At 35.3% G+C, this 57,671-nt stretch carries 63 protein-coding genes and 1 pseudogene (2 of these 64 cut by a window edge); 45 read left to right on the top strand and 19 right to left on the bottom strand.

The window, feature by feature from the left end; all coding sequences use genetic code 11:
• Together F8162_RS06190 and F8162_RS06185 are read left to right on the top strand one after the other, a co-directional pair.
• A protein-coding gene (locus tag F8162_RS06190; RefSeq protein WP_151635390.1) for an S-layer homology domain-containing protein crosses the window boundary here: on the top strand, positions 1-929 show its 3' portion. Its footprint begins 799 nt before the window's first position; the window shows 929 of its 1,728 coding nt (coding positions 800-1,728); its start codon lies off the left edge, out of view; the stop codon is at positions 927-929.
• A 239-nt stretch (positions 930-1,168) separates the two neighbouring features.
• Positions 1,169-1,315 carry a BC1881 family protein gene (locus F8162_RS06185; protein ID WP_000644411.1) on the top strand — a complete coding sequence of 49 codons (147 nt, stop codon included), beginning with the start codon at positions 1,169-1,171 and terminating at the stop codon, positions 1,313-1,315.
• 426 nt (positions 1,316-1,741) lie between these two features.
• Here the strand turns inward: F8162_RS06185 and F8162_RS06180 are convergent, their stop codons facing one another.
• Entirely contained in the window at positions 1,742-1,942 is a 201-nt protein-coding gene (locus F8162_RS06180; RefSeq protein WP_000624205.1) for a DUF3903 domain-containing protein, read from the bottom strand.
• 141 nt (positions 1,943-2,083) lie between these two features.
• Here F8162_RS06180 and F8162_RS06175 point away from each other — a divergent pair, with 141 nt between their 5' ends.
• The gene (locus tag F8162_RS06175; protein WP_151634081.1) at positions 2,084-2,497 is read left to right on the top strand and encodes an NUDIX hydrolase; all 414 of its coding nucleotides are present in this window, start codon (positions 2,084-2,086) and stop codon (positions 2,495-2,497) included.
• Between the two features lie 12 nt (positions 2,498-2,509).
• Here F8162_RS06175 and F8162_RS06170 read toward each other — a convergent pair whose 3' ends face one another.
• Together F8162_RS06170 and F8162_RS06165 are read right to left on the bottom strand one after the other, a co-directional pair.
• Positions 2,510-3,187, bottom strand: coding sequence for an LrgB family protein (locus tag F8162_RS06170; RefSeq protein WP_151634083.1), 678 nt, complete (start codon positions 3,185-3,187; stop codon positions 2,510-2,512).
• Complete coding sequence (locus F8162_RS06165; RefSeq protein WP_151634085.1) at positions 3,184-3,549, bottom strand: CidA/LrgA family holin-like protein; 366 nt, start codon at positions 3,547-3,549, stop codon at positions 3,184-3,186. Before F8162_RS06165 ends, F8162_RS06170 begins: the two co-directional genes overlap by 4 nt.
• A gap of 152 nt (positions 3,550-3,701) precedes the next feature.
• Between F8162_RS06165 and alsR the strand changes: the two genes are divergently transcribed.
• Positions 3,702-4,607, top strand: coding sequence for an acetoin biosynthesis transcriptional regulator AlsR (gene alsR / locus F8162_RS06160; protein ID WP_151634087.1), 906 nt, complete (start codon positions 3,702-3,704; stop codon positions 4,605-4,607).
• Between the two features lie 63 nt (positions 4,608-4,670).
• Here the strand turns inward: alsR and F8162_RS06155 are convergent, their stop codons facing one another.
• Positions 4,671-5,267: a histidine kinase gene (locus F8162_RS06155; protein ID WP_151634089.1), complete on the bottom strand. Its 597-nt coding sequence runs from the start codon at positions 5,265-5,267 to the stop codon at positions 4,671-4,673.
• 175 nt (positions 5,268-5,442) lie between these two features.
• Between F8162_RS06155 and F8162_RS06150 the strand changes: the two genes are divergently transcribed.
• The 3 genes from F8162_RS06150 to F8162_RS06140 all read left to right on the top strand — a co-directional run bounded on the left by F8162_RS06150 (position 5,443) and on the right by F8162_RS06140 (position 7,948).
• Positions 5,443-6,009: an ABC transporter permease gene (locus tag F8162_RS06150; protein ID WP_151634090.1), complete on the top strand. Its 567-nt coding sequence runs from the start codon at positions 5,443-5,445 to the stop codon at positions 6,007-6,009.
• Positions 6,010-6,099: 90 nt separating this feature from the next.
• Complete coding sequence (locus F8162_RS06145) at positions 6,100-7,011, top strand: ATP-binding cassette domain-containing protein (protein WP_151634092.1); 912 nt, start codon at positions 6,100-6,102, stop codon at positions 7,009-7,011.
• The gene (locus F8162_RS06140) at positions 7,004-7,948 is read left to right on the top strand and encodes an ABC transporter permease (RefSeq protein WP_151634095.1); all 945 of its coding nucleotides are present in this window, start codon (positions 7,004-7,006) and stop codon (positions 7,946-7,948) included. Before F8162_RS06145 ends, F8162_RS06140 begins: the two co-directional genes overlap by 8 nt.
• Positions 7,949-7,986: 38 nt before the next feature.
• On the opposite strand, the gene F8162_RS06135 is transcribed toward F8162_RS06140, so the two are convergent.
• A complete protein-coding gene (locus F8162_RS06135) occupies positions 7,987-9,132 on the bottom strand; it encodes a M20 peptidase aminoacylase family protein (protein WP_151634097.1) in 1,146 nt (381 codons plus the stop codon).
• An 88-nt stretch (positions 9,133-9,220) separates the two neighbouring features.
• On the bottom strand, positions 9,221-10,129 hold the full coding sequence (locus F8162_RS06130; protein ID WP_151634099.1) for an EamA family transporter: 909 nt from the start codon (positions 10,127-10,129) through the stop codon (positions 9,221-9,223).
• 485 nt (positions 10,130-10,614) lie between these two features.
• On the opposite strand from F8162_RS06130, the gene ccdA reads away from it, so the two are divergent.
• Positions 10,615-11,322 (top strand): cytochrome c-type biogenesis protein CcdA, encoded by a 708-nt coding sequence (gene ccdA, locus F8162_RS06120; protein WP_151634101.1) that lies wholly within the window; start codon positions 10,615-10,617, stop codon positions 11,320-11,322.
• A gap of 90 nt (positions 11,323-11,412) precedes the next feature.
• The gene (locus F8162_RS06115) at positions 11,413-11,919 is read left to right on the top strand and encodes a CcdC family protein (protein ID WP_151634102.1); all 507 of its coding nucleotides are present in this window, start codon (positions 11,413-11,415) and stop codon (positions 11,917-11,919) included.
• Between the two features lie 69 nt (positions 11,920-11,988).
• Here the strand turns inward: F8162_RS06115 and F8162_RS06110 are convergent, their stop codons facing one another.
• Together F8162_RS06110 and F8162_RS06105 are read right to left on the bottom strand one after the other, a co-directional pair.
• Entirely contained in the window at positions 11,989-12,420 is a 432-nt protein-coding gene (locus F8162_RS06110) for a DUF2621 domain-containing protein (protein WP_151634104.1), read from the bottom strand.
• A 103-nt stretch (positions 12,421-12,523) separates the two neighbouring features.
• Positions 12,524-12,820 carry a hypothetical protein gene (locus F8162_RS06105; protein WP_000262403.1) on the bottom strand — a complete coding sequence of 99 codons (297 nt, stop codon included), beginning with the start codon at positions 12,818-12,820 and terminating at the stop codon, positions 12,524-12,526.
• A gap of 255 nt (positions 12,821-13,075) precedes the next feature.
• On the opposite strand from F8162_RS06105, the gene F8162_RS06095 reads away from it, so the two are divergent.
• Both F8162_RS06095 and F8162_RS06090 read left to right on the top strand, forming a co-directional pair.
• A complete protein-coding gene (locus F8162_RS06095) occupies positions 13,076-13,654 on the top strand; it encodes an AAA family ATPase (RefSeq protein ID WP_151634106.1) in 579 nt (192 codons plus the stop codon).
• Positions 13,651-14,223 (top strand): DJ-1/PfpI family protein, encoded by a 573-nt coding sequence (locus F8162_RS06090; RefSeq protein WP_151634108.1) that lies wholly within the window; start codon positions 13,651-13,653, stop codon positions 14,221-14,223. Before F8162_RS06095 ends, F8162_RS06090 begins: the two co-directional genes overlap by 4 nt.
• Positions 14,224-14,236: 13 nt before the next feature.
• Here F8162_RS06090 and F8162_RS06085 read toward each other — a convergent pair whose 3' ends face one another.
• Entirely contained in the window at positions 14,237-15,184 is a 948-nt protein-coding gene (locus F8162_RS06085) for a class I SAM-dependent methyltransferase (RefSeq protein WP_151634110.1), read from the bottom strand.
• 194 nt (positions 15,185-15,378) lie between these two features.
• Here F8162_RS06085 and hutP point away from each other — a divergent pair, with 194 nt between their 5' ends.
• The 11 genes from hutP (at position 15,379) to F8162_RS06030 (ending at position 29,114) form a co-directional block, all read left to right on the top strand.
• The gene (gene hutP / locus F8162_RS06080; RefSeq protein ID WP_000926521.1) at positions 15,379-15,819 is read left to right on the top strand and encodes a hut operon transcriptional regulator HutP; all 441 of its coding nucleotides are present in this window, start codon (positions 15,379-15,381) and stop codon (positions 15,817-15,819) included.
• 104 nt (positions 15,820-15,923) lie between these two features.
• Positions 15,924-17,441, top strand: coding sequence for a histidine ammonia-lyase (gene hutH, locus F8162_RS06075; protein WP_087982075.1), 1,518 nt, complete (start codon positions 15,924-15,926; stop codon positions 17,439-17,441).
• Positions 17,442-17,464: 23 nt separating this feature from the next.
• On the top strand, positions 17,465-19,123 hold the full coding sequence (gene hutU / locus F8162_RS06070) for a urocanate hydratase (protein ID WP_151634112.1): 1,659 nt from the start codon (positions 17,465-17,467) through the stop codon (positions 19,121-19,123).
• A 12-nt stretch (positions 19,124-19,135) separates the two neighbouring features.
• Positions 19,136-20,407, top strand: coding sequence for an imidazolonepropionase (hutI, locus tag F8162_RS06065; protein WP_151634114.1), 1,272 nt, complete (start codon positions 19,136-19,138; stop codon positions 20,405-20,407).
• Positions 20,386-21,357 (top strand): formimidoylglutamase, encoded by a 972-nt coding sequence (hutG, locus tag F8162_RS06060; protein WP_151634116.1) that lies wholly within the window; start codon positions 20,386-20,388, stop codon positions 21,355-21,357. The genes hutI and hutG overlap by 22 nt, the downstream gene beginning before the upstream one ends.
• Before the next feature lie 281 nt (positions 21,358-21,638).
• Complete coding sequence (locus tag F8162_RS06055; protein ID WP_192797608.1) at positions 21,639-22,100, top strand: CarD family transcriptional regulator; 462 nt, start codon at positions 21,639-21,641, stop codon at positions 22,098-22,100.
• Positions 22,101-22,663: 563 nt separating this feature from the next.
• Complete coding sequence (locus F8162_RS06050; protein WP_151634120.1) at positions 22,664-23,791, top strand: alkene reductase; 1,128 nt, start codon at positions 22,664-22,666, stop codon at positions 23,789-23,791.
• A gap of 67 nt (positions 23,792-23,858) precedes the next feature.
• Positions 23,859-25,427 (top strand): FMN-binding glutamate synthase family protein, encoded by a 1,569-nt coding sequence (locus F8162_RS06045; protein ID WP_151634122.1) that lies wholly within the window; start codon positions 23,859-23,861, stop codon positions 25,425-25,427.
• Positions 25,428-25,719: 292 nt separating this feature from the next.
• Positions 25,720-27,198 carry a sodium/proline symporter PutP gene (gene putP, locus F8162_RS06040; RefSeq protein WP_151634124.1) on the top strand — a complete coding sequence of 493 codons (1,479 nt, stop codon included), beginning with the start codon at positions 25,720-25,722 and terminating at the stop codon, positions 27,196-27,198.
• A 341-nt stretch (positions 27,199-27,539) separates the two neighbouring features.
• Positions 27,540-28,478, top strand: coding sequence for a ring-cleaving dioxygenase (locus tag F8162_RS06035; protein ID WP_151634126.1), 939 nt, complete (start codon positions 27,540-27,542; stop codon positions 28,476-28,478).
• 24 nt (positions 28,479-28,502) lie between these two features.
• A complete protein-coding gene (locus F8162_RS06030; RefSeq protein WP_151634128.1) occupies positions 28,503-29,114 on the top strand; it encodes an alpha/beta hydrolase in 612 nt (203 codons plus the stop codon).
• 53 nt (positions 29,115-29,167) lie between these two features.
• On the opposite strand, the gene F8162_RS06025 is transcribed toward F8162_RS06030, so the two are convergent.
• On the bottom strand, positions 29,168-30,700 hold the full coding sequence (locus F8162_RS06025) for a BA3702 family sensor histidine kinase (RefSeq protein WP_151634130.1): 1,533 nt from the start codon (positions 30,698-30,700) through the stop codon (positions 29,168-29,170).
• A 235-nt stretch (positions 30,701-30,935) separates the two neighbouring features.
• On the opposite strand from F8162_RS06025, the gene F8162_RS06020 reads away from it, so the two are divergent.
• The gene (locus F8162_RS06020) at positions 30,936-31,307 is read left to right on the top strand and encodes a VOC family protein (protein WP_151634132.1); all 372 of its coding nucleotides are present in this window, start codon (positions 30,936-30,938) and stop codon (positions 31,305-31,307) included.
• 20 nt (positions 31,308-31,327) lie between these two features.
• Here the strand turns inward: F8162_RS06020 and F8162_RS06015 are convergent, their stop codons facing one another.
• The gene (locus F8162_RS06015) at positions 31,328-32,137 is read right to left on the bottom strand and encodes a YitT family protein (protein ID WP_000251342.1); all 810 of its coding nucleotides are present in this window, start codon (positions 32,135-32,137) and stop codon (positions 31,328-31,330) included.
• A gap of 126 nt (positions 32,138-32,263) precedes the next feature.
• Here F8162_RS06015 and F8162_RS06010 point away from each other — a divergent pair, with 126 nt between their 5' ends.
• The 4 genes from F8162_RS06010 (at position 32,264) to F8162_RS05995 (ending at position 35,738) form a co-directional block, all read left to right on the top strand.
• Positions 32,264-33,085: a protein phosphatase 2C domain-containing protein gene (locus F8162_RS06010; RefSeq protein ID WP_151634134.1), complete on the top strand. Its 822-nt coding sequence runs from the start codon at positions 32,264-32,266 to the stop codon at positions 33,083-33,085.
• 14 nt (positions 33,086-33,099) lie between these two features.
• On the top strand, positions 33,100-33,552 hold the full coding sequence (locus tag F8162_RS06005; RefSeq protein ID WP_151634136.1) for a peptidoglycan recognition family protein: 453 nt from the start codon (positions 33,100-33,102) through the stop codon (positions 33,550-33,552).
• A 17-nt stretch (positions 33,553-33,569) separates the two neighbouring features.
• Complete coding sequence (locus F8162_RS06000; protein WP_001994665.1) at positions 33,570-33,821, top strand: DUF2164 domain-containing protein; 252 nt, start codon at positions 33,570-33,572, stop codon at positions 33,819-33,821.
• A 438-nt stretch (positions 33,822-34,259) separates the two neighbouring features.
• On the top strand, positions 34,260-35,738 hold the full coding sequence (locus F8162_RS05995; RefSeq protein WP_151634138.1) for a DUF4822 domain-containing protein: 1,479 nt from the start codon (positions 34,260-34,262) through the stop codon (positions 35,736-35,738).
• A 227-nt stretch (positions 35,739-35,965) separates the two neighbouring features.
• On the opposite strand, the gene F8162_RS05990 is transcribed toward F8162_RS05995, so the two are convergent.
• Together F8162_RS05990 and F8162_RS05985 are read right to left on the bottom strand one after the other, a co-directional pair.
• On the bottom strand, positions 35,966-36,178 hold the full coding sequence (locus F8162_RS05990; RefSeq protein WP_000160658.1) for a CsbD family protein: 213 nt from the start codon (positions 36,176-36,178) through the stop codon (positions 35,966-35,968).
• Between the two features lie 171 nt (positions 36,179-36,349).
• On the bottom strand, positions 36,350-37,162 hold the full coding sequence (locus tag F8162_RS05985) for a GNAT family N-acetyltransferase (RefSeq protein WP_000108767.1): 813 nt from the start codon (positions 37,160-37,162) through the stop codon (positions 36,350-36,352).
• Positions 37,163-37,314: 152 nt separating this feature from the next.
• Here F8162_RS05985 and F8162_RS05980 point away from each other — a divergent pair, with 152 nt between their 5' ends.
• From F8162_RS05980 to F8162_RS05945, 9 genes and pseudogenes are all read left to right on the top strand, one after another.
• Positions 37,315-37,518 carry a hypothetical protein gene (locus tag F8162_RS05980; RefSeq protein ID WP_000810206.1) on the top strand — a complete coding sequence of 68 codons (204 nt, stop codon included), beginning with the start codon at positions 37,315-37,317 and terminating at the stop codon, positions 37,516-37,518.
• A 3-nt stretch (positions 37,519-37,521) separates the two neighbouring features.
• Positions 37,522-37,690: pseudogene (locus tag F8162_RS29420) on the top strand (N-acetyltransferase); the annotation flags it as partial.
• A gap of 261 nt (positions 37,691-37,951) precedes the next feature.
• Positions 37,952-38,740 (top strand): helix-turn-helix domain-containing protein, encoded by a 789-nt coding sequence (locus F8162_RS05975; protein ID WP_151634140.1) that lies wholly within the window; start codon positions 37,952-37,954, stop codon positions 38,738-38,740.
• A 46-nt stretch (positions 38,741-38,786) separates the two neighbouring features.
• Positions 38,787-39,638, top strand: coding sequence for an ABC transporter ATP-binding protein (locus F8162_RS05970; RefSeq protein WP_151634142.1), 852 nt, complete (start codon positions 38,787-38,789; stop codon positions 39,636-39,638).
• Positions 39,639-40,289: an ABC-2 transporter permease gene (locus tag F8162_RS05965; RefSeq protein WP_151634144.1), complete on the top strand. Its 651-nt coding sequence runs from the start codon at positions 39,639-39,641 to the stop codon at positions 40,287-40,289.
• A gap of 136 nt (positions 40,290-40,425) precedes the next feature.
• Positions 40,426-42,039 carry a long-chain fatty acid--CoA ligase gene (locus F8162_RS05960; protein ID WP_151634146.1) on the top strand — a complete coding sequence of 538 codons (1,614 nt, stop codon included), beginning with the start codon at positions 40,426-40,428 and terminating at the stop codon, positions 42,037-42,039.
• A gap of 119 nt (positions 42,040-42,158) precedes the next feature.
• Positions 42,159-42,734, top strand: a complete 576-nt coding sequence (locus tag F8162_RS05955; RefSeq protein WP_151634148.1) for a biotin transporter BioY — start codon at positions 42,159-42,161, stop codon at positions 42,732-42,734.
• A 65-nt stretch (positions 42,735-42,799) separates the two neighbouring features.
• Positions 42,800-44,263 (top strand): acyl-CoA synthetase, encoded by a 1,464-nt coding sequence (locus tag F8162_RS05950; protein WP_151634150.1) that lies wholly within the window; start codon positions 42,800-42,802, stop codon positions 44,261-44,263.
• Positions 44,256-45,347: an acetyl-CoA C-acyltransferase gene (locus tag F8162_RS05945; protein WP_151634152.1), complete on the top strand. Its 1,092-nt coding sequence runs from the start codon at positions 44,256-44,258 to the stop codon at positions 45,345-45,347. Before F8162_RS05950 ends, F8162_RS05945 begins: the two co-directional genes overlap by 8 nt.
• Positions 45,348-45,354: 7 nt before the next feature.
• Here F8162_RS05945 and F8162_RS05940 read toward each other — a convergent pair whose 3' ends face one another.
• A complete protein-coding gene (locus tag F8162_RS05940; protein ID WP_151634154.1) occupies positions 45,355-45,936 on the bottom strand; it encodes a DUF6434 domain-containing protein in 582 nt (193 codons plus the stop codon).
• 104 nt (positions 45,937-46,040) lie between these two features.
• On the opposite strand from F8162_RS05940, the gene F8162_RS05935 reads away from it, so the two are divergent.
• Positions 46,041-46,484, top strand: coding sequence for an NUDIX hydrolase (locus F8162_RS05935; protein ID WP_151634156.1), 444 nt, complete (start codon positions 46,041-46,043; stop codon positions 46,482-46,484).
• Positions 46,485-46,528: 44 nt separating this feature from the next.
• Here F8162_RS05935 and F8162_RS05930 read toward each other — a convergent pair whose 3' ends face one another.
• Complete coding sequence (locus F8162_RS05930) at positions 46,529-47,731, bottom strand: alanyl-tRNA editing protein (protein ID WP_151634158.1); 1,203 nt, start codon at positions 47,729-47,731, stop codon at positions 46,529-46,531.
• A 137-nt stretch (positions 47,732-47,868) separates the two neighbouring features.
• On the opposite strand from F8162_RS05930, the gene F8162_RS05925 reads away from it, so the two are divergent.
• Positions 47,869-48,276, top strand: coding sequence for a hypothetical protein (locus F8162_RS05925; protein ID WP_151634160.1), 408 nt, complete (start codon positions 47,869-47,871; stop codon positions 48,274-48,276).
• A 68-nt stretch (positions 48,277-48,344) separates the two neighbouring features.
• Positions 48,345-49,583, top strand: a complete 1,239-nt coding sequence (locus tag F8162_RS05920; protein WP_151634162.1) for an MDR family MFS transporter — start codon at positions 48,345-48,347, stop codon at positions 49,581-49,583.
• A gap of 93 nt (positions 49,584-49,676) precedes the next feature.
• On the opposite strand, the gene F8162_RS05915 is transcribed toward F8162_RS05920, so the two are convergent.
• Together F8162_RS05915 and F8162_RS05910 are read right to left on the bottom strand one after the other, a co-directional pair.
• Positions 49,677-50,063, bottom strand: coding sequence for an Hsp20/alpha crystallin family protein (locus F8162_RS05915; RefSeq protein ID WP_151634164.1), 387 nt, complete (start codon positions 50,061-50,063; stop codon positions 49,677-49,679).
• 124 nt (positions 50,064-50,187) lie between these two features.
• Positions 50,188-50,310 carry a small acid-soluble spore protein P gene (locus tag F8162_RS05910; protein WP_151634166.1) on the bottom strand — a complete coding sequence of 41 codons (123 nt, stop codon included), beginning with the start codon at positions 50,308-50,310 and terminating at the stop codon, positions 50,188-50,190.
• A 121-nt stretch (positions 50,311-50,431) separates the two neighbouring features.
• Here F8162_RS05910 and F8162_RS05905 point away from each other — a divergent pair, with 121 nt between their 5' ends.
• Both F8162_RS05905 and pdaB read left to right on the top strand, forming a co-directional pair.
• Positions 50,432-50,695: a hypothetical protein gene (locus tag F8162_RS05905; RefSeq protein ID WP_151634169.1), complete on the top strand. Its 264-nt coding sequence runs from the start codon at positions 50,432-50,434 to the stop codon at positions 50,693-50,695.
• Between the two features lie 46 nt (positions 50,696-50,741).
• Positions 50,742-51,467 (top strand): polysaccharide deacetylase family sporulation protein PdaB, encoded by a 726-nt coding sequence (gene pdaB, locus F8162_RS05900; RefSeq protein WP_151634171.1) that lies wholly within the window; start codon positions 50,742-50,744, stop codon positions 51,465-51,467.
• A 41-nt stretch (positions 51,468-51,508) separates the two neighbouring features.
• Here pdaB and sspO read toward each other — a convergent pair whose 3' ends face one another.
• Positions 51,509-51,658: a small acid-soluble spore protein O gene (gene sspO / locus F8162_RS05895; protein ID WP_151634173.1), complete on the bottom strand. Its 150-nt coding sequence runs from the start codon at positions 51,656-51,658 to the stop codon at positions 51,509-51,511.
• Positions 51,659-51,949: 291 nt separating this feature from the next.
• Here sspO and acnA point away from each other — a divergent pair, with 291 nt between their 5' ends.
• Both acnA and F8162_RS05885 read left to right on the top strand, forming a co-directional pair.
• Entirely contained in the window at positions 51,950-54,673 is a 2,724-nt protein-coding gene (gene acnA / locus F8162_RS05890) for an aconitate hydratase AcnA (RefSeq protein ID WP_151634175.1), read from the top strand.
• A 115-nt stretch (positions 54,674-54,788) separates the two neighbouring features.
• A complete protein-coding gene (locus F8162_RS05885; protein WP_151634177.1) occupies positions 54,789-56,438 on the top strand; it encodes an ABC transporter ATP-binding protein in 1,650 nt (549 codons plus the stop codon).
• 23 nt (positions 56,439-56,461) lie between these two features.
• On the opposite strand, the gene F8162_RS05880 is transcribed toward F8162_RS05885, so the two are convergent.
• On the bottom strand, positions 56,462-56,719 hold the full coding sequence (locus F8162_RS05880) for a hypothetical protein (protein WP_151634179.1): 258 nt from the start codon (positions 56,717-56,719) through the stop codon (positions 56,462-56,464).
• Positions 56,720-56,970: 251 nt separating this feature from the next.
• Between F8162_RS05880 and F8162_RS05875 the strand changes: the two genes are divergently transcribed.
• Together F8162_RS05875 and F8162_RS05870 are read left to right on the top strand one after the other, a co-directional pair.
• Positions 56,971-57,546: a redoxin domain-containing protein gene (locus tag F8162_RS05875; protein WP_151634181.1), complete on the top strand. Its 576-nt coding sequence runs from the start codon at positions 56,971-56,973 to the stop codon at positions 57,544-57,546.
• Between the two features lie 115 nt (positions 57,547-57,661).
• Positions 57,662-57,671: the start of a 3'-5' exonuclease gene (locus tag F8162_RS05870; RefSeq protein ID WP_151634183.1), read on the top strand. It continues 938 nt past the right edge of the window; only the first 10 of its 948 coding nucleotides appear in the window; its start codon is at positions 57,662-57,664; its stop codon lies beyond the right edge, outside the window.

Here is a 57,671-nt window from a genome sequence, read left to right as displayed (position 1 = left end):
GGGCAAATGCTAGAAATCATGCATTATATTTATATAACCAAGCAACGGGAACGGAAGATCGTTCAGCGTCTTGGCACTTTACGGTAGACGATAAAGAGATTTATCAACACCTTCCATTAAACGAAAATGCTTGGCATGCCGGAGATGGAGCAGAAGGAACTGGAAATCGAGAATCCATTGCGATTGAAATTGCTGTAAACGAAGATGGTGATTATAATAAAGCTGTTGAAAATGCTCGCAAATTAGCAGCTTATTTAATGGGAGAATTACATATTCCTATAGAAAATGTGAAGAAGCATCAATTTTGGAGTGGTAAAAATTGCCCAGCCATTATGATTAAAAACAATGCGTGGGAACCATTTTTACAAGGAACAAAAGCTTATTATGATGCGAACCATAAAGATGATATAACAGGCGGTTGGTACGAAGCAGACATTCGTGAATTAGATAAACGTGGCATTATGGTTGGAGACGGGAAAGGTTCTTATTGGCCAGAGCGTCTCGTAACGCGTGGTGAATTTGCAAATTTCATTTCAAGATCATTGCAGTTACCTGAAGGGTCATCGAATTTTAATGATTTAAATACAGCACATCCATCGCTAATAGACGGTATTAATCGTGCAGCAAGTGCCGGGATAATAAGTGGTCGAGGAAATGGGACATTTGCTCCAAATGATACGATTAAACGAGATGAAGCTGTTATCATGATTGACCGTGCACTGCAATATAAAAAAATTAAAGGTAACTTAGTTCCGTTACCATTCTCGGATCAAGATTTAGCATATGATAAACAAGCTGTACAACGTGTTTATGGATTAGGTATTGTAAAAGGAAATGAAAATAATGAATTTATGCCGAAAGGTTCTGCAACGCGTGGAGAATCGGCAGCATTTATTAATAGAATGTTAAAAGTAATAGAAAGTAAATAATGAAAAAGCATTCGCGATTGCGAGTGCTTTTTTATTTTTCAATACGTTACGGAAGGGAGAGAAGAGTTTTAGGGGGAATAAGGAATGAAAGCGGAGGTGATGCATATATATAGATGCATTGGGTTATTTTTACCGTGCATAAACGGGTAGCCCGATTATAATCCGTGCGGAGTGGAACGAAGCTCTACTGATTACAGTTTTACTATATCATATTGTATAAATGAAAAGGAGGTAAGACGGTGAAAGCTATACCGACTGATGTCCTAAGTAAAGAATTGATGGAAAGAGAAGGGGTTATATCTATTACAGTAAAGGAATTTGAAAAGATAGAAGTAGCTGGAGTAGTAGTCGCTGGTCCTGCGGTAATTTTGATTAATCAAGACTAAGTACATAGCATCAATTTAGAAAAATATGAAAAGCATCCGCCCAGGGTGCTTTTTATTTGTATGGCTTTGAAGTGTTCACCAATTATGACACCTATGCTATTGATGGAATAAAAATAATATAGCAAACTAATATGTTTTACGAATGAATTATGTAAGTAATTCATATTTCCCATATAAAAGGATTTGTTTTAATATAATGAGTGTAAAGTTCGAGTATTCGAAGTGCTACTTGAATTATATCCCTATCCCTTTTCTAAAAATGCGAACAAGTTTTGCCCTATTCTATTCAATAATTAATTGCATAGAAATATATTGTTCGATGACCATTATGGAACGTACATAATGGGAAAATCCCGATCCTTAAAGAGGATGCCCCTAATCTTCATGTGAAAATATGATCGGATATGAAAGCTGACCAATTTATGGTCAGCTTTCTTTTTGTTCAAAAACTATTTCTTCTTTAATTTCTGTTTGTAATAATAAAGCTTTTCCGAAACGACGTTTACATTCCGCACGCACTTTTTCAATGGCTAGTAGCTGAGTAGTGGCGGGAACTGTTACGATAGCTTGGCGAGGTTTTCGATTTTCTTCACAAAAGACACATTCCACAACATATTTAGAAATCATATTTTCATCCTTCCGTTTTTAATTTCTAAGAAGGGATTGTCTATGAAGTTGATGTAAGTTTTCGTCATCGTTTTCCTTTTTTCCTCTTTTTTCAAGGGGAAAATAAAGAAGAAGACGAATAGTAGTAGGGGAGGGATGTATATGGAAAGATGGATAGGTTGTGCAGCAGTATGTGTAAATGAAAAAAATGAAGTTTTAATGGTGTTGCAAGGGCAAAAGGGTGAAGAAAAAAGGTGGTCTGTTCCAAGTGGCGAGCTTGAAAAGGGAGAAACACTAGAAGAATGTTGTATTCGAGAAGTTTGGGAAGAAACAGGTTACGATGTGGAAGTTGTAAATAAAATATACGAAAAAGAGGGTATTACATACGGATTTCCTGTATACGTTCATTATTATGTCGTTAAAAAAATTGGCGGTAGTATGAAAATCCAAGATCCTGATGAATTAATACATGAAATTGCTTGGAAGAAGATAGATGAAATGAAGGAATTAACGCTATCTTTCCCGGAGGATTATGAGATTTTAAATAAATATATAAATAAAAAAGCGAGTGTTTAAACACTTGCTTTTTCAATGTATCCACGATAAGAAAAGCGGTACGATAACTAAACTAGCTCCTGCTGTTAAAAGCATAGATAAACTTGCAATCGTTCCTTCTACAGGGCCGATTTCGAATGCTTTTGATGTACCGGTACCATTTGCGCTCGTGCCCAACATAATGCCTTTTGCGAGTGCTGTTTTAATACGACATATGCGTATGAGAGAAGGACCGAGCAATGCCCCTGTTAACGCAGTTAAAACAACAAATACTGCTGTTAATTGTGACATACCACCGATCATTTCTGAAATGGCCATTGCAATTGGTGTCGTTACAATATGAGGTGCTAAACTATGTTCTAACGATGAATCAATTTGAAAATAATTTGCTAGTAGTGCTGAAGTAATAACTGATAAAAATGAACCGACAATGACATTAAGTAAAATAGCTATTCCATGTTTCTTAAGTAAATCAAAGTATTTATAGATTGGCCATGCAAAAGCAACTGTTGCAGGCTTTAATAATTCTGTTAACCATTGACCGCCTGTTTCATATGTTTCATAAGGTGTGTCTAGTCCGAGTAATACAGCAATTAAAATAACAGGACAGACGAGAAGGGGAGAAAGTAAGCTCCAATTCCAGCGTTGATACATTTTTTTCGATATCCAATATGTGAATAGTGTTAATAGCAAACAAAGAAAGCCGATCATTGTGTTGATCCTTTCCGCTTTAGTAGCAATTCTGTTAAGAGTCCTGTAACGAGAGTGACACAAAGTGTACTAATCATAATAATTAAGATGAGATCGATTCCATATTGTGATAGTGTATCTTTGTAGCGTATGACAGCGACTGCAGAAGGAATGAAAAATAAAATAAGTTCTTTTAATAAAAAGTCTGCTCCGTCCTGTATCCACTCTTTTTTCACTAGGTTAAATTTTAACGATATTAATAATAAGAAAATACCGATTATACTTCCTGGAACTGGGAGGTGTGCCTGTTTTGCAATCCATTCGCCTGTCCAAGCGAAACAAAATAATAATAAAATTTGTCCGCTTAATTTCCACAATTTCATACAGTAACCACCTCTTTCTTTTTTTACATAAAAATTGTAAAAAAGAATTAACAATTTCTACTATACGTTCATTCGAAAAATTTGTCTAATATATAAATTATATGTTATTAATATATTAGATGTATTAATTGAAAGTGAAAAGGGTGTCCAAAATGGAATTACGGCATTTGCAATATTTTGTTGTAGTGGCAGAGGAGTTACACTTTGGACGAGCAGCTGCTCGTTTACAAATGACACAACCACCGCTTAGTCAACAAATTCAGCAATTAGAAAAAGAAATGGGAGTTATGTTATTTTCAAGAACGAAGAGAAAGGTTGAATTAACAGAAGCTGGAGAAATGTTTTTAAAAGAAGTAAAAAAAGCGTTCGAACAAATTGAAAAAGCAGTAGAAATCGCACAAAGTGCCCAAAGGGGAGAAGTGGGCTCTCTTTCAATTGGTTTTGTAGGTGCGGCGATATATGATATTTTACCATCTATCGTAAGGGAGTATAGAAAGAAATTTCCGAGAGTGTCTGTTGCACTACATGAACTGTCAACACCAGATCAGGTGCATGCACTTCACGATAACCGTATTGATATTGGTTTTTTACGTCCGCCAATTCCAACACAATTACTAGAATTAGAACCAATTCAAAGGCTTTCTTGTACGTTATGTTTACCGAAGGCACATCCACTTGCTGAAAAGGATGAAATACATATTGAAGATTTAAGAGACGAACCGTTTGTATTTATTACAAGGCCCGTATGGCCAGCGTTATACGATACAATTTTATCACTTTGCCGTGATGTAGGGTTTAGTCCACACATTGTACAAGAAGCGACGGAATATCAAACAGTTATGGGGCTTGTAGCGGCGGGAATTGGAATTACGGTAATACCTGTATCGGCGAATAAATTGTATAAAACAGAAGTCGTATATAAAGAGTTATATGATTCTAATTTTGTTGCAGAAATGTCAGTAGCTTACAAAAAAATGAATACAAATCCAGAACTTTTAGAGTTTTTAAAAATCGCAAGAGAGAAGAAAAGAATCGAAGTTGAGGATGATATTGATTAATTTATTTAAAAGTACACCTCATTAAACACTAAAGCGGAAATGCAATCCTATTGCATTTCCGCTTTAGTGTTCTTTTTTTAGTTCTATACTAAAGAGATAAAAATGTTCATTTTCTTGTAATAGTTGGTCAATAGTGTTTTTTTCCTCAAGCAGTGGCACTTTTACGGTTTCATTATTCGTTTTTATAATAGCCGTTAAAGTCGTTTTTTGATTGTATGTTAAGTTAATAGCAGATTGAATAGTAGTAGATGCAGAGCTAGTTACGACCGATGGTGTTTCTTCAGGAGAGAGCATGGAACTACCTTCAATATTAACATACCAATGTTTTTGCGTTTGTGCATCTTTATCGAGTTGGGATTGAGGTGGTAAAAAAGAAAGCTTTACTTTCTTTTCTGGAAAATGTGATGAAGCGATGTTGGCAATCTCTTTCACTTTTTTTCCATTTTGATAATAATCAATCGTAGCATGTATTTCATCTTTTTCATTTTTTAATGTAACGTTATAAAACATTCTATTTCCTTCTCCTATAGGAGTCATTTGTAGAATATCAGATTGTTCTTTTGTTAACTTATATGGTTTAACAGAGGCTACTTCATTATCTTTTAGTGGGCTACAACTAGTGAGGAATAATAACAAAATTGCTAGTAATTTTATACGCATGTAATACCCCCTTTTTTTAAAATTATATTCTAAATATGATTTTTTCCCCATTTTATTTTCTAGGACTAAAGACTTAGAAACAATTCAGATTGTAGTGCGATGTTTAAAATGTCATATTTTTATACACTAGTAGTATAGAATGAGTTTGTTATGAAGTAAGGTAGGGGAAGAACATATGTCTTTATGTCAGTTAGTGAGAAAAAATATAAGAACATTTGCTGCCAAAAGGATGAAGCAATTTATGTGGATTGCCATGAGTACTATGGTTTTGTTTTTTATGATATCGCTCCAATTTAATAAAGGGGCTATTGGGGAATTAGGGGCTACACTTTTATTTCAAATGTGTTTTTACACGCTGTTTCTTATATTCATTTTTATATGTATTTTTACTACATATAAAATAATGTTTTCTCTTCTGCAAGTGAGGAAAGAGGAAATTAAATCTTATGTAGCAGAGAATAGGAACGTACTATGTGTATTATGCCAGGAGCAATTATTCATTTATGGCACAGCGTTTGTTTTTGGATTAGTTAATGGGATGTTATTTTTGAAATTATTTACGATTATCTTTATGAAAATAGTAGGAATACAAGGAATAAATAGTGCACCAATTACAATATATGCAATAGTAGTTGTTAGTATAATTATGGTTGTTATCGTCCTATTATCGATGGTGCAATGTTTTCGATTTGTTCAAAGTTTACAGGATAAAAATTCGTTTCATTTCAAGGGAAAAGCATGAGAAATCATGCTTTTTTCTATTTTACACAGAAAAATAATCATGTTACAGTGTAAAGACCTGACAAAGAATGGGAAGGAAAGGTTGTATAGAATGACAAATGAACAATCAATTGTAAAGGTTGAGCGGTTAACGAAGCGAATCGGTTCAAAGACACTTGTAGAAAATATTAGTTTCGAAGTTAAAAAAGGTGAAGTAGTTGGTTTGCTTGGACCAAATGGTGCTGGAAAAACGACTTTAATGAGAATGATGGTCGGCATGATTCGTATGACAGAGGGCGAAGTTTGGATTGATGGTCAATCTGTAAAACAGCAATTTGAAAGTACTGCTTCGAAAATTGGAGCAGTAATTGAGACGCCGGAATTTTATCCTTTCTTGAGTGGCTATGAAAATTTAACATATTTCGGACGAATGAATGGTAACGTGACAGAAGAACGTATCGATGAAGTAGTGAAATTGTTAGGAATGGGACAAGTAATTGATCGTAAAGTAAAAGCATATTCACTCGGCATGAGACAACGTTTAGGTATAGCTCAAGCGCTTATACATGATCCAGATGTATTAATATTAGATGAACCAACGAATGGATTAGACCCTAGTGGAATACATGAAATGAGAATGTACATAAAGAAAATTGCGCATGAACAAGGAAAAGCGGTACTTGTATCTAGTCACTTACTTTCAGAAGTTGAATTAATGTGTGACAGAGTTATCATTATTCAGCACGGAGAATATGTCGCGACGCAAAATATTCAGCATAATCAAAGTGAAGAGATGGAGACAATCCGTATACGTGTAGATGATGCGAATAAAGCAGCAGAAATGTTAGAACAAGATGTTTTAATAAAAGGTAATGATCTACTTATTACCGTAAAAGATGAAGAAATCCCAAATGTTATTCGTACATTGCTTGAGAAAAACATTCAAGTGTATCGTGTATATGAAGAAAGAAAAACGTTAGAAGAGCAATTTTTAGAATTAACAGGGGGAAAAGATATTGTTTAATTTAGTGTATAACGAACTGTATAAAATATTTAAGCGAAAGCGAACGATTATTCCATTTGCAGTTATTGCAGTATTAATAATCGGATTAGGATGGGTTACGGTAAAGTATTTGGAACCGGAAACAAAAGGATGGAAAGCGGATTATACAGAAAGAACTGTAGAAATTGAGAAAAAGCTAGGCATGAAAAAAGAAGCTATTTTAGCAGAACGATCTGGGGACGAGCTTGTAAAGGAATATCAGCTTAAGATGAAGCATTTAGATACAGATACAGCACCGGCAAGTAGTTCCCCACTTTCTTTCATGAGAGATACAGGTTTTATCGTATTTCCAATATTGCTCCCGTTTATCCTCGTGTATGCAAGTACAATTTTTGCAAATGAATATAGCTGGGGAACATATAAATTTTTAACGATACGACCAGCAAGTCGATTTAAAATTTTGACAGCTAAATTTTTAGCAATCGTGATATTTGCAGCACTATTGTTTATATTTAATATGATTTTCTCCACATTATGTGGACTTGTTATTTATAAATTCCAGCAGCCTGCATGGAGCGAGTTTATTTTCCAAGACGGAAATATTATAAAACAAAATATTTTTGTAGAAGCTAGTAAGTATTATATTTTATCGTGGTTGCCGACTATTGTGTACGCAGCGTTTGCCTTTATGATTTCTGTGTTAACAAGATCTAGCGGAGGCGCGATTGGTATTTCACTATTTCTTGCTTTATCTGGAAACATTGCATTACTAGCAGCAACTAGATATGATTGGGCGAAATATTTATTGCCAGCAAACACAGATTTATACAGTATTGCAAAGAATGGAAGTTTTATTGATGGGGTAACGTTCCCGTTTGCTTCATGTATGTTATTACTGTATTTATTTGTATTTTTAAGCATTTCCTATACCGTATTTTTAAAACGTGATTTAACTTAATAAAAAGGAGCCGTTAAGTATTCTTAACGGCTCCTTTTTTATGCAAATTGTTTGAGTGCTTTTTCTGCTAGTAAAGCGAAATACTCTGCACTTATCGGTAATGCTCGCTCGTCTACTGTAAAAGCTGGATGATGCCATTCATGTGTGCCACCCGTTCCCATAAAGACGAATGAACCAGGTATTTCTTGTTGATAAAAAGAAAAATCTTCTCCGGCCATTGACGGGGTAGGAGAGATGATATTTAAATTCATCTTTTCGGCAACTTGGGTGGATAAGTTTGTTAGAGATGTATCGTTATGAACAGCAGGAGGACCTGCATAAAAACGAAATTCTGTTTTTACACCTAATGCATCAGAAACCCCTTGAATAATACGTTTCATTAGTGCAGGGATTTTTTCACGTGTTTCAGTTTGGAATGTACGTACAGTACCTTCCAGCGTTGCTTTTTCAGGAATAACGTTCCACGTATTTCCTGAATGGATGTTTGTGACACTGACGACGGCATTATGTGAAGAACTTATATTTCGGCTTACAATTGTTTGGAGTGCCATCACAATTTGAGAAGACGCGACAATAGGGTCTACTCCAGCATCTGGTACAGCTGCATGTGTACCAACTCCGTGAATTTCAATTTCAAAGCGATCAACCCCGGCCATGAGTGGACCATCTTTAATACCGATTGTACCGACTGGTAAATCAGGTTTATTATGCATACCGAAAATAGCTTGAACGCCATGTAAATGCCCGGCTTCAATGACTTTGCAAGCACCATTGCTACTTTCTTCAGCTGGCTGGAATATAAAGCGTACCGTTCCGCTAAGAGAAGATTCCTTTTCCTTTAATAAATAAGCGGCACCTATAATAGCAGCTGTATGAAAATCATGACCGCAAGCATGCATCCTGCCGTGAATTTTGGAAGCGTACGGCAAATTTGTTTCTTCTTGAATAGGAAGGGCATCAATATCAGCACGGATTGCTATAATCGGTCCGCTATTATTCCCAGAAATTTCAGCAATAACGCCAGTTTCTAAACTAGAATTTATAATCGTAATGTGTTTCTCTTCTAACCAATTTTTTATAGCTTTCGTCGTTGCAAATTCTTCGTATGATAATTCTGGATGCTCATGCAAATTTCGACGAATAGAAATTAGTGCCTCAGTTAATTGCTCTCGATTTGCTGCCACTTATCATGCCCTCTTTCTTAAATAAAGTATTTACATTAAGTATACAATAAGAAAAGAGAGGATTCTCAAATGAAAATCCTCTCCCGTTTTATGCTGCCAATTTTTTGTGTGTATGATGTTTACGATAACGTCCACGCATTGCATAGGCAATTTGCGGGATTGCAATACCGATTAAAATAAGTGATACACCGATCCATTGTGAAGATAGCACAGCTTCTTTTAAAACGAACACAGACATAATTGTTGTAACTGGTAGTTCTGCTGCACCAAGAATAGTCGCTAAGCCAGAACCGATCTTTGGAATACCGATTGTAAAGGCGATAGAAGGAATAACGATACTAAATGTTCCTAATCCTAAACCGTATTTCCAAAGTCCTTCAGAAATTGCACCGCTAAAAATAAATGTTGGCGGGAATACGATCATTACTAAAGTTAAAGCACCAGTCATTAAGAGAACACCGCGCGGTAATGAAGGTACTTCAACAGCAACTTTTCCGCTCACGAAAATGTATGTTGCGAATGTAACAGCAGATAATAAACCTAGTATGATTCCAGTCATATCGAAATCACCTGCTGATTTCTCTAGTAAACCACTTGATAAAAATGTACCTGCAAGTAAGAAAATAACGGAAATAACCTTTTCTCTTGAAGGGAATGTTTTTGTTGCGACTGCTTCAATAATAATTCCAACCCAAACGAATTGGAATAAAAGTATAATTGCAATAGAGGCTGGTACAGTTTTTAATGAACCATAATAAAAAATTCCAGTAAAACTTGCAGATGTACCTGCAACGAATAAAATTAACGCTTGTTTTAATGGAACACGATGTCTAGAAAATAGAAGTGTAATAGCAAGCAAAATAATCCAACCGAACAAATATTGGCTGCCAATTACCTCTCCAAGTGAAAATCCTTCTGCATAGGCAAGTTTAACGAAAATAGCTAAAATCCCATAGCTACACGCTCCTAATAAAACTAAAAGAGAATAACGAAGCATGAAAAATTCCTCCCATCTATATGAAATTGTTCCGTAACGGACATATATAACTAGAGGGAAGTATACAAAATTAAAAATGAAGGGTCAAATAAAAGAAAAGTGTGACATTTTATAGAATAATAATAAAAGTATGATATTTATGCATAATCTTGAAATTAGTAATAATAGAAGTATTATAAAATCAGCTTCATATTGTATAAAGACAGCATTTGAAAAAATATTTTTTAAGCAATATGTATGTAGACGTACTCGTATCGTGCTAATCATTTGAGAAACTACGTTACCTTTGTTATGTTAATAACGTTAGAGAGGTTTTGTAGTCGAATTGAGATTTTTCTATATAATAGAAGGAAATGAAAACGTTTTTTTAGAAACAGTGTGAAATGGTAGTTTTTATTATTATCACGTTGCTAAAGTGATTTCACGAATTGTTCATAGTATTTTTATATGTTTTTGCTACAATATGTAAAGAGAGGAGTGGAATAATGCAAGATATTAGTATTTTTTTAGCGTTTGGCGCTGGGTTTTTATCATTTATTTCCCCATGTTGCTTACCGCTTTATCCGGCATTTTTATCGTACATAACAGGTATGTCGGTTTCTGATTTGAAAGAAGAAAATGCAATGCTTCGCAAAAGAAGTATGATACATACAGCGTTTTTCTTACTTGGATTTTCAATTATATTTATTGCAATTGGGTTTGGTACAAGTTTTATTGGAGGCTTCTTTACAAATTATAAAGATTTAATTAGACAGTTAGGTGGTATATTTATCATCGTGTTCGGTCTTATTATTGTCGGTGTGTTTAAACCGAAATTCTTAATGCAAGACCGTAAATTTACGTTTAAAAATCGTCCGAGTGGCTATTTTGGATCTGTTCTAATTGGATTGGCCTTTGCTGCAGGGTGGACGCCGTGTACTGGACCTATTTTAGTATCTGTCATTGGATTAGCAGCAACGAACCCAGAATCAGCAATGATTTATATGATTGCATACATACTTGGATTTGCTATCCCATTTTTCGTGCTATCATTCTTTATTACGAAAATGTCTTGGATTAAAAGAAATAGTATGAAATTCATGAAAATTGGGGGATACGTTATGATTGTCATGGGTATCTTCCTATACTTTAACTGGATGACGAAAATTATCGTATATTTCTCAAGTTTATTTGGTGGTTTTACCGGTTTTTAGTATTATTCTGTGAAAATGTTGGAAATACTAACGGAAAAGCATATAATGAAAGTATATTTTGCATATAGCCACAAAAAAGGATGAGAAAATATGAACATAGTTGTTTTATCCAGTATCGTTGCTGTTTGTATGGCTGTCGGTGCGATGTTTATTCGTTTAAAAGCAGCTAAGAAACCTGCAACATTGAAAAAAATTATACTTCCACCATTTTTTATGAGTACGGGAGCATTGATGTTTGTTTTTCCAGAATTTCGATTAACTCCAGCAGAAATGTTAGAAGCAATTGGTGTCGGTTTGATCTTCTCTATTTTTCTTATTAAAACATCTAAATTTGAAATTAGAGGACAAGAGATTTATTTGAAGCGTTCAAAAGCCTTTGTTTTTATATTAATTGGATTACTTGTCGTACGAATTGTATTTAAAACATATTTAAGCCAATCTCTTGATTTAGGACAACTTAGTGGCATGTTTTTCTTACTGGCATTCGCGATGATTGTGTCATGGAGAATTGCGATGTACCGTTCCTTTACGAAATTACAGAAGGAAATGGAAAAAGAAGATGGTTTTTATAATGAAAAAGATATGAAATTAACTTAAAAACTGTATATGTATAAAATAAAAAGACAGCGTCAAAGGCGCTGTCTTTTTATCGAAAATAATGTGAAGTTATTTTGCGAGCAAAGACTTATAGTTTGAATAATCAATCTCTTTTTCTTGCAGTTTTTTAACTAAAAATTTATGGTCGCGCTTTGGTGTAGCAATAATATACCCTTTAATAATTAAATCTTGTGTAATTTGAGAGGCTTTTTCTTGTAATGCTAGTTCTCCGATTTTGCCAGCAATTTTTGATTTAGCAACATCACGAAATAGTTCTGGAACAGGACTTACGAGCTCTTCTAACAATTGTTTTTGTTCGTCATCCCATAAATGCCTAGTTTTATTAATATAGTGCTCTTCCCAATCTAAAATGGACATACCATCTTCTTTTGGTAGTCGTTTTAAAAATTTTCTGAACATAAAGTATCCACCGATAGACATAAGTCCTAATAAAATAATAGTCCATAGCACAATGAACCAACTGAACCATCCTTCGAGCAAGTATATCCCCCCTTAATGATTGCGGTTTTCTATTATTCATATTATAAACAGTGAGATTCATAGAAAGCAAGAACGCTTGGTCATTTTGACCAAGCGTTATCATTTAAACGAAGTATAGTTGTTCAACACATAAATTATTATTATCATCTTCTACATATTCAATGATTAATGTGCCAACTTTACGATCTTTATCTTCAGTTGTGAAAATAGAGTAAGAAGTAAAACGTGCTGTTGATAGGCCGCTTATATGTGTAGGTAAAGAAATGTAGTCGTTATCGCGGAAGAATTCCATCAGTTCAATATCTTCAAATTCTTTTCGGTCAACTTGTTTGTTTGTATAGCGGCGTTGAAGTTGTTTTAAAGACTCATTCCAAGAAATTGCTTTTGTGTCGTATACCATTGTCTTATCTCCTTACTGTATGTAATTGTTAAGAACATACGTTCTAATCTAGTATACTCTTTTTATTAGAAAAGGGAAAGCAAAAAATAATGTAAGCTTGGATTTCCAAGCTTACATTATTTTTTGCGTCCGTCATAATCTCTATTTTTTATTATAAGTTAGATAAGAATAAGAAACAAGATGATATATATATTGTTGATGGTATTGAAAATTCTGTATATTATAGATGTATTAAAGTGCAAGGGAATGTGAGGAATGGCATATGTAATTTCACTCCAAGGACCGATGGCAAGTGGAAAAACAACATTGGCTAAAAGGTTAGAGCGATATGGGCTTTCAGTTATATATGAAAATCCTTATCCAATTGTAGAAAAGCGAAAACAATTAAATTTGGATATGAATTCAAAAGAAGGGTTTATTATAAATCAAAAAATGTTTATGGAAGCAAAAATAAAGGAGTTTCAAAATGTAAAAGATTCAGTTGTAATTTTTGATCGTGGACCTGAAGATATTGAATTTTATACACTTTTTTACCCGAAGATGATAGGGAAAGAGTGGGATATAGAAACAGAATTAAAAGATGAATTGTATAAATTAAGAGAATGTCGTTCAGATGCAATTTTTTATTTAGATGTTTCAAAAAAGAATTTGTATGATAGAAAAAATAATGATAGGGCAAGAAAGCGAAGTACATTTGAGGAGCAATTTAAATTAGTAGTAACTGAAAAAGACTGGTATAAACAATTTCCTGTAACTTATGTGGACACGAATAGGTTAACAGTGGCCGATTTAGAGATATATTTTATGAGATGGTTGAAGGAGAGAAAGTTATGAAAAAAATACTTTTATTCGTATACCCAACATTTGCAGAGTTTGAAATAACGGTAGCTACGGCGTTGCTGAAAAATAAATTTGAAATCATTACAGCGAGTGTAACGAAAGAATTGATTGTAAGTGAAACAGGTTTGCAAGTGCAACCACATATAGAATTAAGTGAAGTGTTTGTAGAAGAATATGAGGGGATTATCATTCCAGGGGGAGACGCAGTACATATGAAAGACGCAGATATTCTCTTTTCAGTCATTCGCCAATTTTCTGAAAAAGAAAAATTAGTAGCTGCGATTTGTGCTGGACCGTATGCGTTAGCAAGAGCAGGTTTATTTAAAGTGATTTCTTATACAGCGACTATAGATTATCAAAAGTTAGATTGTTTTCCAGTAGAAAATTTTGTGTATGAAGAAGTTGTGCAACACTCAAATGTTATTACAGCACAGTGGCATGCATTTGTACCATTTGGAATAGCGATTGCTTCTTATTTTGGAGTAGCAAATGAACAAAATATAAATTTTTATGGTGGTAAGGGCAATGTGATGATGGAGAAACTTTTACCTGAGAATGTATAAAAGCTAGCGAATGCTAGCTTTTTTCTTTTTGACATCGATAAATGGCTAACGTTTTCGGATCGCGCCATATACCGTTATGAATTGCCAATTCATTTTCTACTTCTTCTTTTAGCCATTCCTTCATTTCGGCGTGAAGATGTGTATTATCAGGTATATTTAGTGACGGAAACATGCTAGAAATATAGTTTGCAATTGGAGTAGCATGATGGAAAACGAGAGCGTTATGAATTATAGTTTCTTCAACAGTTGGAAAAATAGACTGTAATATCTCTTTACCATTTTCTAAACAAAATGGAGTGACTGATGATGTTGTGTTCGGCAAATCAAATGCGTCTAACATGCGGTTACACATTTCAACGATACGAGGTAATGTAACGTTAGAATTTGTTGTAGCTAAAAGTGAGCCACCAAGGCGAATTACTTTATGGAATCCTTGAACTGTTTTTTCGACATCTTTCATGTGGTATAACATATGTCTTGCGACGATCCAGTCGTAGCAATTAGCTTTGAAAGGGAGTTTACCAGCATCACCTAGCCTCCATTCAATTATGCTATTCTTTATTGCTGCTTCAGAAAGCATCGTTTTCGATTGATCAAAACCGGTTAGTTGACCTTTGTGCCCGTTAGTTTGTAAAAGGGAAAGAAAATTTCCATTAGCACAACCAACCTCTAATATTTTCTCGTCTCCTTGAAGATGTAAATGTTCCATGACAAGTTCATCTAAATTCACTTGTTTTTCTTCGTAATGTTTATGCGTATCGATACGTGTTTGTAAATGATTACTTACGTTGTATTGGCGTTTTACATCATTCATTTTTTCGCATTCCACCTTCGTGCAAAATTGCTGAATCGCGTGTGTTAATACGTCGGTTTTCCTTAACCCTTCGTAATGGAGTGCAGATTCGAACCTTTCAAGTAATTTTTCTTCAATTCGAAAATGAATATCTTTTCGTTTCGTCATTGAAATATCGCTCCTTTGCATCTGTTAGTGAGACTATAGCACGCCTGGAAAATTTGTGTGAATAATTTGTGTACACAAATGGAGGAGATGAAAAAAATGTTTGAATGTGAGTTTAAACTATTGACGATTTAACCGTTTTCATATATTCTTAAATTAAGAAATATTCAAATAATTAAAAGAAATGAGAGAGTCACATGCTTCTTCAAGGAACACATCGAATTGGTCGTATGGCCATGTTGTTGGCACTTGCGGATGAGAATGAAAGCCCTGTATTATCTATTCCGAAAGGTTGGAAGTATTGTACGGGGAAAGTGGGTTCGATGAATTCGCAAAAAGTTGTAGCAGCAATGGAAACAGCGGCTAAGAGCACCCAAGTTATTGAAACAGACGTTTACAGAGAAACACATGCACTTTATCATGCAATAATGGAAGCTTTGTACGGAGTGACGAGAGGTCAAATTCAGTTAGCAGACGTTCTTCGTACAGTAGGACTTCGCTTTGCGATTGTGCGCGGTACACCATACGACGGAAAAAAAGAAGGCGAATGGGTTGCTGTTGCATTATATGGAACGATTGGTGCACCTGTAAAAGGATCTGAGCATGAGGCGATTGGTTTAGGAATTAATCACATATGATTTGCCCATAGTCTATTAGTTAGAAGGGGGCCTTACTTTTTTAGGACAGAAGTCTGTCTTAAAAAGATAAGGTCCCCTTTTGCCTTTTTAAGGAGGAAAAAAGAATGATTACGTTAACAGGACACACATTGACAATTGAAGAAATGAAGAGGTTGTTACTTGAAGGGGAAGGTGTAACAGCTTGTCCAAATAGTATGCAAAAGGTGGCCGAATGCCGCGAAGTTGTTGAGAAGATTGTAGAGGACGGAAAAGTCGTTTACGGTATTACAACTGGATTTGGAAAGTTCAGTGACGTGCTTATTCAAAAAGATGATGTAAAGGCACTTCAACATAATTTAATTCAGTCACATGCATGCGGTATAGGCGATCCATTCCCTGAAGAAGTATCACGCGGCATGTTAATTTTACGAGCGAACACGATGCTTAAAGGAGTATCTGGCGTTAGACCGCTTGTTGTAAATATGCTTCTTGAGTTTGTAAATCGTAAAATTCACCCAGTCGTTCCGCAACAAGGTTCGCTTGGTGCGAGTGGCGATTTAGCACCTTTATCTCATCTTGCACTTGTATTATTAGGCGAAGGTGAAGTGTTCTATAAGGGGAAACGCGTTCATGCGATGGTTGCTCTTACAGAAGAAGGTCTTGAACCGATTGAACTTGAAGCGAAAGAAGGGCTTGCATTAATCAATGGTACGCAGGCGATGACAGCGCAAGGAGTTCTTTCTTATATAGAAGCAGAAGCAATGGCGTATCAAGCTGAATTCATTGCTTCGATGACAATTGAAGGGTTACAAGGCATTATTGATGCATTTGATGAAAATGTTCATAAAGCACGTGGTTATAAAGAGCAAGTGGAAGTAGCGAGCAGAATTCGTGACATCCTTCATGATAGTAAATTAACAACAAAACAAGGAGAACTACGAGTACAGGATGCATATTCACTTCGCTGTATCCCGCAAGTACACGGTGCTTCTTGGCAAGTTTTAAATTATGTGAAAGAAAAATTAGAAATTGAAATGAATGCAGCAACAGATAATCCGTTAATCTTTGATGGCGGAGAAAAAGTAATTTCGGGTGGTAATTTCCATGGTCAACCGATTGCGTTTGCGATGGACTTCTTAAAAGTAGGAATGGCGGAACTTGCAAATATTTCAGAGCGTCGTATTGAACGTTTAGTAAATCCGCAATTAAATGATTTACCTCCATTTTTAAGTCCGGAACCAGGACTTCAGTCTGGTGCAATGATTATGCAATACGCAGCAGCGTCACTTGTTTCTGAAAATAAAACGTTAGCACATCCGGCGAGTGTTGATTCAATCCCGTCATCAGCTAACCAAGAAGATCACGTAAGTATGGGAACAATCGCTTCACGCCATGCACATCAAATTATTCAAAACGTAAGACGTGTTCTTTCAATTGAAATGATTTGTGCGATGCAAGCTGCAGAATATCGCGGTATTGAAAACATGAGTACAGTGACAAAGAGCTTCTACCATCAAGGTCGTCAGCAAGTACCTTCTATTACTAATGACCGTATATTCTCAACGGATATTGAAAATATTGCGTATTGGTTAAAAACGAATTATTCGATAAAAGAAAGATTAGATGTAAACGCAGCACTATAAAATGAGAAAAGGGAGAGATTGAAATGGAAAAAGTAAAACAAACAATTCGCGCGCCAAGAGGTACAGAGTTACAAACGAAAGGATGGGTTCAAGAAGCTGCACTTCGTATGTTAATGAACAATTTAGATCCTGAAGTTGCTGAAAAACCAGAAGAATTAGTTGTATATGGCGGAATTGGCCGTGCAGCTCGTAACTGGGAAAGCTATCAGGCGATTGTAGATTCATTAAAAACGTTAGAAAGCGATGAAACATTACTTGTTCAATCAGGAAAACCAGTTGCAATCTTTAAATCACATGAAGATGCACCTCGCGTTCTTTTAGCGAACTCAAACTTAGTGCCGAAGTGGGCGAACTGGGATCACTTCCGTGAACTAGAGAAAAAAGGTCTTATGATGTACGGGCAAATGACAGCAGGTAGCTGGATTTACATTGGAACACAAGGTATTTTACAAGGAACATATGAAACGTTTGGCGAAGCGGCACGTCAACATTTCGATGGTTCATTAAAAGGTACAATAACACTTACTGCTGGTTTAGGTGGTATGGGTGGTGCACAACCTCTTGCTGTAACGATGAACGGCGGTGTTGTCATTGCTATTGATGTTGATAAGCGCAGCATCGATCGTCGTATTGAAAAGAGATATTGTGATATGTATACAGAATCGTTAGAAGAAGCATTAGCAGTTGCGAACGAGTATAAAGAAAAGAAAGAACCAATTTCAATTGGTTTATTAGGAAATGCGGCAGAAATTTTACCAGAACTAGTGAAACGTAATATTACGCCAGATTTAGTTACGGATCAAACATCTGCTCATGATCCATTAAACGGTTATATTCCAGTAGGTTACACATTAGAAGAAGCTGCGAAACTTCGTGAAGAAGATCCAGAACGTTACGTACAATTATCAAAAGAAAGTATGACAAAACATGTAGAAGCAATGCTTGCTATGCAAGGAAAAGGCGCAATTACGTTCGATTACGGAAATAACATTCGCCAAGTTGCTTTCGATGAAGGCTTGAAAAATGCATTTGATTTCCCAGGATTCGTTCCAGCATTTATCCGTCCATTATTCTGCGAAGGAAAAGGACCATTCCGCTGGGTAGCACTTTCTGGTGACCCAGAAGATATTTATAAAACAGACGAAGTAATTTTACGTGAGTTCGCTGATAATGAGCATTTATGTAACTGGATTCGTATGGCTCGTCAACAAGTTGAATTCCAAGGTCTTCCATCACGTATTTGTTGGTTAGGTTACGGTGAACGCGCGAAATTTGGTCGTATCATTAATGAAATGGTTGCAAATGGTGAATTATCAGCACCAATCGTTATCGGTCGTGACCATTTAGATTGCGGATCAGTAGCATCTCCAAACCGTGAAACAGAAGCGATGAAAGACGGTAGTGATGCAGTAGCCGACTGGCCAATTTTAAATGCATTAATTAATAGTGTAAACGGTGCGAGCTGGGTATCTGTTCACCACGGTGGTGGCGTTGGTATGGGTTATTCACTTCACGCTGGAATGGTTATCGTTGCAGATGGAACAGAAGCAGCAGCAAAACGTATTGAGCGCGTATTAACTTCTGATCCTGGTATGGGTGTGGTTCGTCACGTTGACGCAGGATATGACTTAGCTGTGGAAACTGCGAAAGAAAAAGGCGTTAACATTCCGATGATGAAATAAGGAGGAGAAAACATGCTGGACACTTTACTAATAAATATCGGTCAATTACTGACAATGGATCAAGAAGATGGCTTGTTAAGACGGGAAGCGATGAACACGCTTCCTGTTATCAAAAACGGTGTGGTTGGAATTGAAAACGGCGTAATTACTTTCGTTGGAACAGCGGAAGAAGCTCAAGGGTTACAAGGGAAAGAAGTTATTGATTGCGGCGGGAAAATGGTTTCTCCTGGTCTTGTTGACCCGCATACTCACCTTGTATTTGGTGGATCTCGTGAAAATGAAATCGCACTAAAATTACAAGGAGTTCCGTATTTAGAAATTTTAGAACAAGGCGGAGGTATTCTTTCAACTGTAAATGCAACGAAACAGTCGTCGAAAGAAGAACTTGTTCAAAAAGCGAAATTCCATTTAGACCGTATGCTATCTTTCGGAGTAACAACTGTAGAAGCGAAGAGTGGTTACGGATTAGATGATGAGACGGAATGGAAACAATTAGAGGCAACCGCACAATTACAAAAAGAGCATCCAATTGATTTAGTTTCCACATTTTTAGGTGCTCATGCAGTTCCGAAAGAGTATAAAGGTAGATCGAAAGAATTTTTACAATGGATGTTAGACTTATTGCCAGAAATGAAAGAGAAGCAATTAGCTGAATTCGTTGATATTTTCTGCGAAACAGGTGTGTTCTCTGTCGAAGAATCAAAAGAGTTTTTATTAAAAGCGAAAGAACTTGGCTTTGATGTAAAAATTCATGCAGATGAAATTGACCCTCTTGGTGGTGCGGAAGCAGCTGCTGAAATTGGTGCAGCATCAGCGGACCATTTAGTTGGCGCTTCTGATAAAGGAATTGAAATGCTTGCAAATTCGAATACAGTAGCCACTTTGTTACCAGGAACAACTTTCTACTTAAATAAAGAAAGCTTTGCGCGCGGTCGTAAAATGATTGATGAAGGTGTTGCAGTTGCGTTAGCTACAGACTTTAACCCAGGTAGCTGTCCAACTGAAAACATTCAACTTATTATGAGCATCGCAATGCTGAAGCTGAAAATGACACCAGAAGAAGTTTGGAACGCGGTAACAGTTAACTCTTCTTATGCTATTAATCGGGGCGATGTAGCCGGGAAAATTAGAGTGGGTCGCAAGGCAGATGTAGTTTTATGGGATGCTTATAATTATGCTTACGTACCGTATCATTACGGCGTAAGTCATGTGAATACAGTATGGAAGAATGGTAATATTGCATATACAAGAGGTGAACAATCGTGGAGCACGGCCACTATTTAAAGAAGAATGCAAAGTTTATCGATCGTGAAGTGACGAAATGGAGTGAGATGATTAAAGATTGGGAGGAAGGTGTAGAAATATTCGGTGCTGCCTTAATTGGAGCACCCCTTTCTAAACCATCTATTAGTCATTCAGGAGCAAGTTTTGCACCAAAAACAATTCGTGCGATGTTAGATGCATATAGCACGTACGCAATTACAGAAGAACATGATATGAAAGAAAGTGTCTTATATGATTGCGGCGATATTACGATGCATGTGACGGATATAAAAGAAAGTCATAACCGAATTGCGAAAACAGTTGGTCATATAACGAAAGTAAATCCGAACATGATACCGATCGTTCTTGGCGGTGACCACTCGATTAGTTTTCCGAGTATAACAGGGTTTGCAAATAGTAAAGGGAAGGTTGGTATTATTCAATTTGATGCCCATCATGATTTACGTAATTTAGATGATGGTGGCCCATCAAATGGTACACCGTTCCGTAGTTTACTAGAAAATGATGTCATTACAGGAAAACAACTCGTTCAAATCGGAATTCGTAATTTTTCAAATGCACGAGCGTACCATGAATATGCAAAAGAACATGGCGTGACAGTGTATACAATGAAAGATGTACGAGAGCGAGAAATAAAAAATATTATGACGGAAAGTATTGAAGTTTTAAGGAAGCAAGGCGTGACTTCTATTTACATTTCTCTTGATATGGATGTACTAGATCAAGCATTTGCACCAGGTTGTCCAGCAATTGGTCCTGGTGGAATGGATAGTACGACGTTACTGGATGCGATTGAATTTTTTGGTAAAGAACCGCTCGTTCAAGGGATGGATATAGTAGAAATTGATCCAACCCTTGATTTCAGAGATATGACGAGTCGAGTAGCTGCGCAAGTGATTATGAGTTTTCTTTTAGCGAGAGAAACAGTCCGTAAGCAGGTTAGTATATAGGCGTGAAATTAATAGAGAATATTTATCGATGCCGTATAAAAAACACATTACTACTCATATGTAGTAATGTGTTTTTATGTAAAAAGAGAAGGTGAAATTAGAATGTATATATGTGTGGAAAAGTTAATAAGATTGCGGGTTTTTAGTGATATTTTACGAATTTATTTTCTTAGTTTGAAAGGATTGACATGAAAAATAATTTTATGATAAAATAAAAATTTTGCTAAAAAAATGAATGCGTGTTAAGATTGAGAAGGTTACCATATATGGAGGTGGATTATTTGTTTCAAATTGGCGATAACATTGTTTATCCAATGCACGGAGCAGGTATAATTAAAGCCATAGAAGAGAAGGAAATCGCAGGAGAAAAACAACAGTATTATGTTATAAAAATGTCGGGTAGTAATATGGAAGTAATGATTCCGGCGGGGAGAATATTGAGCTCAAATATACGACCAGTCACAGATATAACGGCAATAGCACACATATTGGATATTTTTCAACATGGAGAATCTGATAGATTACTTACGTGGAAACAAAGGTATAAATTGAACACTGATAAAATAAAGACGGGTAAAATACAAGAAGGTGCTGAAGTTGTACGTGATTTATTACGTATGCAGCAAGAAAAAGCACTGAATGCAAGCGAAAAGAAAATGTTAGATAACGCACACGAATTTTTGATTAGTGAACTGGGATTAATTGAAGGTATCACAGAAAGTCAAATAAAAAGCTTTTGTTAAGATTCATTACAAATAATGTATTACATCCCAAAAAAGATTTTGAATTTTTTGGGAGCATAATTATAGAAAATTAATCATTTCAAAGACATTCAACTCTTTCAAACCACTTTTAGAGCATTAACCTCTTTTGTTATTACTACAATCAAATCCATTTTTATTTTTAAAATTCTTTACGAATGTTCGAAGTTTAATGAAACACTTTGATAGAATAGTTACTTGATTTTTGCAATCCTGATTCACACTGGCACGGACGAGGAGCCGTAAGGATGAAAGAGAGGTAGGGCTTTCATTGTTTTAGGTTTATATAAGTTATTATTTTTAGAAGAATACCGAACCACTTTCACCTCTATTGTTAAAGTTTTTTTATATGTGAAGAGATAAACGAAATGTTAGCCATATATGGTCAACTAAAAAAGGTTTCCTGCCTAGGAAACCTTTTTTTAGTTGTATCATTCTATTTTTTGATATTCGAATGTTTGATAGTGAAGGCGTATAAATTGACGTTACTATCTAAAAGTAAGTATGATGCGTTTATAGTAAGAATTTTTTTAGGGGGAAGAAAAATGACAAGTTCAAATAATAAAGCGGCAAGTATTTATGAAGGAACAAATATAAATGATTGGGGATCTTTTGAAAATATTGAAGAAACGGAGTTATTTGATTCGATTCAAATTGGATCTTGGTCTCTTCGTAATCGCATAGCAATGGCACCGATGACGAGGTGTTTCGCGAATCATGAAACGGGAGTCGTTGGTACTGATGTAGTCGAGTACTATAGAAAGCGTGCAGCTGATGGAGTTGGATTAATTATTACAGAGGGAATCGTCATTAGCCCAAGAGCAAAAGGAAATCCAGGAGTACCAGGGATTTATACACAAGAACAAATCGATTCGTGGAAGCCTGTTACAGAGGCAGTACATAAAGAAGGTGGAACGATTATTGCTCAAATATGGCATGTTGGCCGTATGAGTCATCACGAAATAATTGGTGGGCAAATGCCGCAAGCACCGTCTGCTATCGCTGCAGAGGGAAATGTTCCGCGTTTTCGTAAACCATTTGATACGCCAGAAGCAATGACGTTAGAAGAAATACAAGAAGTTATCGGTCAATACGCACGAGCTGCGAAGAATGCAATTGAAGCTGGATTTGATGGAGTAGAAATTCACGGTGCACATGGATATTTAATCGATCAATTTACTTATGAGTTTGCAAATAAGCGTACTGATAAATACGGCGGAGACTTAAAGCGAAAGCTAACGTTTATGAAAGAAGTAACGGAGGCTGTAATAGAAGCTGTTGGGGCGGATAAAACACTTCTTCGCTTCTCTGCTTTCAAAGGTGATAACCCTACCTATATGTGGGAAAACCCTGAGCTTGCAATTGAAACGTTTGTAAATATGTTCAAAGAAGTTGGATTAACGATGATTCACCCTTCTACGATGAATTATACAGCAGTTATTGCTGACGGAAAGAATTTTCATCAATTAGTAAGAAAATATTGGGATGGTACAATCGTTGGCGTAGGGAATTTAAATCCGAAAGAGGCTGAAGAAGCGTTGCAAGAAGGAACAATTGATGTAGCGGCATTTGGAAGACCTTTAATTGCTAATCCAGATTTTGTTCATCGAATTAAAAATGCTGAAAGTTTAGTTGAATATGATGTGAAAGAGCATCTTGCTACATTAATTTGAATAAAGATAAAAGGAGAACGCATCAGGTGTTCTCCTTTTATTATGGATTTTCATAGGAGGAAGCGGGATGAGTGAAACGCTACTCGTTATTATTAGTATATTGCTCTTATTAATGCTACTATTAATCATTTTTTTTATTATTACATTTTTTATTAAAAAACGGACGCATCATTCTATATTAAAGCTACATCCATACTTAGGAAGGATGCGTTATTTACTTGAAAAGATAGGGCCGGAATTTAGGCAATATTGGTTTGATCATGATACGGACGGGAAGCCTTTTTCACGTTATGATTTTCAAAGTGTAATGTTTCTAGCAAAGTACCGTTCTGAAATACTCGGTTTTGGATCAAAACGAGATTTTGATACATCTGGTTACTATATTGCTAATACATTATTTCCGATATTAACAGATGAACTAAGTGTGAATGTAGCGCAAGAACGTGAAGGGAAAAAGTATGTGATTCATAAAGAAGGGTTATTTTCACGAAGAGAAAAATTGACAGCGGATACAACGAATCTTTGGTTATACGAAGAAGACGATGCGATTATCATCGGTGAAAATCGTAAATATCCATGGAAACTGTATGGCATGTTTGGAGCATCAGCAACTTCTTACGGTGCGATTGGAGAAAATTACATTTTAGCGAGTGGGTTTGGGGCGAAGATGGCAGGCGGTTCATGGATTAATACGGGAGAAGGTGGTGTAATACCAGAACATTTACATACAGGTGCAAATATCGTTGCGCAAATTGGTCCAGGTTTATTTGGGTACCGTGATGAGGATGGTAATTTTTCAATGGAGAAATTCATGGAGAAAGCGAAAGAAAGTAATATTAAAGCATTTGAATTGAAATTTGGGCAAGGAGCTAAAATACGTGGTGGCCATTTAGAAGGACAAAAAGTAAATGCAAAGATTGCTTCTGTTCGTAATGTACGAGAAGGAAAGACAATTAATTCACCGAATCGGTTTTCATTTTTAAATAATGCAGCGGATACACTTTATTTTATTCAGCGTTTGCAAGAAAATGGCGGTAAACCAGTCGGTATGAAAATTGTAATTGGACAGCAGGAGCCGTTGGAGGATTTATTCAAAACGATGAAAGAGTTAAACATCTATCCAGATTTCATTACAATTGATGGTTCAGAAGGTGGATCAGGAGCAACGTATAAATCGATGGCAGATAGTATGGGTATGCCGCTTATTCCAGCGTTACTAACTTGTATTGATACAGCGAATCATTATGGTGTTCGGGACAAATTCAAAGTGTTTGCCTCAGGGAAATTAATTACACCAGATAAAGTGGCAATTGCTTTAGCAATTGGGGCAGATGCTGTAAATTCAGCGCGCGGATTTATGATGGCAAGTGGCTGTATTATGGCGCTTCAATGTAATTCGGGGCAATGTCCATCTGGAGTTGCCACGACGAATCCGCACTATCAAAAAGCGCTAGATCCATATGAGAAGAAATGGCGCGTAATGAATTATGTTGTTAGTATGAGATATAGTTTGTTCTCACTTGCGGCAGCAGCGGGAGTCAAGAGTCCGCGTCATTTAACGAGAGAGCATATTGTGTTTAAAGATGAGGTGGGACGGATCGTTCCTCTTTCACAATTGTTTCCTACTAGTAAATAGAAATTAAGCTATGTTTAATAGATTAAAAGTCATACATTTGTATGGCTTTTTTATTTTAAAAAATAGGCACCTTTTAATTTCTGAATATTTTTACTTTAATTTCTTTTGAAAGCCGGGTAATACACTGGGATAAAGGCGTTTATAAAGGTTTTCACATGTAGGGAAAAGTGCTTGTTCACTTGAAAGAACAAAAAATGTTTGTTAAGGTAGGGAACCATAAGCGAAAACAAGAAAATAGAAAGAGTCATTTTTCGAAATTTTGAATGGCTTATGTAACTAAGGGAGAGATTTGGTGAAGATTGAGATTATGGTTTCGCTTGCTATTTATATGGCAGGTATGTTGTATATCGGTTATTGGTCTTATAAGAAGACATCCGATTTATCAGATTATATGTTAGGTGGAAGGGGACTCGGTCCAGCAGTTACAGCTTTATCAGCAGGTGCTTCTGACATGAGTGGTTGGATGCTAATGGGATTACCTGGTGCGATGTATGCAACAGGATTATCAAGTGTATGGATTGCGATAGGTTTATTAATAGGTGCTTATGCAAACTATTTAATTCTTGCCCCGCGTTTGCGAACGTATACAGAAGTGGCGAATGATTCAATTACGATTCCGGACTTTTTAGAGAACCGATTTAAAGATCGGACGAAAATACTTCGTTTTGTCTCCGCTATAGTCATTTTAGTATTTTTCACATTTTATGCGTCGGCTGGTTTAGTTTCAGGTGGACGTTTGTTTGAAAATTCTTTCAACCTAGATTATAAGATTGGTTTATTTGTAACTGTCGGTGTCGTTGTAGCTTATACACTATTCGGTGGTTTTTTAGCAGTAAGTTGGACCGACTTTGTGCAAGGGTGTATTATGTTTATTGCTCTCGTATTAGTGCCAATTGTTGCTTTTACAGATGTAGGCGGTGTAACAGAAACATTCAATACAATTAAGCAAGTTGACGCATCACGTTTAGATATGTTTAAAGGGACTACAATTCTTGGGATTATTTCGTTTTTAGCATGGGGTCTTGGATATTTTGGTCAACCGCATATTATTGTCCGCTTTATGGCAATTACCTCAATTAAAGATTTAAAAACTTCTCGTAGAATTGGTATCGGTTGGATGACGATTTCCATTATAGGTGCAATGCTTACTGGTCTAATTGGTATTGCTTATTACGCAAAAAATAATACGACATTACAAGATCCAGAAATGGTCTTTGTAACATTCTCAAATATTTTATTCCATCCGTACATCACTGGGTTTTTACTATCAGCTATTTTGGCTTCGATTATGAGTAGTATTTCCTCGCAATTACTCGTTATTTCAAGTGCTGTAACGGAGGATTTCTATAAAACATTTTTCCGCCGTAATGCAAGTGATAAAGAACTAGTATTTATCGGTAGACTGTCAGTATTAGTAGTAGCTATGATTGCAGTTGTTTTAGCGTATCATCCAAGTGATACAATTTTAACACTTGTCGGTTATGCTTGGGCTGGCTTTGGTTCAGCATTCGGACCCGCTATTTTATTAAGTTTATATTGGAAGAGAACGAACAAATGGGGCGTTCTTGCAGGGATGATTGTAGGTGCAGTAGTTGTTATTACTTGGGTACAAATTCCAAGTTTAAAAGCAACTATGTATGAAATGGTACCTGGATTCTTCTGTAGCTTATTAGCTGTTATTATTGTAAGTTTAGTAACGAAAGAACCAGTGAAAGCAATTCATCGTGAATTTAATGAGATGGAAGCAGTGCTGGAAGAAGAAACGAAATAATTAGCGAAGAGAGTAAACGAAACTGGCGTTTACTCTCTTTTTATTTAAAATGAAAATAAGGAACTTATTGACAACTAAAAGTAAGTAACTTATAATAAATTTGAGTTCGAGGTAATTTTTACTTTGAATAAAGATTTCAAATGCAGTAAATATTTTTTCGGGAATTATCTCGAATTTGAGATGATTTTGATGAGTTAGAAGTTAAAGTGTGATTTTATAATTGATATCTCGGATTCGAGATAAAATTATCATGACGGATTTTACTATGCAGTATGGACAAAATGAATAATGAATTTTAATGTATAACAATTTTTATAAGGGACTAAAAAGGAGTGAACGAAATGGAAAAGAAAACTATGGGGATCCATCATATTACAGCAATCGTAGGACACCCACAAGAAAATGTGGATTTTTATGCTGGTGTATTAGGGTTACGTTTAGTGAAACAAACAGTGAATTTTGATGATCCAGGTACGTACCATCTTTATTTTGGTAATGAAGGAGGAAAGCCTGGAACAATTATTACATTTTTCCCATGGGCAGGTGCTCGTCAAGGCGTTATTGGGGATGGTCAAGTAGGCATTACGTCTTATGTCGTACCAAAAGGTGCAATGGATTTTTGGGAAAATAGATTAAAAAAATTCGACGTTGCGTATACAAAAATGACTCGATTTGGAGAGCAGTATTTAGAATTTGATGATCCGCATGGTTTGCATATAGAATTAGTAGAAAGAGAAGAAGGCGAATTAAATAATTGGACTTTTGGAGAAGTTACGCCAGAAGTAGCAATTAAAGGATTTGGCGGTGCTGTTCTTTTATCTGCACAACCTCAAAAAACAGCTGAATTGTTAGAGCATGTTATGGGTCTTGAGAAAATTGGAGAAGAAGGTGAATTCGTTCGATTCCGTTCTTCTGCTGATATTGGAAATATTATTGATTTAAAATTATCAACAATTGGACGCGGGCAGATGGGTGTTGGTACAGTTCACCATATTGCTTGGAGAGCGAGTGATGATGCTGATCAACTAGACTGGAACGAGCATGTGTCTCGCTTTGGATATGGCGTAACTCCTGTACAAGACCGAAATTATTTTAACGCGATTTATTTTAGAGAACACGGGGAAATTTTATTTGAAATTGCAACAGACCCTCCTGGTTTCGCTCATGACGAATCGTTAGAGACGATGGGTGAGGAATTAAAGTTACCGGAGCAATATGAATCACATAGAAAACAAATTGAACAAACACTTCTACCATTTGAAGTGAGAAATTTAGATTAAAGTGATTGAAAGGGGAAAAGGATTATGATGAAACATGTTTTTCAAAAAGGAAAAGATACGTCAAAACCAGTGTTGTTATTACTTCATGGTACAGGAGGTAATGAATTAGATTTATTACCACTTGCAGAAATAATTGACCCAGAAGCATCTGTATTAAGTGTTAGAGGAAATGTATTAGAAAATGGTATGCCGCGTTTCTTCCGTAGATTGGCAGAAGGCATTTTTGATGAAGAGGATTTGATTTTCCGTACGAAGGAATTAAATGAGTTTTTAGATGAAGCTGCAAAAACATATGAATTTGGTAGAAATAACATTGTAGCTATCGGTTATTCAAATGGAGCAAACATTGCTGCAAGCTTATTATTCCATTATGAAAATTCATTAAATGGTGCTGCGCTTCATCACCCAATGGTGCCTAGAAGAGGAATGCAATTACCTAATTTAGCAGGGAAATCTGTGTTTATTGCTGCTGGGACAAATGATCCGATTTGTTCATCAGCCGAGTCAGAGGAATTGAAGGTACTATTAGAAAATGCAAACGCTAATGTAACAATGCATTGGGAAAATAGAGGTCATCAATTAACAATGGGTGAAGTAGAAAAAGCAAAAGAATGGTATGGCAATACAGTATTATAAAAACAAATAAAAAAGAAGCATCTGCTTATCATTAGCAGGTGCTTCTTTTTTATTTACGACTGAATTGCAAGATGAGATGAAGAAAGCGGTAATTGAATATCAACGATCGTACCTTTATTTAATTCGCTGGAAATGTGTAATTTACCATGATGTTCTTCAATTATTTTGTAACACATCATTAATCCTAGTCCTGTTCCTTTTTCTTTCAAACTATAAAATGGTTCGCCTAAACGAGAGATACGATCTTCTGGGATACCACAACCTTCATCGATAATTCGTATTAAGATGAAGGTATCATCTAATGGTTTTGTTTGGATGAAAATATTTCCGCCATTTGGCATCGCTTCAATTGCATTTTTTAATATATTTATAAAAACTTGTTTTAATTGGTTACCATCACATTGAATGTCGTATACGTAATCAAAATGATCCATAATGATGTGAACACTATGCATAATAGCAGTTGGTAAAATAAATGTAACTACTTCTTCAATTAAAGTTTGTATGTTACAAGTTTGGATAGATAATACTTGTGGTTTAGACATCGCCATAAATTGACTTGTGATAGATTCCATTTGTGAAATTTCACTTAACATAACATCGATATACCATTTCTGCTCCTCATTTATTTCAGGGAGCAGCAACGTTAGAAAACCTTTAAGAGAGGTGAGTGGATTTCGAATTTCATGGGCAATTCCAGCTGTCAGTTGTCCGACTACGGCAAGTTTTTCTGATTTTCGTAATAACTTTTCTGTTTCTTTAAGTTCGGTAACGTCTCTTCCCATTACGATAAGGCCTTTACGCGAGCCGTCAGGATGATAAAGTGGAACTTTCGATATACTTAAGATTAGGTCGAAATCATCTCTATGTATAATAAATTCCTCACCATGCAGAATTTGTCTTTGTTGCCATGCTAGTTCATCGACTTCTTCACAATGTAAAAAAGCTTCTCGGTACGCTTCGTTATATTGAATGAGTTCACTATCTTTTTTCCCGTGGTAAGGTACATGATGGAAATTGAAGCAAGAAAGTGCATAGTCATTTGCTTCAAGCCAGCGCCCTTCATGATCCTTAAATATAACAAACGCAGGCATGGAGTTCACTAATGTACGTAATCTCTTCTCACTTTCTTTTAGCATACTCTCAATTCTTTCTGATTTTTCAAGAGGTTTCATAATGGCATATACGCCAGTTAAACGATTTTGGACAAAAATAGGAACTAATTTTGTCACGACGTCTAATAAGAACCCAGTTTTATGATAAATAGATAACATATATTCTTGTTGATTATCCGCTTCCGTATTCTTTATATTTTGTATTACTTGCTCAGAAATATGGGCTTCTAAAATAGAGATAATATTTTTCTGTTCTAATTCTAAAGAAGTGTAACCTAATATTCTTTCGGCAGAAGGGTTTATATGGAGAATAACTCCCTCTAAATTTAATGAAATAATACTATCAGGATTGTGTTCGAACAGAGATGCATACATTTCTGTTAAAGAACAATCTTGTATATGTTTTCGCAAACGTCTAGAAATGTTCGGATGACGTTTTTTTTGAGTTGATGAATATTTTTTACGACTCATAATAGTTCCTCCGTACAAATAGCATCTAAAAAGATTTATCTATTCATAACTATAATATAGATGCAATGTATATTTCTATAAAAAATGGGAGTTATATAATAAATTTTGTTTTCTTTATTTTGGAAAAGTGAGTGTAAGGTGGTAATAAGGGGAGCTTATATTGTTTTATAAATCTTTTGTAAGTTACAGGAGTAGGGTTTCCTTATAACATTAGGGTAGAAGAGGGGGAGAGAAAATGAAAAATTATATTCAAGGGATTGATCATGTGCAAGTAGCTGCACCTTTAGGGTGTGAAGAAACAGCACGAGAATTTTATGGTGAAAAAATTGGTATGGAGGAAATACCGAAGCCAGAGGAATTAAAGAAGCGTGGTGGATGTTGGTTTAAGTGTGGAAATCAAGAGATTCATATCGGAGTTGAGCAAAACTTCAATCCAGCTAAAAAGGCGCATCCAGCTTTTTATGTTTTAAAAATAGATGAATTTAAACAAGAGTTAATAAAGCAAGGTATTGAAGTAATAGATGATCATGCACGACCAGATGTAATTAGATTTTATGTGTCAGATCCGTTCGGAAATCGAATTGAATTTATGGAAAATAAAAACTAGGTGGAAATTCACCTAGTTTTTTAACCTTTTCTAAACAATCCTAATACTTCCACCGTTTCTGTAATGTTAACAAATGCATGAGGATCAATTTCAGAAATTGTTAATTTCATACTTGCTAATTCTTCACGAGAAACGACTGTCATAAGTACACGTTTCTTTTCGCTGGAATAAGCACCTTCGCCATCAAGTAATGTAATTCCACGTACAACAGTTGAAAGAAGTTGTTTTTTCATTTTTTCTGCTTCATTTGTTACAATCATAAGTGTAACCTTTCGATGTTTCGTATGAATAGCATCGATAACTTTACCAGTTACATAAATAGAAAGTAAGCTTGTAAGAGCAACATCCCAAGTGAAGAAGAATCCTGCAATGATTACAACGACTGCATTTAAAATAATAAGGAATCCGCCAAGTTTAATGTCTCGTTTGCGAGATAACAGCATACCGATAATATCAAATCCACCAGTTGATCCATTGCAGTTAAAGACAAGACCGATACCAGCTCCGGCAATGACACCACCAAAGATAGATGATAAAAGTGGATCTGTTGCTACGACTTTCACTGGAACATAGTATAATGCAACAGATAATACAATAACAGAGATAACAGTGTTAAAAATTACTTTTTTTCCAAGACCTATGTATCCTAAAATAAGGATAGGTAAGTTTAATACAAAGTTAATAATACCTGTGTTTACAGGAGTTACAATCCCTAAAATAATAGCAATTCCGCCAATTCCACTACTTAAAATTTTGTGGGGGATAAGGAAAAGATTAAAGGCAATCGCAATAATAATAGAACCAATAATAACACCAAGAAATCTGACCATCTCTTTCCCGTCCTTCACTAAAAAATTCATATTATTTCAAGATTATATATGATATTGAAAGTTTTGGGTAAAAACAGTTTATTTCGGAAAATTAGATTAATCAAAAGAATTTGAGTATTTTATTATTTGAAAGGGGATACAGTTGTGAAGATAAAAACATATCAACAGAAAAGCCCATTGAAGCAAGAATGTGAGGATTCTTATTTTTGTAATGAAGAAAATAAGATGTATGGTGTATGTGATGGTGCAACACCACTTGTCCCGTTTCGTGATGAAAAGGGACATAATGGAGCATACATCGCTTCGCATTTATTTGCAAGTTATTTTGCTTCATTACGTGAAAATCATAGTTTACAAGTTGCCGTTGCAAAAGCAAATGAAGCATTGCAAAGAAAAATGTTAGAATATGAAGTAGACACGAGAAAAAAAGAGCATTTGTGGTGCACATGTATCGCGGCAGTTCAAATAGTTGGTGAGAAAATTGAATATGCACAATTAGGGGACTGTATGATTGTTGCAATACTTCAAAATGGAACGATGCAAGTATTAACGAAAGACACGGTTGAGGGAATTAGTAAACGAGCAAAAAAGAAAAGAGAAGAAGCTCGTAAAAAGGGGCTATCTGTACCGGAAGAACATGTTTTTCAAGATGTGCGGGAACAGTTAAAATATAATCGTTATCTTGCAAATATGCAGGGTGGGTATTCCGTTGCAAATGGAATGAAAGAAGCGATACATTATTTACAGCATGGGGAATTACATATAGATGAAGTAAGCGGGATTTTTATTTGTTCAGACGGATTATTCCACCCAGATTGGCCACTGGAACAAACTTTTGCATATATAAGAAAGAATAGTATAAATGAATATGTAGCAATTATTGAAGAGCTAGAAGGGGAAAAGAGAATACGACCAGATGATAAAACAATGATGATGATTGATTTGTAAGGGAGGATGTTCAAATGGAAATTAAATGTGTTAATTTAACATTTCAAGATGAATTAGTTCCTTTAGAAAAAGTGAATAAACTGATTATCCACCACACATCCGAAGATGGATGGGATGTGTATAAAACACATGAATTTCATCAAAAAGTAAGAGGATGGAGCGGGATCGGTTACAACTATTTTATTGAAGAAGATGGAACTGTAGTTGAAGGACGAGGTTTACATATTGGAGCACATGCGAAAGATAATAATAGAAATACAATTGGAATATGTATGACGGGTAATTTTGATAAATATGATCCAACTACCGCACAAATGAATGCATTATATTCTTTATGTAAAATGTTTATGAAGCAGTTTGGTATAAAGAAAGAAAATATACTCGGTCACAGGGAGCTAGAAGACGTTACAAAAAGTTGTCCTGGAAAGCGTTTTTCTATGGTAGAGTTAAGAAACGGATTATTTTAAATATAGAGGAGTAAGAAATGATGATGAATATAAAAATACCAAATGATAAAAAAGAAGAGCTTGTAGCACAAATTCAGCAATTTTTCGTTGAAGAAGATTTAGATGAAATTGGACGTTTTCAAGCAGAGCGATTAATAGAAGAAATGATAAAATTAGTAGGACCGTTTGCATACAATCAAGCAATTGGGGATGCTAGAAAGCTTGTAACAGAGAAACTATCTAATATTGAAGAAGATTTGTATGTGTTAGAGAAGAATGAAGGAAAGTAAACTTTCTCCAATTATAAAATAAGTATTTGCCACGGCTTTTTCCGATGTTCTGTTTAGAAAAGGCCGTGAAGTTGTTTTTGAACATATAAAATAAAACCTCTTTTTCCCCAGGACCTTAGAATTTAAAAAACGTTATTCTTTCTTAACAAGCTAGATGAGAAAGAATAACGTTTTTATTTTTACAGATTGAGATTAAAAATATATTATCTTAATTTTATCTTTTTTTAATAATTTATTTATGGGCAATTTATAGTTGCTATTTATAATTTCTATATATAACAGCTATGGATACTACGAGAGAAAGAACTTTGGCGATGTAACACTTTGTATCCATTCAGCTGTAATCAAAATTTACAACATGAATTGCTCACTTAGAATCTTATTTTGGAAGATAAGTGGTGTAATTCTTTGTTAAATGAAGGAAGGGATTGGGAAGTTATGAATAAAACAATTTTAAAAACATGTATCATATCAGCAGTTTTAGGTGGAAGTTTATTAAGTGAAACGAATGGAGAGGTGAAAGCAGAAGCGGCTACACCACAAACGAATCATACGGGTGTATTCAAAGATGTTCCAAAGGGGCACTGGGCATCTGAGGCGATTCAGCAATTAACAGGTGAGAAAATCATTTTTGGCTATGATGATGGGAGATTTGGTTTTGGAGATAATGTAACACGCGAACAAGTTGCCGCTTTAATGTATCGTTATTTTAATATGGTAGAAAACAAAAATTATGCGAACCCATATGGGGATATAAGTGAAGATTCGACAAGCTATATAAAGGAAATCTTGTCTTTAACAGAAAAGGGTGTTTTTACGGGTGACGAGAATGGGAACTTTAGACCGAAGGCATCCTTAACACGCGCAGAAATGGCACAGATTCTTACAAATGCTTTTCATTTAAAAGCAAAGAGTGATCACACTTTTACTGACGTTTCAACGAACTCATGGGCAAGAAATGCAATTAGTGCTGTTCAAACAAATAATATTGCAAAAGGAGTAGGAGGAGGGAAATTTGCTCCAAGTATGGATGTGACGCGTGAACAGTATGCACAATTTTTATATAAAGCAATACAAGAAACTGAGCAAACTCAACAAACGAAAGGACAACTACTAGCTAGCATACTTGGTGAAACAAATTGGCAAGGGACAAAAGTATATGACAAAAATCATAATGATGTAACGAAAGAAAATCAAAATTTCATTGGGCTTGCAAAATATGATGCTAAAACTGCAAGGTATGAATTCTTTCATGCAAATACAGGAGAGAGTCGTAATGATAGCGGTACCTTTTTTATAACGAATGATGGAAAGAAAAGAGTGTTAATTTCTGAAACGCAAAATTATCAAGCAGTTGTTGAATTAACGCAATTAGATAAAGAGAAATTTACATATAAAAGAATGGGGAAAGATGCAAAAGGAAACGATGTAGAAGTGTTTGTTGAACATATTCCTTATCATGAAAAAGAACTTTCTTTCACGCGACCTGATAAAAATTTAGAGAGCTCGACGGGTAAAATAGTTACAGATGTTGATGGAGATAAAATATTATCTAGTACACTATGGAACGGAACGGTGGTATTAGACGAACAAGGTAATAATGTAACAAAATACAACTCAAACTTTATTAGTCTAGCAAAATACGATAAAAATACAAATAAATACGAGTTTTTCAATGTGAATACAGGAGAAAGTCGTGGGGACTATGGTTTCTTTGATGTTGTACATGGTAATAAAATAAGAGCCCATGTTTCATTAGGAAATAATAAATATGGTGCGGTTCTTGAACTTACAGAATTAAATAAAGAGAAATTTACGTATACAAGACTAGGGAAAGATGCGAATGGAAAAGATATAAAAATCTTTGTTGAGCACGAACCGTATACAGGTGACCTAAAACCAAATTTCACAAAGTAATCTTTTGCTCTAGCAAAGGTATTATGTTGGGGAATGTTGGTAAGGAGAAGCCTCAGTGATTAGGAAGTTATATAGTAGAAGAAAAATAGCTGTTTATAGACAAATAGATGCCTTAAGGCATCTATTTGTCGTTTTAAAATGATTTTACAGGTAAATATAAAATACAAATTCTTTTTTCTCGGATCTAGTAACTCCCTACTTGCACCACCATACATCTTTGTTCTTTTTTATTTATTCTCTTTATGCTCTTTATATTCATGTACTTTCTCTTTTACATTACCAACCGTATCTTTAGCAGTGCCTTTCACTTTATCCCATTTTCCTTCGGCTTGTAATTTTTTGTTGTCAGTTACTTTCCCGACAACTTCTTTTACTTCACCCTTTACCTTATCAATAGCACCTTCTACTTTTTCTTTTAAACCATGATTATGTTTAGTCATACATTTCTCCTCCTTGTAGTTTGATTAGAATTCTCTTTTCATATTGCAAGTTGAATGATGTATCTAGTAATAGCGTAACAAATATAGTTTGAATATTCAAATGATTAATAGGATAGAAAAGGAATTGTCATGAAATGTATAAAATTGTAATGAGAAGAGAAAGAATGTAAATTACATGTCTTTTGCAGTCCATATTGATTTTGTATAAGCAATTTTCATATGGGCACGTTCCATATTATTTTGACTGCCGCTACCGAACCTTGCTTGTCCGACTATTAAATGACAGTTTTTCGCTAGGGCTTTTTCTATTCGTTTTTGAATTAAGGCAGTATGACAGCCTTTACGCTGAAATTCTGGCAAAGTAGCAGAAGCAGCTAATGAAGCAATCCCATTATTTATATACAGGACACCAATGCCTGCAGGAGTATTTTGAACTTCGGCTATGAAAAAATGCCAGCCAGGTTTATTGTAGAGAATTTCGTTATTTTGCCGTACGCCATCTTTTGTAAAGGGTGGCATGTTAAATCCACGTACATATATGTCTGCAAAAATATGAAATTCATTTTCTTTTAGTTGGCGTACTGAAATGTTAGAAGGAAGAAGGGATGGATCTTCTCTCGGTATACTATATAAAGCGGTATGGAAGCTGGATTGGTAAAATCCTTTTTGAGATAAGTATTGAAATAATTCAGCTGTACCTTGAGCGGGTGTAATTTCAAAACGACAAGGGATTTGTAGCGATTGATAATAAGAGATGGTTTCATCTATCTCATCTGTATTTGTAAAGGTAACGCCTTTTACTGTGTTAAAAGCAGGACCAGCAATTATTTTTGATGAAAAGGCAGTGGCACTCCCGAACTTTTTCATTTGTACTTGCATTGGATTTTCAGCTAACGCTTGTAGTGCTTTTAGTCTAGAAGAGAGCATATGTATTTCTGCGTTTTCAATTTCTTGAGCTGCATTGAGTGTCATAACTGTACTCATACTATTCCTCCGTCAATAAATATATTTCATAGTATATATACGATGTTTGTTCTGAGATTCCTGTTGAAATGTAAGAGAATAAGAGGTTTTTTGGAAGGGAAATGGAAGTGAACTGTCGAAGGGAGTGGAAACAGATTAAAGGTGGTGCTCTCATGAAACAGAAAGACGTGCAGACATGCTCTAACTGTGGTTCTCATAACATAGGAGAAGGAGAGTTTGTCGGTTATGCACAAATACGGAAAAAGGAGACGATGTTCACATCTTCACCAGTAGATGCTTATATTTGTACAGATTGCGGGAATATCCTTTTATTAAAAGTAAGACATTATGAAAAGTTTAAGCAGAAGCCGTTATGATTATTGAGAAGTGTTTTTATTAGGGGAGTTATTAGGAGTAATATTTTACATATATATGAGTATGCCTTATATAAGGAGATGACAACATATACTGTCGCTATATGACATACAAAAATGTATAGAAGAAATTGTGAATCAATATGAGGAAGAAAAATTAGTCCCTATTGGAATATTTCATATCGAAAACTCCTTTAAATGAATAAGGGAGTTTTTATTTTTTATAACAATAATTACCTTTAATTGTTATAATTAGTTATTAGGGGAGGGTGGTTTATTAACGCCACAATCTTAGGAGAAAAATAGCTAAATCGTATATAAAACCGCTATATAACACAATCGCAACCATAAGTTGACAAAGTGCAACCGCAGGAAGATAGAGATAAGGGCTATGTTTACATACAATTTAGTTAAGAAAACAAAGGGGGACACACATATGGGATTTGGTGAGAAGCTTTTTAAATTAAGAAAAGAAAAGGGGCTTTCTCAAGAAGCATTAGCTGAGAAATTAAACACAACAAGGCAAGCGGTTAGTAAATGGGAAAACGGTCAAGGTTTTCCTGAAACTGAAAAGTTAATAATGATTGGAAATGTATTTGAAGTATCACTCGATTATTTATTAAAAGAAACTGCTGAGCAAAGTAATGAAAATGTGGATGGTTATTATGTAAGTAAGGAAATGGCAGAAGGGTATATAGTATATGGACAAAAAATTTCTAAATATATTGCGTTAGGATTTAGTTTGCTTATTTTATCTACAATACCGTATTTATTATTTAAGGAAGATGCAACATTGTCGACATTCCTTGTCATTATTATTGCTGTTCTTGGAATTGGAGCAATGATGGTATCTGCAACGATAGAAGAGAGTCGATACAATGTATTGAAAAAGGAAGCACTATTATTTGATCAAAACTTTCTAAAAGAATTGACAAAAAGATATGCAATTATTAAGAAAAAGTATGCGGCAGTAATGATCATTGGATTTTGTTTTATAGCCGCAGGCGCAATCCCGTTTTTGCTTGAGAAAAAGCATATCACTTCAGGAGAATTAGTACAGTATCACCCTTATTGTGTTGTACTTATTGCTATCGGAGTTTATCTTTTTGTTCGTGTGTTAGGAGTATTAGAGGCGTATCGAATTTTAGTAGAAAATAAAGAATATAGTAATCGTCTTATTTTTAAACTGAAAAAGAAAGTGAGAGAAAAAGTGGATAATTTTTAATAGGAGAAAACATATTTTTATTAAAAGTTAAGATAGGAGTGTAATGATGTCAAATCTTCTAGAAATTGTAAATTTAAGTAAAACATTTGGGAATAAAGTTGTTTTAAGAGATGTTTCCTTCAATGTGCGGTCTGGATCAATTGTTGGATTCATTGGTAACAATGGAGCTGGGAAATCAACAACCTTTAAAACAGTATTAGAGTTAATTTCTAAAGATAATGGTACAGTAAAAATATTTGGTAAAGAAAATATAAATAAAGATGCCAAGATTAAGGAAAAGATAGGAGTCGTATTTGATGCTATGAATCTACCGGCTCATCTTACGATAAAGCAACTAAACAAAGTTTTTGAAAAGATGTTTGAATCTTGGGATCAAGATAATTTTTATCGATTAGTTCATTCTTTCTCTTTACCTACTAATGAGAAAGTAGGTAAATTCTCGCGTGGAATGTCAATGAAACTAACTATAGCTGTTGCGCTGTCACATAATGCAAAATTATTAATCCTAGATGAAGCGACGGGAGGTCTCGATCCTTCATCTAGGGAGGAGGTGTTGGAGGAATTAAAAAGTTTTGTGAGTAAAAATAATGGTGGTATACTACTTTCTTCTCATATTATGAGTGATGTAGAAAAAATAGCTAGCCATCTTATCATTATAAAAGATGGAGAAATTTTATTGAATGAAGAGAAGGATAAGGTTTTGGACAATTATGCCATTGTAGATGTTGATGAGGAACAACTAACTTTAATTAACAAAGATATAGTTGTGGTGAAAAGGAATAATGGTTCTTATTTCAATGTACTTGTATCAGATGTGCATAAACTACCAAATGGCATTTCTCATAGAACCATTTCGATAGAAGAAATGAGTGTCTTATTAACGAGGAGTGAAAAATAAATGAGAGGTTTATTATTGACAAACTATTATCTAGTGTATCGAACTTTCTTTATGTTCATGGGAATAGCGATATTAGGAGCAGGATTCGTTTTTTATTTTGGTGATGCTTCAATGTACCGTTTAATTGCTACGTTTATTATCTTTTTTGCTGCGATTCCTGCACTTGAAGTTATTAAATATGAGAGTAAGTCAGGTTATGAAAAGTATGTACTTACTTTACCGGTTACTAGAAATAACATTGTACAAAGTCACTACCTTTTCTATTTTTTAGTTGTAATCATTGGTACTGTATTATCATATGGCATATTTTATGTACATGGTTTCATTTCCGATACACCAATTGATGATGGTATATTTAAGAGTGTTTCTTTAGGGACGTTCATCATTCTTAATGCCGGAGCAATAGCTTATCCACTCCTCTATATTTTTGGAGCAGAAAAATCTGATGCTATTACAATTGGAGGCGCATGTGGGGGACTTGTTACTTATTTTGGATTACAAAGTGTAATTGGATATCTAATAGAACAATTTCCAATATCAAATTTAAATTCATCTGTATACGTTTCAATTCTATATACAATATTTGGCGTTATCATATATATCTTTTCTTATTTCATTTCGGTATTTATATATCGTAAGAAGGAATTTTAATATATTTTCTCTTAGTATTTTCTGAATTATTTCCAAAGAAATAATTCAGAAAATACAGAAAAATGTCGTAATTATTCGTAAAAGTCTGTTATAATAAACGAAAAATGAAAACGCTTTAAAGGGGGATGTAACCAATATGATGATGAATGTACCGCTAACAATTAGTTCTATGATGGAAAGAGCAGAGAAACTGTTTTCGAAGAAAGAAATTGTTTCACGGACACATGATACAGTTACGACGTTAACGTATAAGCAGTTAGGTGAAAGGACGAGAAGACTTTCAAGTGCGCTAAAAAAATTAGGAATTAAAGAAGGCGAGCGTATAGGAACGTTAGCGTGGAATCATCATCGACATGTGGAAGCGTATTTTGCTATTCCTGGTATTGCTTCCGTTTTACACACAATTAATATTCGTTTATCTCCTCAACATATTTCATACATTATTCAGCACGCAGAAGATCGCATTCTACTTATAGATGAAGATCTCGTACCACTCGTTGAAAATATTCAATCGCAATTATCAACTGTACAAGCCTACATTATTATGACTGATAAAGATGAACTTCCCAATACTACGCTAGAACCTGTATATCATTATGAAAAGCTATTAGAAGAAGGCGATCCAACTTTCCAATTTGTAAAAGATATTGATGAAAATACACCTGCTGGTATGTGTTATACGTCAGCGACTACAGGAAACCCAAAAGGTGTTGTATATACGCATCGTAGTACTGTACTACATTGTATGGCACTCGGTTTAGCGGATACAGCTGCTTTATCGGAAAGTGATGCGGCGATGGCAATTGTACCGATGTTCCATGTGAACGCTTGGGGGCTTCCTTTTGCAGCTACTTGGTTTGGAACTAAACAAGTTCTGCCAGGACCAATGTTTACTCCAAAAATTTTATTAGAGATGATTCAAGCTGAAAAAGTAACGATAGCAGCAGGTGTGCCGACAATTTGGCTCGGTGTATTACAAGAATTAGAAAATAATAGTTACGATTTATCTAGTATAACGAGAATATTATGCGGTGGTGCTGCTGCACCGAAAAGCGTTATTAAAGCATTTGAACAAAAATATAATGTTCCTTTCGTACATGCATATGGTATGACTGAAACAAGCCCACTCGTAACACTTGCACGTTTAAAAAGTTATGAAACAGAATTATCATATGAAGAGCAATTAGAAATCCGCTCAAAACAAGGATATCTTGTCCCTGGTGTAGAAATGAAAGTAGTCGGTACAAACGGTGAAGTGGAGTGGGATGGTACTGAGATGGGAGAGTTATGTTTACGAGCACCTTGGATCGCTGAAAGCTATTATAACGATGATCGTACTGTCGAAGGATTCCGAGACGGTTGGTTATATACTGGTGATGTTGTTACAGTTGATGAGGAAGGCTGCGTGAAAATTGTTGATCGTACGAAAGATGTTATTAAAAGCGGAGGTGAGTGGATTTCTTCAGTTGACCTTGAAAATGCATTAATGGCACATGATGCTATATTTGAAGCAGCTGTCGTTGCCGTTCCTCATCCGCAGTGGCAAGAGCGACCAATTGCCTGCGTCGTTCAAAAGAAAAATAGTACAGTAACAAAAGAAGAAATATATGAGTTTTTAAAACCACAGTTTGCGAAGTGGTGGTTACCAGACGATATTGTATTTATGGAAGAAATACCGAAAACATCTGTTGGGAAGTTTTTAAAACAGGCGCTTCGGAAAGAACTTGAGCATTTGCATAAAGAGAAATAATCGAAAAAATTGTAAACCTATATTTAAAAAAAGTTGACAAAACCTAAATAGAAAGATAATATAACTCCTATAATATGTTATCTAAAAATCGTTTTAAGTTTACAATAGGAGAAGCAAATATGAATACAAAAAACTTAGTTTTCGTCGCTTTATTTAGTTCTATTATGGGAGTGTTAGGGTTAATACCTCCAATTGCTCTTGCTATTACACCAGTTCCGATTACATTACAATCACTCGGTGTTATGCTTGCTGGTGGATTATTAGGATCACGTCTTGGTGCGTTAAGTCAGCTTATTTTCTTACTTATAGTTGGAGTTGGAGCACCATTACTTGCTGGTGGACGCGGTGGTCCAGGCGTATTTGTTGGGCCAAGTGCAGGATATTTACTTGGTTATATCGTTGGAGCGTTTGTCATTGGTTATTTAATTGAGCGTTTACGTGAAGTTTCTATAATAAAGGTATTATGTATTAATATAATTGGTGGTATTTTCGTAGTTTATGTATTTGGTATTATTGTACAAGCCTTCTTTATGGATGTTTCTATATGGCAGACGATGAAAGTAAGTGCCGTATTTTTACCAGGTGATTGCATAAAAGCGATTATAGCAGCAATTCTTGTAACGAAATTACATCGTTCATTGAAACATATTATTACGCCTGCTCTAAAAAGTGGGAAACATACAAATGCAGGATAAGAAAGAGAAGAAACACGTTCATTGCGTGTTTCTTTTTATTATTTTTTAAAGAAAGGACGTCTCAAATGGGAATTACGAAAGAATATAAAAAGCACGCCTCTTTACAACCAAATAAAATAGCGATAAAGGAAAATGATCGAGTTTTAACATATAAAGAGTGGTTTAAGTCAGTGTGTAAAGTAGCAAACTGGTTGAATGAAAAAGAATCGAAGAATAAAACAATAGCAATTGTATTAGAAAATCGTATGGAGTTTTTACAACTATTTGCTGGTGCTGCTATGGCCGGATGGGTTTGTGTGCCATTAGATATAAAGTGGAAACAGGATGAGCTCAAAGAAAGAATTGCAATCAGTAATCCGGATGTGATTGTGATAGAGCGATATAAGGTAAATGATCTACCTGGTGAAGAAGGAAGAGTAATAGAAGTTGATGAGTGGAAAAGAATGATAGAGAACTATCTTCTTACATATTCCACTATAGAAAATGTACAACATGCTCCTTTTTATATAGGATTTACGTCAGGATCGACTGGGAAGGCGAAAGCATTTTTACGTGCACAGCAATCGTGGGTTCATAGTTTTGATTGCAATATACATGACTTTCATATGAAAAAAGAAGATTCTATTTTAATAGCTGGGACGCTCGTTCATTCTCTTTTCTTATACGGCGCAATAAGTGCATTATATGTAGGGCAAACGGTGCATATTATGAGAAAGTTTATTCCAGATCAAGTACTGGATAAGTTAGAAACAGAAAATATTTCGGTCATGTATACAGTTCCGACAATGCTAGAATCTTTATATAAAGAAAACAGAGTAATAGAAAATGAAATGAAAATTATTTCGTCAGGAGCCAAATGGGGAGCTGAAGCGAAAGAAAGAATAAAGAGTATATTTCCTTATGCACGAAAATATGAATTTTACGGTGCATCGGAACTAAGTTTTGTAACAGCACTAGTTGATGAAGAGAGCGATAGAAGGCCCAATTCAGTAGGGAAACCTTGTCACAATGTGCAAGTTCGAATATGTAATGAAGCAGGAGAAGAAGTACAGAAAGGTGAGATAGGAACTGTTTATGTGAAGAGTGATCAGTTTTTTATGGGATACATATTGGATCAGGTTTTCATTCCGGAGTTGACTGCAGATGGCTGGATGACAGTACGAGATGTAGGTTATGAAGATGAAGAAGGCTTTATTTATATTGTCGGTAGAGAGAAGAATATGATTTTATTTGGAGGAATTAATATTTTCCCAGAAGAAATAGAAAGTGTATTACATGAACATCCAGCTGTTGATGAAATAGTTGTAGTTGGTGTGAAAGATAGTTATTGGGGTGAAAAACCTGTCGCCATCGTAAAAGGAAGTGCTACGAAGCAACAATTAAAAAGTTTTTGCTTACAACGATTATCCTCGTTTAAAATACCGAAAGAATGGCATTTTGTAGATGAAATACCGTATACAAATAGCGGGAAAATCGCTCGTATTGCAGCAAAAAATATGATTAAAAACCGGGAGAAGATATATGAATAGAGCGGTTATTGTAGAAGCGAAAAGGACACCTATCGGTAAGAAGAATGGGATGTTTAAAGATTATGAAGTTCAGCAATTAGCAGCGCCACTTCTTACGTTTTTAAGTAAAGGAATTGAGAGAGAGATAGACGATGTTATATTAGGGAATGTTGTTGGACCAGGAGGGAATGTTGCAAGATTATCTGCTTTAGAGGCAGGACTTTGCTATCATATTCCTGGTGTAACGATTGATCGGCAATGTGGTGCGGGTTTGGAAGCAATTCGCACCGCATGTCATTTCATTCAAGGCGGGGCAGGTAATTGTTATATTGCAGGAGGGGTAGAGAGTACAAGTACATCACCATTTCAAAATAGAGCGCGATTTTCACCAGAAACAATTGGTGATCCTAATATGGGAGTGGCGGCTGAATATGTTGCAGAGCGTTATAATATAACGCGAGAAATGCAAGACGAATACGCTTGTCTTAGTTATAAACGGACACTGCAAGCAGTAGAAAATGGATATTTACAAGATGAAATACTTCCGTTTAATGGCTCTTTTGACGAAGCTATAAAACGAGAAATGAATTATGAAAGAATGATTAAAAGAACAATGCCTGTATTTTTACAAAATGGTACAGTAACGGCAGGTAATTCGTGTGGTGTAAATGATGGGGCATGTGCCGTTCTTGTAATGGAAGAGGAGCAAGCCCGAAAATTAGGATATAAGCCTGTACTTCGTTTCGTTCGTAGTGCTGTAGTTGGAGTGGATCCAAATCTTCCGGGGACTGGTCCGATATTTGCGGTGAACAAATTATTAAACGAAATGAATATGAAAGTAGAGGACATCAATTATTTTGAAATAAATGAAGCATTTGCTTCAAAGGTTGTTGCTTGTGCAAAGGAGTTACAAATTCCTTTTGAAAAATTAAATGTAAATGGTGGAGCAGTTGCGCTCGGTCACCCGTACGGTGCATCTGGAACTATGCTTGTGACACGTTTGTTTTATCAAGCGAAAAGGGAATATATGAAATATGGAATTGCAACGTTAGGAATAGGTGGTGGAATAGGGCTTGCGCTATTATTTGAGAAAGTAGAAAACTAGAAAGGGACTAGTTTTCTACTTTTTGAGGAACATAAGCATTGCTACCAGGTTTTGCTTTTATTTCATTCCAAGCAGCGATAGCATCAGCTTTTGATTTTCCTTTGTTATTTGGATCTTCGAAAAAGTCGCGAGTGAAACAATTGTATTCAAACTGCGCGCTAATAGTTGTTTTATAAGTAGGGTCTTTTTTACGTTCGTTTTCTTCATGCCAAAAAGTTATCGCATCTTCATATGTTTTTCCAACATTCTCTTTAAAAAACTTTTGAAGAGCAACCGTAAAGCGGAAGTTTGCTCCGATTTTTTCTTTGAAAAAAGTACGAACATCTTCGCTACAGCGATGATTGTTAGTAATAATCGTTTGAAGAGAAAGGTTTTTATAAGAGAGGGAAGCTTTACTCATCTTTTGATCAGAGTTGTTCTTTAATATTTTACCAGTAATTAAATAATGTGAGATACGCTTGGCTATTTCAATCTTAGAGCCACTAGCTGGTACCCCATGCTCACGACAAAATGTTTGCAGTTCTGCTTTTAACCAATAATAGTTTTGGAAATCTTCAAGTGATATAGACTTTGTTAAAGGTGGACGCATGAATGTAACAACTTCTTTCTTCCATAATTTTCTTTAATTATAAAACGTACGTTCTTTTTGTGGAAGGATTAATTTGTAAATATAATGGGAAGAGGGGATTACATATGGAAAATGTAATGCAAGTTCGTGTTACAGGAATTTTAATTGAAGGTGAAAAGATTTTGTTAGTAAAGCAAAAAGTTGCTAATCGCAATTGGTCTTTACCCGGGGGAAGAGTAGAGAATGGTGAAACGTTAGAAGAAGCGATGATTCGAGAAATGAGAGAAGAAACAGGATTGGCGGTTAAAATTAAGAAGCTACTCTATGTTTGTGATAAACCAGATGCTAGTCCATCTTTATTACATATTACGTTTCTGCTTGAAAGGATTGAAGGTGAAATTACGCTACCTTCTAATGAGTTTGATCATAATCCAATTCAAGATGTGCAAATGGTACCGATTAAAGATTTAAGTCAATATGGTTTTTCGGGAACTTTTATCACTCTTATAAGTGAAGGTTTTGCAAGTGCAGGGAGTTATCAAGGTTTGAAACAAAATATAGGCTTGTAAATATAGTTGAAGGATAGCTGTTAGCTATCCTTCATAAGCATGTTTTACACAGCTGACTGTAAAGAAGAAACAAGTTGATTTAAAAATTCGTCCCCGGTCATAACCGCTTTTCCGCCGCCGCGCGCACTCTTTTTATTTCCGCCACCTTTTCCTTCAATAGCAGGAAGAGCATCTTTTAAAAGTGCGTTCATATCAAGTGTGACTGTTTTTCCGCAAGCGAGGATGCATTGTAGTTTGTCATCATTTTCGATAACGAAATATGTAATGGTATGCTCTTGTTGTTCTGTAATAATAGCAGAAAGCTTTGCGATTTCTTGCATAGAACGATTTGTAAATACTTTAGAAATAAGTATGCCAGCATGTATTTCGGCAGGTTGTTGCAGTAGTTCGTTTGTCTCTGCATATAATAATTTTTCATTCATTGTTTGTATTGCTTTTTCGTTTTCTTTTTGAGAAGTAAGCAGTTGTGCTACTTTTGCTGGAATATCAATCTCGCTACTGTTTAATTGTTTAGAAACATCCTTCATAATTTTTTGCTGTTGCCCCATTAATTTAAGTGTGCGCCAGCCAGCGATAAACGATAATCGTATGCCACCTTTATTGCGCTCCCATCCTAATACTTGAATAGGACCTACTTCACCTGTACATTTCGGATGTGTCCCGCCACAACCGTTGTAGTCGTAATTTTCGATAATAACAACACGTATATTTTCTGTTAATGTCGGTTCTTTACGAAGGGGTAATGTTTTTGCTTCTTCTAAGTTCATCGACTCGATACGGATTGGATGGTTTTCAAAAACAATTTTGTTTGCAATTTGTATTGCCGTTTCAACTGTTTCTGCATGCAGATTTTCTGTTTCTAAATCAATTGTTATCGTTTCTTTACCAAGATGGAATCCAATCGTAGGTATATTAAAGTGGTCCCAAAAAGCAGCAGATAAAATGTGCTGAGCCGCATGTTGCTGCATATGATCAAAACGGCGCTCCCAATTGATTTTGCCTTCTACTTCTTCTGTATGTAATTTTTCTATAATGAAGTGACGAATTTCTCCATCTATCTCTTCTACATTGATTACATCGATATCATTTAATGTACCAGTATCATATGGTTGTCCGCCACCTGTCGGATAGAATGCCGTTTCGTTTAAAACAACGTATAAGTTACCGTCTTTATCATAATCTTGCTTTATGATTTTCGTAGTAAAGTCTTTTTTATAAGCGTCAGTGTAATATAATTTTTGCTCCAATTTTCTTTCCCCTTTCGTGTTCACTAGTTTCATTGTAAAGCAATTGAAATTAGTTTCCTAATATTTCAGAAGAAAGAAACTATTTTTGGAATTTTCTTGCTATAATAAGAAAAAGAAAATGCGGGGGTGGAATGAATATGTTATATGAAAACGGTGTAGATAAACTGCTTAGTTTAAGTAAAAATATTTCTGAATTGTATCGAGAATTAAATGAAATGACCCGGATTTTAACGGATTGTAATCGAGAAAGTGTGAAGTTTGATCGGTTATATGTAAAAGAGGTACTGTGGAAGAGAGAAGATGTAATAGAGAAATATGACCAACTACTTGTGCAACTTTGTATAAATGAATGTTTTGATCTAAAAAGTGTCATTACAGGGGAATATAAGTATACATATGAAGAAGTAGAAAATATCGTTTTACAATTTAATGAGAAGTATAATGTCGCAATTTTAATTAAAGATGTTTGTAAAGAATTACAGTTTACATATGGCATAGATATGGACATAACGAGAACAGCTCGGGTATCAACAGCTCAAGTATAAAAAGGGAAAAGAAAGCAGATCCTTTGCTTTCTTTTTTTATGTAAGAACAGGGAGAGTAGGTTTTTAAGATGAAGGGGAAGTTGCAAAATATACATCCGTTAGGAATGACAATTATAATAGGGACTTTATTTGCGAGGTTTGCCACGTCAATGAGTATTCCTTTTTTAGCAATTTATTTAACGACTGTTAAAGGCGTATCAGCAGGAATGACGGGTGCTATTATCGGAACGAGTGCACTTGTTGGGGTGTTTGCCAGTTTTATTGGAGGGAATTTATCGGATCGATTCGGCCGAAATATGATTATAATATGGTCCATGATTGTTTGGGTGTTTGTATTTATAGGCTTTTCGTTTGCAAATCATGTTTTAAGTTTCTTTTTATTAAATGCTCTGAATGGATTATGTCGGTCTTTTTTTGAACCGACTTCAAGAGCATTATTATCAGATTTAACGAAACCAGAGTATCGTTTACTCGTATATAATTTGCGTTACGGTGCAATCAATGTTGGAGTAGCAATTGGCCCACTTGTCGGATTACAGATTGGAAGCGCAAAATCAACAATTCCTTTTCTAGTAGCAGCTGGAGTATACATTCTATATACAGCTATATTAGCGTTCCAATTTAAGAAGTATCCAATTGAAAAAAAGAAAGTAAATACAGAAAAGCCTGTCACAATGTTAAATGCAATTCGCATTTTGCGGAAGGATGTCGTATTTTTAGTTGCTTTGGTCGGTATTATTTTGAGTAATTGTGGTTTTTCTCACTTAACGACAACAGTATCACAATATTTTGCAAATGCACATATATTTCAGGATGGAGTGAAATTATTTTCATATATGTTAGCTTTAAATGCGATTGTTGTAGTTGTAATTCAATACCCTGTTATTCAAATGTGTAAAAAGTATACACCGCTAGTATCCATTATGATGGGAACTTTATTTGTGAGCGGAGGATTGTTTGGATTTGGAATAGTAGAATCTACGCTAGGTGCTGCCATTTGCACAATTATTTTTACAATTGGAGAAGTTCTCATGTTTTCAATGACGGATGTATTTATAGATGGTATAGCTGCTTCGCATTTAAAAGGAACGTATTTTGGAGCAATGGGGTTTTCGGGAATTGGAGCAGTAATTGGTCCATGGGTTGGGGGTGTACTGCTCGATTACTACGGTTATCAAAATGGATTTATTGTCTTTTCAGCGCTAGCTATATTTTCAACTGTAGCATTTCCTGTACTTTTAGTTACAAAGGGTTTATTGAAAAAGAGGGATGATAGAAATTGTAATTTAGAATTACATGCGAAATGAAATAAGCCCCAGCAGACGACTGGGGTTTATTTTTGTATTCATCCCGCTATTTGCGGGCAGTAAAACTCCTATTGATTAAAGTTTCACTTTATTTTAATTCTCAATTTGAAAAAGAACTTTTTCTTCATGTTTATTAGAAATTTCGTTTTTGGAAATATGAATGGCTAAATATCCATTCTCTAAGCAGGCTAGCATCTTCTTATAAATAATAGTAGCGGGTAAAGGAATGATCCGCTGCAAAGAACTATTATTATGAAGTATGCAAATATTTAGGCCTGTCTCCATCTTTTTAATGACTACATTTTGTTCGGATACATTTGGTACATCTGTTTCCAAAATGTACTCTTGTTCAGTTTCGCAAAGGTCAATATGAATTTGATTTGGGAAACTAAAGTTACTACAAGAATCAGAACAAAATTGATCCATCCATTCTTCGAAACCATCAACATGAAAAAGACAATCTTTCTTTTTCTTGCCCATGTAAGACACCCTCCGTAAAATCTCAATTCATACTATGTTATGCATGAATGAAGTAGGGGTGAAGAATAAGTGGAAAAATATAAACATTGTATGTGATGAAGGTAACTAGTGTGAACCTTTTGTTTTACATATCATGATGTGCATGATTTTTTTGGCGTGAATGGTTACGGTTTTTTACTTTATGAGATCCGCTTAATGGTTCAGGTTGTCCCTTTTTTTCTTTCGCTTCGTGATTGTTTTTTTCCATTGTATGTGACACCTCCTCTTTCTCTTTAGAATGAGAGAAGTTTGCAAATTTATACGAGAATGTTTTTAGAAAAAAAGGTAAAGATAAATGGGACTAACTATTATGGAAAGGGGATTATATAATGCCATATCATAAAGATAAACAACAAGCTTTTCAAGCAGCGCAGCAAGGGGTTACACAAGCAGAACATGCATTTAACAACATTGTGAAAAATGATCCAAACTACGGTCATGATTTAAAAGAGTTACGCCAAGAGGTTCAGGAAGCGTATGAACAGATTCAAAATGCGCTAGAAGTAGCTTCAGAAACACAACGTCCACAACTTGAGCAATACGAAAATAATATCCAAAATATTATGCGAAATGTAGATGAATTAGAAAAGTAAATGAGGTTGTTGTGTATTCGACAACCTTATTACTTTGACAAATGTTATGCTAAAACAGAAAATCTTTCTATTCGTTTTTTCTTTATTATGCGCAGTACATATATTTCAAGTTGAAAAAGTGGAAGCGAAAATGTTGCTCAGAAAAGAGCTAGAACCAACTGGCTATGTAATATGGGAAGTACCTAATAATGAAAAGATTATTGCCATTACATTTGATGATGGACCAGATCCAACGTATACACCACAAATTTTAAATTTATTACGTCAATATAAAGCAGAAGCGACATTTTTTATGATTGGATTTCGAGTGCAGCGTAATCCATATTTAGTAAAGCAAGTGTTAAAAGAGGGGCATGAAATTGGAAATCATACGATGAATCATTTGTATGCGAGTAATTCATCAGATGAAAAATTAGAAAATGATATTTTAGATGGAAAGAAATATTTTAAAAAATGGGTGAAAGAACCTTTGCTATTCCGTCCTCCTGGTGGATATATTAACGATGCTGTATTTAAAACAGCGAAAGAAGCTGGTTATCAAACTGTTCTATGGTCTTGGCATCAAGACCCACGTGATTGGGCGAATCCAGGGGTTGAATCCATTGTAAATCATGTAGTGAAAAATGCTAAAAGTGGAGATATTGTATTGTTACATGATGGAGGAAATAATCGTAGTCAAACAGTAGCAGCGCTAGCGAAAATTTTACCAGAGCTGAAAAAGCAGGGCTATCGATTTGTAACGGTTTCCGAATTACTACGTTATAAACATTAGAAAAAATCCCAAAAGGAAAATGGACCTTTTGGGATTTTTCGTTACTGGTTCTTTTTACGTTTTTTATTATTCTGTCGCTCCGCTGGAGTTAAGGGCTCGTTTGCAAATTCTTCATTGTAACCAGTTCCTTGTCCTTGTGCAGATGCAGCATTCATTCCTGAAATAATATGATTTGCTTTTCTTTTACTCATTTTATTTCACCTCTATAGCTTTTTTTGTAAGTTGAATGATGAGCAGTTCATAGTATGTATGAACTGTAAGTAAAGCGCTAATAGAGCACTTTACTTTATAGTAATAGTATTCATAAGGAGCATGAACATTATTCAAATTTAGAAACATAAAGAAAACTTATGATAATCTATAAGTTTCTTATTATTTACTTATTTAGAAAGTTGTAATAAGATATTATCGTAAGGTATTGAAAAGTTTGTCTAAATTTTATATTCAGACAACTTAGTCACGTTTAACAGGGGGGAAACATAATGGTCAAACATAATCCATTTCAATCACGTGCAACTTTTGAAGTAGATGAAAAAACGTATCATTATTATGATTTGAAAGCGCTTGAAAACGCAGGGGTTGGCAACGTATCTCAATTACCATATTCCGTGAAAGTTTTACTTGAATCCGTACTTCGTCAAGTAGACGGACGTGTAATTACAGAAGAACATGTTACAAATTTAGCGAAATGGGGAACGAAAGATGTGCAAGATATCGATGTTCCATTTAAACCATCTCGTGTAATTTTACAAGATTTCACTGGTGTTCCAGCTGTTGTAGATTTGGCTTCGCTTCGTAAAGCAATGGCAGATATGGGCGGGGATCCTGATAAAATTAATCCAGAAATTACTGTAGACCTTGTAATTGACCACTCTGTACAGGTTGATAGAGCGGGAACGGCAGACGCGCTTGCATTCAACATGGACTTAGAGTTTAAACGTAATGAAGAACGTTATAAATTTTTAAGCTGGGCACAAAAATCATTTGATAACTATCGTGCAGTTCCACCAGCTACAGGTATTGTACACCAAGTAAACCTTGAATATTTAGCGCCAGTCGTTCATGCTGTGAAAAATGCTGAAGGTGACTTAGTTGCATACCCAGATTCATTAGTTGGAACAGACTCACATACAACAATGATTAACGGTATCGGCGTTCTTGGATGGGGCGTTGGTGGTATTGAGGCAGAAGCTGGAATGCTTGGACAGCCTTCATACTTCCCAGTACCTGAAGTAATTGGTGTGAAATTAACTGGTACACTTCCAAGTGGTACTACAGCAACTGACGTTGCATTAAAAGTAACACAAGTATTACGTCAAAAAGGTGTAGTTGGTAAATTCGTTGAGTTCTTCGGTAATGGACTAAAGAGCATGCCTTTAGCTGATCGTGCAACAATTTCAAACATGGCACCAGAATACGGCGCAACTTGTGGATTCTTCCCAATTGACGATATTTCATTAGAGTACTTACGTTTAACAGGTAGGGATGAAGAGCAAATTCGCATTGTTGAAGAATACTGTAAAGCAAATGGTTTATTCTATACAGCAGACAGCAAAGATCCAATTTACACTGATCTTGTTGAAATTGATTTAAATACAATTGAATCTAACCTTTCTGGACCGAAACGCCCACAAGATTTAATTCCACTTTCAGATATGAAAGATGCGTTCCACAAAGCTGTTTTAGCACCAGTTGGAACACAAGGACTTGGATTTAATGCGCAAGAGTTCGATAAAGAAGTGAAGGTTACATTAGAAGATAAAGAAGTAACGATGAAGACAGGTGCAATTGCAATCGCTGCAATTACAAGCTGTACAAATACATCAAACCCATACGTATTAATTGGGGCAGGTCTAGTTGCGAAGAAAGCAATTGAAAAAGGGCTTGTAGTACCTGAGTACGTAAAAACATCATTAGCACCAGGATCTAAAGTTGTTACTGAGTACTTAGATAAATCAGGTTTAACAACATATTTAGATCAATTAGGTTTCCAAACAGTTGGTTACGGCTGTACGACTTGTATCGGTAACTCTGGTCCGTTAGCGCCAGAATTAGAAGAATCAATCGCAGCAAACGACTTACTAGTAACATCTGTTTTATCTGGTAACCGTAACTTTGAAGGTCGTATTCATCCACTTGTAAAAGCGAATTACTTAGCATCACCACCACTTGTTGTGGCATATGCACTTGCAGGTACTGTTGATATTGATCTGAAAAATGATGCAATCGGTAAAGATGCAAATGGCAATGCTGTATACTTCAACGATATTTGGCCATCAGCTAAAGAAATTGAAGATGTAGTTCAAAGTGTTGTTACATCTGAACTGTTCAAGAAAGAATATGCACAAGTATTTAATAGCAATGAGCGTTGGAATGAAATCCAAACTTCAAATGAAGCTTTATATACTTGGGATAATGATTCAACATACATTCAAAACCCACCATTCTTTGAAGGATTATCTAAAGAACCAGGTGAAGTTGAAACGTTATCAGGCTTACGCATAGTTGGTAAATTTGGTGACTCTGTAACGACAGACCACATTTCACCAGCAGGTTCAATCGGTAAGCACACACCAGCTGGACGCTACTTATTAGAAAACGGCGTACAACCAGTTGACTTCAACTCTTACGGTTCTCGTCGTGGTAACCACGAAGTTATGATGCGTGGTACATTCGCGAACATCCGTATTAAAAACCAAATCGCACCAGGAACAGAAGGCGGATACACAACATATTGGCCAACTGGTGAAGTAACATCAATCTATGATGCTGCTATGAAATATAAAGAAGATGGCACAGGCCTTCTAGTTGTTGCTGGTAAAGATTACGGTATGGGAAGTTCTCGTGACTGGGCTGCGAAAGGTACAAACTTATTAGGTATTAAAGCAGTAATCGCAGAAAGCTTTGAGCGTATTCACCGTAGTAATTTAGTGTTAATGGGTGTGTTACCACTTCAATTTAAAGATGGCGAAAGCACTGAAACATTAGGTCTTGTTGGTAATGAGTCATTTGAAATTCAAATTGACAAAACAGTTAGACCACGCGATCTTGTAAAAGTAGTTGCAACTGATGCAGATGGAAACGAAAAACAATTTGAAGTAGTAGCTCGTTTCGATAGTGAAGTTGAAATTGACTACTACCGTCACGGTGGTATTCTGCAAATGGTTCTTCGTGAGAAAATTGAAGAATCTAAAGTGTCGAACTAAATAATTGAAATGAATGATAGGAAGCTAATAACTGTTAGCTTCCTTATTTTATGGAAAGGGATGAAACCGAATGGTTTCATCCCTTTCTTTTTACTATAAAAATGGAGGGAATATCATGAAGGAATATAAAAGAATATTGTTACCGTTACAGAAAGAAAAAGTGTTAGTAATAGCAGCTATATGCAGTGGACTCTTTGCAGCTATTTTAAATTTATCTCGTCCACTATTCATGGGGCTAATTGTAGATAACCTGATTCAGCGGGAATTAAAAGCTGCGTATGTATATATTGCATTGTTTGCAGGGAGTCGCTTGTTGATGTGGGTGAACAATCTTTCATTTGATTATATAAGCTCCAAAGCGAGTCAGCGAATATTACGAGAGAAGCGTATAAATGTATTGCATCATTTTTTCTCATTACCGTTTGAAGAGAGTGAGAAGATTAAACAAGGAGAGTTAGAGACGTTAGTTGTGTCTGATATTCCGAATTGGATTAGGTTATATGGTTCTATATTAATAGAATATATACACGCTATTGCGCAATTTGTAGGTGCGTTCATAGCACTACAACATATAGATATAAAGTTCATATTGTGGGTAACTCCGTTTTTATTTTTAAGTGCAACTGTTCCGATGTTAATGGGAGAAAAGGTAAGAAATATTGCAAGCATTGCTCAAAACAATCAGTCAAGTGTTGTAGAGATGGTGTCACAATTTGTAAAAGGAGCACAAGATTTACGTAGTTTGCAAAAAGAAAATTGGGCCATTCGCTTATTTCAAGGAGTAACAGCACAATCTTATAAAACAGAAGTAAAGAAGACGATGATGCAACACTGCATTGGAGTAGTTGGGACAGTGATTGAAACAGGGGCATATATCGTTGTTCTCATTATAGGCGCGCAAAAAATAATGAAGGGAGAAATGGAAGTTGGTTCAATTATTACAGTGTTAGCCACAATTGAAATGCTCTTTTTTCCAGTCCGTTACGTTGGCGATTTATTAATGATGACACAAGTTGCAGTTGCTTCGGCAAATAGAGTTTTTTCTTTTTTAGATAAACGAGTGGCAAATAGTAATCGAGAAAGAGCGATGGGAATGACGGTAACAAATGTTTCATTTCAAGAGAATGATGAAGAGAAATGTAGAATTCATAATATTGATTTGCAAATTAATCCTGGTGAACTCGTTATTATTGTGGGAGAAAGTGGTGCAGGAAAAACAACGCTTTTAAAATTAATGACAGGGTTGTATAAACCATCTAACGGTAGCATTGTTTCTTACGGTAATGAGGCACGTATGACTACAGTGTGGCAAGAACCTCGTTTCTTTCGGACGGCAGTAAAAGAGAATATGTATTTCGAGGAGAAGTGTCTAGAAAAGCAGTTAGAAAAAAATATTGAACTTGTAAATATGAAGCCAATTATTAGAGATTTATCGGAAGGGATTCAAACTGTACTACATAAAAGTGGTGAAGAGTTTTCGGGAGGAGAAAGAAAACGTCTTGCATTATTACGTGCCATTGTTTCAAATCCGAATCTTATTATTTTAGATGAACCAACTGCGGGATTAGATCCGAGCAACCAAGAAACAGTTTGGAATATGATAGAAGGATTAGGAAGAGAGGTCACGAGAATTGTGGCAACACATGATGTAGAGAAAGCGATACTAGCAGATCGTGTTGTCATAATGAAAGAAGGAAGTATTGTTGCATGTGGAAGTCCTGAAGAATTAATACATAGTCATTCATTTTTACAGAGATGTGAATAAAGATAAGAGCATTGCTCTAATCTTTATTCAGCGTCATTTATTTGATACTCGATAGATTCGGAGTGATTCAGATCAACGTTAAAAGTAGCAGTCATAAGGAGCGTTGCAATTCCAAGGATTACGAAAAGGACGAATGAGAATAGAGAGATATAAAGACAAATACGCCCTACTTTCTTTTTTTCAAGATCTTTACTAAAGAGTGAAATAATCCATGTAATAATACCGATTGGGTATAAAAGAAAACTAAGAATAAATAAGGTTATTTTTTCGAATGAATTCATAAACAATCCCCCTTTTGTTGTAGGTTTATAACTACGAGAGTAAAAAGGTGAATGGGTCCATAAGAAGATAAGCAACACTTCATCTGTTTTTCTAATTATATGATAAAAAGGAAAAAATTACACTTTAAATAAGAATATTCTAATTATTTTGACTGTGAATATTTCCAAGCTTGTCCGTATAAGCTAAAATAAGGTATATAGTATTTGAGTGATTAAGTTATAAGAAGATAAACACGTTAGGGTGATATAAAATGTGGCGGAAGCTTACGATTATTGTAGTGTTACTTTGTTTAGCGGGATATGCAGCTTATGAACAGCTTGGTAAAAACGATCAGGCGGTACAAGGGGAGCAAGAAAAAAGTGAAGCTGCTATGAAAGAGATGATTGCAAGTAATGGTATTGAAATAGGGAAGAGTGCACCAAACTTTGCATTAACGAAGTTAGATGGAACGAATGTAAAGTTATCGGATTTAAAAGGAAAGAAAGTGATTTTAAACTTTTGGGCAACGTGGTGTGGACCTTGCCAGCAAGAAATGCCGGATATGGAGGCTTTTTATAAAGAACATAAAGAAAATGTAGAAATTTTAGCAATAAATTATACGCCTTCAGAAAAGGGCGGGGGAGTAGAAAAGGTAAGCAATTTTGCTAAGGAAAAAGGAATTACTTTTCCTATTTTATTGGACAAGAATATTGATGTGACAACAGCGTATAAAGTCATTACGATCCCAACTTCGTATTTTATAGATACGAAAGGTGTCATTCAAGATAAGTTTATTGGACCGATGACGCAAAAAGAGATGGAGAAACGGATTGCTAAGTTAAAATAATGGTGAAAAGGTAGAAGTGGAAAGTTACCATTTCTGCCTTTTCTTTTTCACGTAGTGATAGCAGCATGTTATGATAAAAGAAATATAAACGTTTAGAGGTAAAGGAGTGTTTGGAGTGGGGAATA

Origin of the sequence: Bacillus sp. CH140a_4T (assembly GCF_008923725.1) — a bacterium.
GTDB lineage: Bacteria > Bacillota > Bacilli > Bacillales > Bacillaceae_G > Bacillus_A.
The sequence above is the reverse complement of the archived record's forward strand: the minus strand, read 5'-3'. Positions and strand labels throughout refer to the sequence as shown.

Coding starts and splice junctions, on each gene's coding strand:
- F8162_RS06180 (WP_000624205.1), bottom strand. CDS start 1,942: ATGATTTCTAAATATGTTGTGGAATGTGTCTTTTGTGAAGAAAATCGA.
- F8162_RS06175 (WP_151634081.1), top strand. CDS start 2,084: ATGGAAAGATGGATAGGTTGTGCAGCAGTATGTGTAAATGAAAAAAAT.
- F8162_RS06170 (WP_151634083.1), bottom strand. CDS start 3,187: ATGATCGGCTTTCTTTGTTTGCTATTAACACTATTCACATATTGGATA.
- F8162_RS06165 (WP_151634085.1), bottom strand. CDS start 3,549: ATGAAATTGTGGAAATTAAGCGGACAAATTTTATTATTATTTTGTTTC.
- alsR (WP_151634087.1), top strand. CDS start 3,702: ATGGAATTACGGCATTTGCAATATTTTGTTGTAGTGGCAGAGGAGTTA.
- F8162_RS06155 (WP_151634089.1), bottom strand. CDS start 5,267: ATGCGTATAAAATTACTAGCAATTTTGTTATTATTCCTCACTAGTTGT.
- F8162_RS06150 (WP_151634090.1), top strand. CDS start 5,443: ATGTCTTTATGTCAGTTAGTGAGAAAAAATATAAGAACATTTGCTGCC.
- F8162_RS06145 (WP_151634092.1), top strand. CDS start 6,100: ATGACAAATGAACAATCAATTGTAAAGGTTGAGCGGTTAACGAAGCGA.
- F8162_RS06130 (WP_151634099.1), bottom strand. CDS start 10,129: ATGCTTCGTTATTCTCTTTTAGTTTTATTAGGAGCGTGTAGCTATGGG.
- ccdA (WP_151634101.1), top strand. CDS start 10,615: ATGCAAGATATTAGTATTTTTTTAGCGTTTGGCGCTGGGTTTTTATCA.
- F8162_RS06115 (WP_151634102.1), top strand. CDS start 11,413: ATGAACATAGTTGTTTTATCCAGTATCGTTGCTGTTTGTATGGCTGTC.
- F8162_RS06105 (WP_000262403.1), bottom strand. CDS start 12,820: ATGGTATACGACACAAAAGCAATTTCTTGGAATGAGTCTTTAAAACAA.
- F8162_RS06095 (WP_151634106.1), top strand. CDS start 13,076: ATGGCATATGTAATTTCACTCCAAGGACCGATGGCAAGTGGAAAAACA.
- F8162_RS06090 (WP_151634108.1), top strand. CDS start 13,651: ATGAAAAAAATACTTTTATTCGTATACCCAACATTTGCAGAGTTTGAA.
- F8162_RS06085 (WP_151634110.1), bottom strand. CDS start 15,184: ATGACGAAACGAAAAGATATTCATTTTCGAATTGAAGAAAAATTACTT.
- hutP (WP_000926521.1), top strand. CDS start 15,379: ATGCTTCTTCAAGGAACACATCGAATTGGTCGTATGGCCATGTTGTTG.
- hutH (WP_087982075.1), top strand. CDS start 15,924: ATGATTACGTTAACAGGACACACATTGACAATTGAAGAAATGAAGAGG.
- hutU (WP_151634112.1), top strand. CDS start 17,465: ATGGAAAAAGTAAAACAAACAATTCGCGCGCCAAGAGGTACAGAGTTA.
- hutI (WP_151634114.1), top strand. CDS start 19,136: ATGCTGGACACTTTACTAATAAATATCGGTCAATTACTGACAATGGAT.
- F8162_RS06050 (WP_151634120.1), top strand. CDS start 22,664: ATGACAAGTTCAAATAATAAAGCGGCAAGTATTTATGAAGGAACAAAT.
- F8162_RS06045 (WP_151634122.1), top strand. CDS start 23,859: ATGAGTGAAACGCTACTCGTTATTATTAGTATATTGCTCTTATTAATG.
- F8162_RS06035 (WP_151634126.1), top strand. CDS start 27,540: ATGGAAAAGAAAACTATGGGGATCCATCATATTACAGCAATCGTAGGA.
- F8162_RS06030 (WP_151634128.1), top strand. CDS start 28,503: ATGATGAAACATGTTTTTCAAAAAGGAAAAGATACGTCAAAACCAGTG.
- F8162_RS06025 (WP_151634130.1), bottom strand. CDS start 30,700: ATGAGTCGTAAAAAATATTCATCAACTCAAAAAAAACGTCATCCGAAC.
- F8162_RS06020 (WP_151634132.1), top strand. CDS start 30,936: ATGAAAAATTATATTCAAGGGATTGATCATGTGCAAGTAGCTGCACCT.
- F8162_RS06015 (WP_000251342.1), bottom strand. CDS start 32,137: ATGGTCAGATTTCTTGGTGTTATTATTGGTTCTATTATTATTGCGATT.
- F8162_RS06005 (WP_151634136.1), top strand. CDS start 33,100: ATGGAAATTAAATGTGTTAATTTAACATTTCAAGATGAATTAGTTCCT.
- F8162_RS06000 (WP_001994665.1), top strand. CDS start 33,570: ATGATGATGAATATAAAAATACCAAATGATAAAAAAGAAGAGCTTGTA.
- F8162_RS05995 (WP_151634138.1), top strand. CDS start 34,260: ATGAATAAAACAATTTTAAAAACATGTATCATATCAGCAGTTTTAGGT.
- F8162_RS05990 (WP_000160658.1), bottom strand. CDS start 36,178: ATGACTAAACATAATCATGGTTTAAAAGAAAAAGTAGAAGGTGCTATT.
- F8162_RS05985 (WP_000108767.1), bottom strand. CDS start 37,162: ATGAGTACAGTTATGACACTCAATGCAGCTCAAGAAATTGAAAACGCA.
- F8162_RS05980 (WP_000810206.1), top strand. CDS start 37,315: ATGAAACAGAAAGACGTGCAGACATGCTCTAACTGTGGTTCTCATAAC.
- F8162_RS05975 (WP_151634140.1), top strand. CDS start 37,952: ATGGGATTTGGTGAGAAGCTTTTTAAATTAAGAAAAGAAAAGGGGCTT.
- F8162_RS05970 (WP_151634142.1), top strand. CDS start 38,787: ATGTCAAATCTTCTAGAAATTGTAAATTTAAGTAAAACATTTGGGAAT.
- F8162_RS05965 (WP_151634144.1), top strand. CDS start 39,639: ATGAGAGGTTTATTATTGACAAACTATTATCTAGTGTATCGAACTTTC.
- F8162_RS05960 (WP_151634146.1), top strand. CDS start 40,426: ATGATGATGAATGTACCGCTAACAATTAGTTCTATGATGGAAAGAGCA.
- F8162_RS05955 (WP_151634148.1), top strand. CDS start 42,159: ATGAATACAAAAAACTTAGTTTTCGTCGCTTTATTTAGTTCTATTATG.
- F8162_RS05950 (WP_151634150.1), top strand. CDS start 42,800: ATGGGAATTACGAAAGAATATAAAAAGCACGCCTCTTTACAACCAAAT.
- F8162_RS05945 (WP_151634152.1), top strand. CDS start 44,256: ATGAATAGAGCGGTTATTGTAGAAGCGAAAAGGACACCTATCGGTAAG.
- F8162_RS05940 (WP_151634154.1), bottom strand. CDS start 45,936: ATGCGTCCACCTTTAACAAAGTCTATATCACTTGAAGATTTCCAAAAC.
- F8162_RS05935 (WP_151634156.1), top strand. CDS start 46,041: ATGGAAAATGTAATGCAAGTTCGTGTTACAGGAATTTTAATTGAAGGT.
- F8162_RS05925 (WP_151634160.1), top strand. CDS start 47,869: ATGTTATATGAAAACGGTGTAGATAAACTGCTTAGTTTAAGTAAAAAT.
- F8162_RS05920 (WP_151634162.1), top strand. CDS start 48,345: ATGAAGGGGAAGTTGCAAAATATACATCCGTTAGGAATGACAATTATA.
- F8162_RS05915 (WP_151634164.1), bottom strand. CDS start 50,063: ATGGGCAAGAAAAAGAAAGATTGTCTTTTTCATGTTGATGGTTTCGAA.
- F8162_RS05910 (WP_151634166.1), bottom strand. CDS start 50,310: ATGGAAAAAAACAATCACGAAGCGAAAGAAAAAAAGGGACAACCTGAA.
- F8162_RS05905 (WP_151634169.1), top strand. CDS start 50,432: ATGCCATATCATAAAGATAAACAACAAGCTTTTCAAGCAGCGCAGCAA.
- pdaB (WP_151634171.1), top strand. CDS start 50,742: ATGCTAAAACAGAAAATCTTTCTATTCGTTTTTTCTTTATTATGCGCA.
- sspO (WP_151634173.1), bottom strand. CDS start 51,658: ATGAGTAAAAGAAAAGCAAATCATATTATTTCAGGAATGAATGCTGCA.
- acnA (WP_151634175.1), top strand. CDS start 51,950: ATGGTCAAACATAATCCATTTCAATCACGTGCAACTTTTGAAGTAGAT.
- F8162_RS05885 (WP_151634177.1), top strand. CDS start 54,789: ATGAAGGAATATAAAAGAATATTGTTACCGTTACAGAAAGAAAAAGTG.
- F8162_RS05880 (WP_151634179.1), bottom strand. CDS start 56,719: ATGAATTCATTCGAAAAAATAACCTTATTTATTCTTAGTTTTCTTTTA.
- F8162_RS05875 (WP_151634181.1), top strand. CDS start 56,971: ATGTGGCGGAAGCTTACGATTATTGTAGTGTTACTTTGTTTAGCGGGA.